We start from the raw sequence: 49,780 nt of genomic DNA, 5'->3' as shown, positions 1-49,780 counted from the left end.
TTGGCCAGAAGCTGTTTGGAGCTTCCTCGGATAGGCCTGATACATAGATGCAACCGGGTACCAATGTTTGAAAAGCGGGTTGAAAGTGGGGGCGAGTCCATACATAGGAGCGAGCTTGCTCGCGAAAGTCGTCAACGATAATGCAGCGTTTCTGATTTAACGCGGCGCCCTCCGGTTTTTCGCGAGCAAGCTCGCTCCTACAGGGATACAAACAAAAAACCCGGCCACCTGGGCCGGGTTTGAAAGAGTCTGGGCACTTCAGCCTTGCCGGGCAGGTTTGACCAGCCACTGTTCCAGCTCGCTGCAGGCTTGCTGAATCATCTCTTCGGTAATCTGCACTTCCTCGCCCTTTACATTGATATACGAGCAAGGCAACTGCTGCGGCTGGCGGATCACTTCAATTTTGGCGTCGCTGCTGTTTTGCAAGGTCATGGCCTGTCTCCTCATCAGGTTGTGTACCTACTTTAAACCCCCCGCATGAACGCGCTGTTACAACTCCTTGCACGGTCATCGGTTCGAACACCCAGTCCACCAGAAACCGGTACATATTTCCAGATGAGTCTTAGACCGATAGCCTCTAGCGGCCAGTATCGGCGGGCATAATTAACCTGACTCATTGTTATTTGCGCAAGTTCCCCCAATGTTGAAGTACAGACTCCTCATTGGTGGTGCCTTCCATGCTCTCAACCCGTCAACGCCGTGCGATCCGCCTGGCCAGCCGCTTTATTGCGCCCTACCGCTGGCAGGCCCTGGGCGCCTTGCTGGCGCTGATCGTCACCGCCGGCATCACCTTGTCCATGGGGCAGGGCATACGCCTTCTGGTCGACCAGGGGTTCATGACCCAGTCGCCGCACTTGCTCAACCAGTCCATTGCGTTGTTCATGGTGCTGGTGCTGGGGCTGGCCGTGGGTACGTTCACGCGGTTTTACCTGGTGTCGTGGATTGGCGAGCGCGTGGTGGCCGATATTCGTCGGCAAGTGTTCAGCCACCTGATCTACCTGCACCCAGGCTTCTACGAGAACAACCGCAGCTCGGAGATCCAGTCGCGGCTGACCACCGACACCACCTTGCTGCAATCGGTGATCGGCTCGTCGCTGTCGTTGTTCCTGCGTAACGCTCTGATGGTCATTGGCGGCATCGTGCTGCTGTTCATCACCAACCCCAAGCTCACCAGCATCGTGGTGGTGGCGCTGCCGCTGGTGCTGGCGCCGATCCTGATCTTCGGGCGCCGGGTGCGCAGCCTGTCGCGCTTGAGCCAGGATCGCATTGCCGACGTCGGCAGCTATGTCGCCGAGACCCTGGGCCAGATCAAAACGGTGCAGGCCTACAACCATCAGGCACAGGACGAACAGCGTTTCGCCGTCACCGTGGAAGACGCGTTCACCACTGCACGCAAACGCATCCTGCAACGCTCCTGGCTGATTACCCTGGTGATCATGCTGGTGCTCGGCGCCGTAGGCGTGATGCTATGGGTCGGCGGCATGGATGTGATCAGCGGGCGCATTTCCGGCGGTGAGCTGGCGGCGTTTGTGTTCTATAGCCTGATAGTCGGTAGTGCGGTCGGCACGCTGAGCGAAGTGCTCGGCGAGCTGCAGCGTGCCGCCGGGGCGGCCGAGCGTATCGGTGAACTGTTGCAGTCGAGCAACGACATCCAGGCGCCGGCCAGTGGTGGCGTGCGCTTGCCGCAGCGGGTCAGTGGGCATATGGAACTGCAAGACCTGCGGTTTTCCTACCCCTCGCGGCCGGACAGCTACGCCATCGACGGCTTGAACCTGACCATCCATCCCGGCGAAACCCTGGCACTGGTAGGGCCATCCGGCGCGGGCAAATCGACGCTGTTCGACCTGTTGCTGCGCTTCTACGACCCTCAGCAAGGCCGCATCCTGCTCGAAGGCCAACCGTTGACCGAGCTTGATCCCCAGGACCTGCGTCGCCATTTCGCGCTGGTATCCCAGAGCCCGGCGTTGTTCTTTGGCAGCGTCGAGGACAACATCCGCTACGGCAACCCGTGCGCGACCACCGCCCAGGTCGAAGCCGCTGCGCGCATCGCCCACGCCCACGATTTCATCCTGCAAATGCCCGACGGCTACCAGACCCACCTCGGGGAAAGTGGTCTGGGCCTCTCCGGCGGCCAGCGCCAACGCCTGGCCATCGCCCGCGCCTTGTTGGTGGACGCGCCGATTCTGCTGCTGGACGAAGCCACCAGCGCCCTCGACGCGCAGAGTGAGCACCTGATCCAGCAGGCGCTGCCGCAATTGATGCAAGGGCGAACCACGCTGGTGATCGCCCACCGCCTGGCGACCGTGAAGAATGCCGATCGAATAGCCGTGATGGATCAGGGCAAGCTGGTGGCAGTGGGCACGCACCAGCAGTTGATTGCGAGCAACCCGCTGTATGCGCGGTTGGCGGCGTTACAGTTCAGTGCAGACCCACATTAGAAGCAGGTTCAGAGCCTTATTGGTCGTCGAAGTAACGCTCATGCCAATCCACCAAAGGCTGCGGTGAATTGAGCTTCTGCCCGTAGATCACCGAATAAGACAGCACGTTCTGCACATACTGGCGGGTTTCGTCGAACGGAATGCTTTCAACCCATACGTCGAAACTCAGGTGGTCTGCGCCGCGCAGCCATTGGCGCACGCGGCCTGGGCCGGCGTTGTAGGCGGCGGAGGCGAGCACGCGGTTGCCATTGAACTGGCTGTGCACCTGGCTCAGGTAGGCGGCGCCGAGCTGGATGTTTTTATCCGGGTCCAGCACCTGGGCCGGGGAGGCCAGAGGGATGCTGAATTTGCGTGCGGTTTCCTTGGCGGTGCCGGGCATCAGTTGCATCAGGCCGCTGGCGCCCACGCCGGAACGTGCGTCGTCCATAAATGCGCTTTCTTGACGCGTGATGGCAAATACCCAGCTCGAATGCAGGCCGCGCACCTTGGCTTCGCGCACCAGGGTGTCGCGATGCGCCATCGGGAAACGGATGTCCAGGTCGTCCCAATACTGCGCCTGGCTGATGGTACGGATCGCCGGGAAGTACCACTTCATGTCGTAGGCCAACTTGGCCTGGGCGACCATCTCGTCACGGTTGAAGTGGCGGCTGACGTGGTACCACTCGCGGCGACCATCCACGATCTGGCCACGGGCGTAGAACTCCAGGGCACGGCGCACCCCCGGGGTATTGCGGACCTTGTTGACCAACGCCTGGCTCATCACCAGCGGCTTGTTGTTCAACTGGTAAGGGGATTTGGAACGGTCAGCGGCGAGGAAACCGTAGAAGTCCCGCTCCTTGGCCACGTTTTTGTACAGCATCAGGGCTTGCGGGTTTTTCGGTTCGGCCAGCTCCAGGCTGCGCGCCTGCCAGTAGCGCCAGCGGTTGGTGGTCGCCAGGTCTTGTGGGAGCTTGCGGGTCAATTGGTAGGCATCTTCCCAGCGTGCCAGGCGTAACAGCAGGCGCAGGCGCCATTCAGACACGGTGTTGTCGCGCAGTTCCGGGTCGTACTTGGTCATCACTTCCAGCGCGCGCGGGTCGAAGCGCTTGGCCAGGGTCAGGCCAATTTCGCGGGCGATCGACACTTTTTCGTCACGGGAGAAGTGCATGCTGCTGGCATAACCGTCGAGCAGGGCCATGGCCTTGTCCGGGTCCTGACGGGCCAGGCGACGCAGGCCCAGCCCGACGGCGTCAGACATCGCCTCGGTGGCTGGCTGGAAGCGTGACGGATCGCTGAGCATGTCCGGCTTTTGTGCCACATCCACCATCAAACGGCCTTGGGCGCCAAGGGTTGGCAGGGTTTTCACCAGGCTGTTGGCCAGCGCGTAATTGCGGGCTTCGGCTGCGAGCTTGGTGCGGTCCCAGATCTTCTTTTCAGTTAGTTGGCCGGCAGCGGCCCATTGGCCGAACGTGGCGTCACACGCGGCGGGCTGGGATTTGCCGGTCATCCACAACTTTTCGGCGGTCTTGTAGCCTTCAGCCTTTAGATTGTGGCTGAGCTGGTACTGGCCATGCAGGCAGTCCAGCTCGACGAAATTGAGTTTGGTGTCGTAGTACTTTTCAAAGGTCTGCCAATCGCCACGTTCGGCCAGCCAGCGCAGCCAACGCAGTTTCATCCAGTTGGCCTGGGGCAGGTCGCCGTGTTTGGCGAGGAACTGTTCGATTTCCTCGTTGCTCGCGGTTTTCAGGCGTGCGGTCAGCTCGTCATACGCCAGGTAGGGCGTGAGCGGGTAGTCGGCCAGAGCCTGGCTGTATTGCATGTAGGGGCCGCTGTCGCCCTTGGCCAGGGCGCGTTTGGCTTGATCGTAATACTGACGTTGGGTGGTGAGGTCCACCGCCTGGGCGGTTTGAACGGCAGTGGCGGAAAGAAGCAGACAAGATAAAAAGTTGAAAAGGCGACTGCGCATGAGACGTCCGTGCAGAGAAATCACGACTAGCACCGGCACTGCCGACACTGATTGCCCCTAGCTTAGCCTTTTGCCATCGGCCCGCGAAAGCTTTGCTGGCTGGTTCGTTCAAGTTCGCCGGAAATGTCCTACAGAACGTGTCAATAGAGAAAATGCCGACCGCATCCCACCCTCAAGTCAGGTAGAATGCGCGCCCAGTTTTTGGAGAAGCGTATGACCCTGCTCAAATTCAGCGATGTGTCCCTTGCTTTCGGCGCCATGCCGTTGTTGGACAAGGTGTCCTGGCAGATCGCCCGTGGTGAGCGGGTGTGCATCATCGGCCGCAACGGCACCGGCAAATCCAGCATGATGAAGCTGGTAAAAGGCGACCAGAAGCCCGATGACGGCTCTGTGTGGCGTGCTCCGGGCCTCAAGATCGGCGAATTGCCCCAGGAATTGCCGGTGGCCGACGGACGGACAGTGTTCGACGTGGTTGCTGAAGGCCTGGATGGCGTTGGCGAGTTGCTCGCGCAATACCATCACCTGGCGCAGAACTGCGTCACCGAGGAAGACCTGGACAAGCTGATGCACGTCCAGCAAGACCTCGAAGCCCGCGACGGCTGGCGCTTGCAGCAGCTGGTGGACAGCACTCTGAGCCGCCTGCAACTGCCGGCCGACAAGACCCTCGCCGAATTGTCCGGCGGCTGGCGTCGTCGTGTACTGCTGGCCCAGGCGCTGGTGTCCGAGCCGGACCTGCTGCTGCTCGACGAACCGACCAACCACCTGGACATCGGCGCCATCGCCTGGCTTGAAGAAGCCATCAAGGACTTCCAGGGCGCCGTGCTGTTTATCACGCACGACCGTGCATTCCTGCAAAGCCTGGCCACGCGCATCCTTGAGCTGGACCGTGGCGGCCTGATCGACTGGAACGGCGACTACGCCAGCTTCCTGGTACACAAGGAAGCCGCTCTGGCGGCCGAAGAAACCGCCAACGCACTGTTCGACAAGAAGCTGGCCCAGGAAGAAGTCTGGATCCGCCAGGGCATCAAGGCCCGCCGCACCCGTAACGAAGGCCGCGTGCGTGCTTTGAAAGCCTTGCGCGTCGAGCGCAGTGAGCGCCGCGAGCGTACCGGCAAGGCCAATATCCAGCTGGACACCGCCGACAAGTCGGGCAAGCAAGTGATGGTGCTGGAGAACGTGAGCTTCCATCACCCGGACGGCCCGTTCCTGATCAAGGACTTTTCCATGGTCCTGCAGCGCGGCGACCGTATCGGCCTGCTGGGCGCCAACGGCACCGGCAAGACCACCTTGCTCAAGCTGATGCTCAGCGGTCTGCAACCGACCAGCGGCAAGGTGGAAGAGGGTACGCGCATCGACGTGGCCTACTTTGACCAGTTGCGTCACCAGTTGGACCTGGAAAAGACCGTGATCGACAACGTCGCCGAAGGTCGCGACTTTATCGACATCGACGGCCAGAGCCGCCACGTACTCAGCTACCTGGGTGACTTCCTGTTCAGCCCGCAACGCGCACGTACGCCGGTCAAGGCGCTGTCGGGTGGTGAGCGTGCGCGCCTGCTGCTGGCCAAGCTGTTCAGCAAGCCGGCCAACCTGCTGGTGCTCGATGAACCGACCAACGACCTCGATGTGGAAACCCTTGAGTTGCTCGAAGAAGTGCTGCTGACGTTCAACGGCACCGTGCTGATGGTCAGCCACGACCGGGCATTCCTCGACAACGTGGTCACCAGCACCCTGGTCTTCGAAGGTGAAGGCAAGGTGCGTGAATACGTGGGTGGTTACCAGGACTGGCTGCGCCAGGGTGGTTCCCCGCGTCTGCTGGGCGTGACCGAGAGCAAGTCCGGCAAGGCCGACCTGACTTCGGCGGTGGTGACTCCCGTGCAAGAGGCTGCACCGGTTCAGGAGGCTGCACCAGCGGCCAAGAAGAAACTCAGCTACAAGCTCCAGCGTGAACTTGAAGCGTTGCCGGGTGATATCGACGCCAAGGAACAGCAGATCGCTGCGGTCGAAGCAGAAATGGCTGACGCCGGTTTCTACCTGCGCCCTGCGGCAGAAACCGCCAAGGTTATCGCCTCCCTGGAGACGTTGAACCAGGAGCTGGAAGCGTTGGTTGAGCGTTGGGCCGAGTTGGATGCCTGACTGATCGACCCGCAATAAAAAGCCCGGCGCTCTTCTATGAGCGCCGGGCTTTTTAATATGAAATGCGATTCAACTGTGGGAACTGGCTTGCCTGCGATAGCGGTGTATCAGCCACTTGACGCATCAACTGACAGGCTGCTATCGCAGGCAAGCCAGCTCCCACATTAGACCTTCATCGGTCTTACGAACTCTTTACCAGTTTGACGGCCAGTACATCGCACGGCGCGCCGTGCAATACATCATTGGCGGTCGAGCCCAGCAACAACGCCAAACCGTGACGACCATGGCTACCCACCACGATCAAGTCGCAAGCCTTTTCCTTGGCCAAGTGGTGGATTTCCTGACGCGGTTGGCCGTATGTCAGGTGGCAGTCTTCCTTTTTCAGGTGCGGGTATTTGAGAATCAAACGGTCAAGGCGCTCCTTGGCCTGGTCGAATTGTTGTTGCTGCAGTTGGGAAAGGTCCATCGGCACGTCACCACCAAAGGCCATGGCCATGGGCTCGACGATGTGCACCAGCGACAGTATGGCGCCATTGGCCAATGCAGATTCCTGTGCGCGCTTGATCACTGGATCGCACTCTTCGGTCAGGTCGACAGCGACCAGAATATGTTCGTAGGGCATGAGGCGTTCCTCCAGGGGGGGCTGCAATAAGTTCAGTATGGCTGCTTTCAAGCGGATGGGGTTGCCGCAGATCAAATCCGCTCATCTAGAAATTCGGGAGTACACATATGACGGTCTGGATAGTGGTGTCAATCCTTGCGGTGGTTTTAAGCCCCCTGGTATGGCTGCGCCCGTCGCGCCAGCAGAGTGGGCGCATGGCCCTGCGCATGGAGGCACGCCGCATTGGGTTGGCCATGCAACTGGCGCCCCAGGAATGGCCGCACTGGCTCAAACAGCCGCCGCCGAGCCCGTGCGCGCAGTATTGCCGACCACGACGCGGCACCACGCCGGCGCTCTGGTGCTACTGGCAGTTGGAGCCTGGGGTGTGGGTCAATCAGTGGCGCGAATTGTGTGTGGACGAGAAGTTGTTGCCGCATTTTGCAACGCTACCGGCCAACGTCTACAAGGTCGAAGCGGACAAGCAGATGATCGCCTTGTATTGGGGCGAGAAGGGCGACACGAGCGTGCTCAAAGACATCGATACGCTGCTCAAGGCCCTGGCCTGACCCAAACCTTGTAGGAGCGAGCTTGCTCGCGAAAATCGCCAACGATAACGCGGCTAATCAGGTGACACGCGGCGTTCTCCAGGTCTTCGCGAGCAAGCTCGCTCCTACAGAAAAGCCGGGCAATAAAAAGCCCGACTTCATCATCGGGCTGGAGGTGGCCAGGCAGGCCGGTAAAGTTTTCACATTGTCGCCAGCCTAGACGTGTATTCCCTTCTGTACAGCCTTTTTCCATATCTTTTCTATTATTGATCCTGTGAATATTTAAATATTGACGGGTTGCCCGCCTGTGGCCCGGGTTCTGAAATGACTGGAAAGTCGCGTTTTACCTAGCCTTTGGAGCGATTGACAATTGCCCGGAATTGGATGAAGGTGGCGTACCCAAATCAAACGGGCGTATGAATTGAGCGTTTGTCCTACAGGCAGCTCAGACATAACCCCGACTATCGCACTGGCGGGTGTGCCTGGCGGATGGGTTTGAGCATTGATGCGATTGTCAGTGTCAAACCAGAGGCCAGCGTCCGGTGTGTACTGTTCAGCTTCCATATCGTGGAGATCAGTTGATGATTTACGAAGGTAAAGCCATCACGGTTAAGGCTCTTGAAAGTGGCATCGTCGAATTGAAATTCGACCTCAAGGGTGAGTCCGTCAACAAGTTCAATCGTCTAACCCTGAACGAACTGCGTCAGGCCGTAGACACCATCAAAGCAGATGCTTCGGTCAAGGGCGTGATCGTCTCCAGCGGCAAGGACGTGTTTATCGTCGGCGCTGACATCACCGAATTCGTCGACAACTTCAAGCTGCCCGATGCCGAGCTGGTGGCTGGCAACCTCGAAGCCAACAAGATCTTCAGCGATTTCGAAGACCTCAACGTGCCGACCGTTGCCGCGATCAATGGCATTGCGTTGGGCGGTGGCCTGGAAATGTGCCTGGCTGCGGATTTCCGCGTCATGTCCGCGACCGCCAAGATCGGCCTGCCGGAAGTCAAACTGGGCATCTACCCAGGCTTTGGCGGTACCGTGCGCCTGCCGCGCCTGATCGGTGCCGACAACGCGATCGAATGGATCGCCGCCGGTAAGGAAAACAAGGCCGAAGACGCACTGAAAGTCGGTGCCGTCGACGCGGTAGTGGCTCCGGACAAACTGGCCGAAGCCGCGCTGAACCTGATCAAGGGCGCCATCAGCGGCGAATTTGATTACAAGGCCAAGCGTCAGCCGAAGCTGGAAAAACTCAAGCTCAACGCCATCGAACAGATGATGTCGTTCGAAACCGCCAAAGGTTTCGTGGCAGGCCAGGCCGGCCCGAACTACCCGGCGCCGGTTGAAGCGATCAAGACCATCCAGAAGGCCGCGAACTTCGGTCGCGACAAGGCCCTGGAAGTGGAAGCGGCTGGCTTCGTCAAACTGGCGAAAACCTCGGCGGCCCAGAGCCTGATCGGCCTGTTCCTGAACGATCAGGAACTGAAGAAAAAGGCCAAGGCCTACGACGAAATTGCCAAGGACGTGAAACAGGCCGCCGTACTCGGCGCCGGTATCATGGGCGGCGGTATCGCCTATCAGTCGGCGTCCAAAGGCACGCCGATCCTGATGAAAGACATCAACGAGCACGGTATCGAACAGGGCCTGGCCGAAGCCGCCAAGCTGCTGGTGGGCCGCGTTGATAAAGGTCGCATGACCGCTGCAAAAATGGCTGAAGTGCTCAACGGCATTCGTCCTACGCTGTCCTACGGCGATTTCGGCCACGTCGACCTGGTGGTCGAAGCGGTTGTCGAGAACCCGAAGGTCAAGCAGGCGGTACTGGCTGAAGTGGAAGCCCAGGTCAAAGACGACACCATCCTGGCCTCCAACACTTCGACCATTTCCATCTCGCTGTTGGCCAAGGCCCTCAAGCGTCCGGAAAACTTTGTCGGCATGCACTTCTTCAACCCGGTGCACATGATGCCGCTGGTGGAAGTGATCCGTGGCGAGAAGTCCAGCGAGCTGGCCGTTGCCACCACCGTTGCCTACGCCAAGAAAATGGGCAAGAACCCGATCGTAGTCAACGATTGCCCGGGCTTCTTGGTCAACCGCGTGCTGTTCCCGTACTTTGGCGGTTTCGCCAAGCTGGTCAGCGCCGGTGTGGATTTTGTGCGCATCGACAAGGTCATGGAGAAGTTCGGCTGGCCCATGGGCCCGGCGTACCTGATGGACGTGGTCGGTATCGACACCGGCCACCACGGTCGCGACGTTATGGCTGAAGGCTTCCCGGACCGCATGAAAGACGACCGCCGCTCGGCGATCGACGCGCTGTACGAGGCCAAGCGCCTGGGCCAGAAGAACGGCAAGGGCTTCTACGCCTACGAGGCCGACAAGAAGGGCAAGCAGAAGAAGGTCGCCGATCCGTCGGTGCACGAAGTGCTCGCTCCGGTCATCTACGAACAGCGTGAGGTGTCGGACGAGGACATCATCAACTGGATGATGATCGCCCTGTGCCTGGAAACCGTGCGTTGCCTGGAAGACGGCATCGTTGAAACCGCCGCCGAAGCCGATATGGGCCTGGTGTACGGTATTGGTTTCCCTCCATTCCGTGGTGGCGCGTTGCGTTACATCGATTCGATCGGTGTGGCCGAGTTCGTTGCCCTGGCTGACAAATACGCTGATTTGGGCCCGCTGTACCACCCGACCGCGAAGCTGCGTGAAATGGCCAAGAATGGCCAGAGCTTCTTCGGTTAAGCGCCCAATCGACTAGAGCGAGAATATTTATGAGCTTGAATCCAAGAGACGTCGTGATTGTCGACTTCGGTCGTACGCCGATGGGCCGCTCCAAGGGCGGCATGCACCGCAACACCCGCGCCGAAGACATGTCGGCGCACCTGATCAGCAAGCTGCTGGAACGCAACGTCAAGGTTGATCCCAACGAAGTCGAAGACGTGATCTGGGGCTGCGTCAACCAGACTCTGGAGCAGGGCTGGAACATCGCGCGCATGGCGTCGTTGATGACCCAGATCCCGCACACTGCGGCCGGCCAGACCGTCAGCCGCCTGTGCGGCTCGTCGATGAGCGCGCTGCACACCGCTGCACAAGCGATCATGACCGGCAACGGTGATGTGTTCGTGGTCGGCGGTGTGGAGCACATGGGCCACGTCAGCATGATGCACGGTGTCGATCCCAACCCGCACATGTCGCTGTACGCGGCGAAAGCTTCGGGCATGATGGGCCTGACCGCGGAAATGCTCGGCAAAATGCACGGCATCACCCGTGAAGCCCAGGACGCGTTCGGCCTGCGTTCCCACCAACTCGCCCACAAGGCGACCGTGGAAGGCAAGTTCAAGGATGAGATCATCCCGATGAACGGCTACGACGAGAACGGTTTCCTGAAACTGTTCGACTACGACGAAACCATCCGTCCGGACACCACCCTGGAAAGCCTGGCGGCCCTCAAGCCGGCCTTCAATCCAAAGGGCGGCACCGTGACAGCCGGTACGTCGTCGCAGATCACCGATGGTGCTTCGTGCATGATCGTGATGTCGGCGCAGCGTGCCCAGGACCTGGGTATCCAGCCGCTGGCCGTGATCCGTTCGATGGCGGTAGCGGGTGTGGACCCGGCGATCATGGGCTATGGTCCAGTACCGGCCACACAAAAAGCCTTGAAGCGCGCAGGCCTTTCCATCTCCGATATCGACTTCTTCGAGCTCAACGAAGCTTTCGCCGCACAGGCCCTGCCAGTGCTGAAAGATTTGAAAGTACTCGACAAGATGAACGAGAAGGTTAACCTGCACGGCGGTGCGATTGCCCTGGGCCACCCATTCGGTTGCTCCGGTGCACGTATCTCCGGTACTTTGCTTAACGTGATGAAGCAAAATGGCGGCAACCTTGGGGTTGCTACCATGTGCATTGGTCTCGGCCAAGGCATCTCCACCGTCTTCGAACGCGTCTAAACGTTCGGTTGACGGAAGCCGGGGCCCAGTGCCCCGGTTTTTGTTTTTTGGAACTTTTAAATATTTTTTTTCAACAAATTTTGTACGAGGGCCAGAGCATGAAAGTCGAACCCGGGCTCTACCAGCATTACAAGGGGCCGCAGTACCGTGTTTTCAGCGTGGCGCGCCACTCTGAAACCGAAGAAGAAGTGGTGTTTTACCAAGCGCTGTATGGCGAATACGGTTTTTGGGTGCGCCCCTTGAGCATGTTCCTGGAGACCGTCGAAGTTGACGGCGAGCAGGTCCCGCGCTTTGCTTTGGTCACGGCCGAACCCAGTCTTTTTACAGGGCAATAACGGCAGGTCACGCAGAATGCTGCGCTTGACCTCATCCGGTTGCCACTATATATAGCGTTGCCGCGTCAGGCGCCAACTGCCTTTCACTTCTCGAATTCAGGAATTTTCCGATCCATGGGCAAATCGCTGGTCATTGTGGAATCCCCGGCTAAGGCCAAGACCATCAACAAGTACTTGGGCAACGAGTACGTGGTGAAGTCGAGTATCGGCCATATCCGAGACCTGCCCACCAGCGGTTCGGCTAGCGCCAGCAAGGAGCCTGCCGCCAAGCGCGGCAAGGCGGCCGCAGGCGAAGGTCCGGTGCTCACCCCTAAAGAGAAAGCGCGCAAGCAGCTGGTCTCACGTATGGGTGTGGACCCGGACCATGGCTGGAAGGCCAAGTACGAAATCCTTCCGGGCAAGGAAAAGGTCATCGAAGAGCTGCGCCGGCTCGCCAAAGATGCCGACACCATCTATCTCGCGACGGACTTGGACCGCGAAGGGGAAGCCATTGCCTGGCACCTGCGCGAAGCCATCGGCGGTGATGACAGCCGCTACAAGCGCGTGGTGTTCAACGAAATCACCAAGAAAGCCATCCAGGAAGCGTTCTCCAAGCCAGGCGAGCTGGACATCGACCGTGTCAATGCTCAGCAGGCCCGTCGCTTCCTCGATCGCGTGGTGGGCTACATGGTCTCGCCACTGCTGTGGGCGAAGATTGCCCGTGGCCTGTCCGCCGGCCGTGTGCAATCGGTTGCGGTGAAGCTGGTGGTTGAGCGTGAGCGTGAGATTCGCGCATTCATCCCCGAAGAGTATTGGGAAGTCCACGCTGACCTGGGTACCGCCAAGGGCGCCAACGTGCGCTTTGAAGTGGCCCGCGAGAAAGGCGAGGCCTTCAAGCCGCTGAACGAAGCCCAGGCCATGGCCGCGCTGGAAAAGCTCAAGGCTTCCAGCTACAGCATCGTCAAGCGTGAAGACAAACCGACCAGCAGCAAGCCGTCGGCGCCGTTTATCACCTCCACCCTGCAACAGGCCGCGAGCAACCGCCTGGGCTTCGGGGTGAAGAAGACCATGATGATGGCCCAGCGTCTGTATGAAGCGGGCTACATCACGTATATGCGTACGGACTCCACCAACCTGTCGCAAGACGCGGTGGCCATGGCGCGCACCTATATTGAAAGCGAATTCGGGAAGACCTACCTGCCGGAGAAGCCGAACGTCTACAGCAGCAAGGAAGGCGCACAAGAGGCTCACGAAGCGATTCGCCCTTCCGACGCCAACACCACGCCTGCCAAGCTGAGCGGCATGGAGCGCGACGCTGAGCGCCTCTACGAGCTGATCTGGCGCCAGTTCCTGGCTTGCCAGATGTTGCCGGCGCAATATCTGTCCACTACCGTCAGCGTGGGCGCGGGCGACTTCGAGCTGCGTGCCAAGGGCCGTATCCTCAAGTTTGACGGCTACACCCGTGTGATGCCGCAGATCGCCAAGCCTGGCGATGATGACGTGCTGCCGGACATGGCCCAGGGCGACACGTTGAAGCTGATCAAGCTCGACCCGTCCCAACACTTCACCAAGCCGCCGGCGCGTTATTCCGAAGCCAGCCTGGTGAAAGAGATGGAGAAGCGCGGTATCGGTCGTCCGTCGACCTACGCGGCGATCATCTCCACCATCCAGGACCGTGGCTACGTTGCGTTGCACAACCGTCGTTTCTATTCGGAAAAGATGGGCGACATCGTGACCGAGCGTCTGTCCGAGAGCTTCTCCAACCTGATGGACTACGGCTTCACCGCCGGCATGGAAGAGAACCTCGATGACGTGGCCCAGGGCGAGCGCGACTGGAAAAACGTGCTGGATGAGTTCTACGGCGACTTCAAGAAAAAACTCGAAGTGGCCGAGAACCCTGAAAACGGTATGCGCGCCAACCAGCCGGTGATGACGGATATTCCGTGCACCACCTGCGGTCGACCGATGCAGATTCGTACCGCCTCCACTGGCGTGTTCCTCGGTTGCTCGGGCTACAGCCTGCCGCCCAAAGAGCGCTGCAAGGCGACCGTCAACCTGGTGCCGGGCGATGAAATCGCGGCTGACGACGAGGGTGAATCCGAGTCGCTGGTACTGCGTGGCAAGCACCGTTGCCCAATCTGCAGCACGGCGATGGACGCTTACCTGCTGGACGAGAAGCACAAGCTGCACATCTGCGGTAACAACCCCGATTGCAACGGCTACGAGATCGAAGAGGGCACTTACCGTATCAAAGGCTATGAAGGTCCTAGCCTGGAATGCGACAAGTGCGGCAGCGAGATGCAGCTCAAGACCGGCCGTTTCGGCAAGTTCTTCGGCTGCACCAACCCGACCTGCAAGAACACCCGCAAACTGCTCAAGAGCGGTGACGCGGCGCCGCCGAAGATGGACCCGGTGAAGATGCCGGAGCTCAAGTGCGAGAAGGTCAACGACACCTACATCCTGCGTGATGGTGCTTCGGGGTTGTTCCTGGCTGCCAGCCAGTTCCCGAAAAACCGCGAGACTCGTGCGCCGCTGGTGATGGAGATCGTGCCGCACAAGGACGAGATCGATCCGAAGTACCACTTCCTGTGTGAAGCGCCGAAGAAGGACCCGGATGGTCGCCCAGCCGTGATCCGCTACAGCCGCAAGACCAAGGAGCAGTACGTGCAGACCGAAGTGGACGGCAAGCCTACCGGCTGGAAAGCGTTCTACGACGGTGGCAAGTGGAAGGTCGAGGACAAGCGCCAGGGCGCTTGATCCACCGAATGTGCTGAAGATCCAAATGTGGGAGGGGGCTTGCCCCCGATGAGGGAGTGTCAGTTGATACATCTGTAACTGACCCACCGCCATCGGGAGCAAGCCCCCTCCCACATTTGCACTTGCAGTACATTCGGCTGATCCGTGACACTGTTCAGCCAGCATCACGCCTATTCGTTGTGGAGATTGCCGTCATGGCCAACGAACTCTATACCCGTACCAATCAGAAAATTTACTTCGCGGGTTTATCCCTGGAGGCCCTTGGCCGTGCCGAGGAAGGGAAAGAGATGAATGCCATCGCGCTGGTGCAGGCGGGGCGCGAAGCGGCCTTATTCCATCTCTATGGTGCGTTGCTGGGGCTGTGTCATGAAATCGCCGGGTTTTACCGCCTGCCTCAGGCCGGTGCGCCGCGCGCAGAAATGATCATGAATCGTGAAGTGCTCGATTCGATGGCGATCCCTGAGTTGGCCGAACTGGTGGAAATGGCCCAGAGCCCTGACAGTTGGGTGGCGCGGCTGCTCAAGGCTCATGCCGATATGTTCCACCCGCCCCGTATTCCCCATGTGCCCAAGGGCGATGTCACCCAGCCGCTGATCGTTGCCGTGGCCTTAGAGCAGGATGAGCCCAAGCCGTTGAGCCGCGAAGAGTTGGAAGGCTGGCGCCAGGAGTTGAAGAAGATGGCGCTGCGCTTTCGTGAAGGGCTCAACGAGTGCTGAAGTATAAATGAGGGCGGGCTGGCTGCGCAGCGACGCTGAACCTGTGGCGAGGGAGCTAGCTCCCGCGACGGCCGTACGGCCGACGCTTATCTATCTGACGCCCTAGGATCCAAATGTGGGAGCTGGCTTGCCTGCGATGGCGGCCTGCCAGCCGACGCTTATCTATCTGACGCCCTAGGATCCAAATGTGGGAGCTGGCTTGCCTGCGATGACGGCCTGCCAGCCGACGCTTATCTATCTGACGCCCTAGGATCCAAATGTGGGAGCTGGCTTGCCTGCGATGACGGCCTGCCAGCCGACACCTATCTACCTGATTCCCTGCGATCAAACTGTGGGAGCTGGCTTGCCTGCGATTACGGCCTGTCAGCCGACACCTATCCACCTGATTCCCTGCGATCAAACTGTGGGAGCTGGCTTGCCTGCTGCGATGGCGGCCTGACAGGCGACCCTGTTATACCGTGTACATATCCATTCCTGCGGTAACGGCCACTTATGGGCCGCCGCCCTGCCGGGTCACCCACGAATTCAAGCCTGCGTTCGGCCAGCGTGGTTTAACGGGGCGCCTGAGATCAAAAGCAGATCAAGAGCGGCTCGCTTCGCATCGTGGTTACCGTTGGCTGCTTCAGCCTGCAGTTGTACAGGTACTTATGCTGCGATAGCGCTGGGTCAGTTTGCTGGTTATTCGCTGATACTCCGCCATCGCAGGCAAGCCAGCTCCCACACAGAGAAGCGTATTCCCTAGGGCGCCATTCATCACACTGTAAACAAACCTGTCCATATCCCCTGCGAGGCTGGGTGGATGACTGATATAATCCCAGGCCTTTCGTGGAGAACAGACTTTTATGCCAACGTCCTTTCTGGAAATTGTTGAACTGCCTGACGGCCGAATCGAACTGCGCCGGGCTGAGGACGAAGGTTCTCTGGTTATTCTGGATTTTTCCGAAGACGCCAAGGTGTTCCTGCAGGGCCAGCACGTGGAAGTGGCTAAAGCCATGTTGAGCGTGGGCGTGCAGATGGCAGGTCGCCTGGCTGAGGGCGAACCGGAGAAGGACGACGGCCCGCGGGTGCTTCACTGAGTCTTGTGCAGAAGGGGCTTCCAGGCCCAATCACTGCAAGCCAAGCTGTAGTTTTATCCCAAACGAATATTCAAACTCTGAGCTTCGCCCGTACGTGCGGCACTGATCAGTTGCTGCTTGGCGCTCGCATTCAACGGATTCAACCAGCTCACCACTGTATGGCTGCGGCCTAGACGCAAGGCTTCACAGGTCAACTGCTGGGCACTCTGCGCTCCCCGTGGCTGCAACAGCAGGATGCGCTCGCGGTTGAGGCCGGCATCCCGCAGCCAGGCCTGGGTAAGGCTGGCGGGCGGGGCGATCAGCGTCAGCCAGCGGGCGTCCTGATCTTCGCTCAATTCGCGCAGGATAGGCGCCAGCAGGTTCAGGCAGCTCTCAGCCGCACCGCGCAACGACAATTCACTGAACGCCTCAGGTTCACCGCCCCAGGGGGCTTCGACCGTTTCCTTGAGGATGGGCGCAAGGGGTTGGGCCATAAAGGCCTCGAACAGCGACAGTTGTGTGTGTTGTGGGGTGTGCACGAGCTGCATGATGCCTCCTTTAGCGGCGAATGACGCCGACACTCAAGCCTTCGATCACCAGGTCCTGATCTTTCAGGTTGACTTCAATCGGTGCGAACTCGGGGTTCTCGGCCAGCAGCCAGACCTTGCTGCCTTCACGCTTGAAGCGTTTGACCGTAACCTCATCGCCGATTCGGGCGACGACGATCTGGCCATTGCGGGCTTCACGAGTGGTGTGCACCGCCAGCAGATCGCCGTCGAAGATGCCCACGTCCTTCATGCTCATGCCGTGCACACGCAACAGATAGTCGGCGCGAGGATGGAAGAACGTCGGGTTGATGTTGCAGGATTCCTCGACGTGCTGCTGCGCCAGGATCGGCGCACCGGCGGCGACGCGGCCGATGATCGGCAGTGTCGATTCGTCGGCCTTGGCTTCAAAGCCAGGGATGCGGATACCGCGTGAAGCCCCTGGCGTCATCTCGATCGCGCCTTTGCGAGCGAGAGCCTTGAGGTGTTCTTCGGCGGCATTCGGGGACTTGAACCCCAATTCCAGGGCAATCTCCGCGCGGGTAGGCGGGTAGCCGTTGTCATCAAGGCAGCGCTTGATGAAGGCCAGAATCTCGGCTTGGCGTGGCGTCAGTTTTAGCATGTTGATCGCTCTGTCTTTTTATACAGTGACTGGGATTATATACAGTGAACTGCGCTTGGCAATCACCCATTTGCGCGACTCCGCTGGACGGTCATGCGGCGCCCTTCCTACAACGTAGATAGGGCGTTGCCTACACGGCAGAAGGGATGTGATTAAATAGGGATGAAAAGAGTGACTGCCTGGCCGCAAAGCGAACCCGCAGGCTTGACAAGACACACTCTGAAACGTATGTTTCAAACAAGTGTTTGTCAGGCGGAGTAGCCATGGCCCAGTCGGAAACCGTTGAACGCATTCTCGATGCTGCCGAGCAATTGTTCGCGGAAAAAGGATTTGCTGAAACTTCATTGCGGCTGATCACCAGCAAGGCTGGGGTCAACCTCGCTGCTGTGAACTATCATTTCGGCTCGAAAAAAGCCCTGATTCAGGCGGTGTTTTCCCGCTTCCTGGGGCCATTCTGTGCCAGTCTCGACCGTGAATTGGAGCGCCGCCAGGCCAAGGCCGATCACAAGCCGAGCCTTGAAGAGCTGCTGGAAATTCTGGTTGAGCAGGCGCTGGTGGTGCAGCCACGCAGCGGCAATGACCTGTCTATCTTCATGCGCCTGCTGGGCCTGGCGTTCAGCCAGAGCCAGGGACACCTGCGCCGTTACCTGGAAGACATGTACGGCAAAGTGTTTCGTCGCTATATGTTACTGGTCAATGAAGCGGCCCCACGTATTCCGCCTATCGAATTGTTCTGGCGTGTGCATTTCATGCTCGGCGCGGCGGCGTTCAGCATGTCCGGGATCAAGGCGTTGCGGGCGATAGCCGAGACCGATTTTGGCGTGAACACCTCGATCGAACAGGTGATGCGCTTGATGGTGCCGTTCCTCGCCGCCGGTATGCGCGCCGAGACCGGCGTCACCGACTCGACCATGGCCGCCGCTCAACTGCGCCCCCGCAGCAAAACCGCACCGGTCGCCGCCAAGGTTTGACCGTCCCGGGTGTGCGTGGCCGCTTGCATCCGCTAAGCTAGCCGCCATGCCGATTTCAGCTATTTACTCACAACCCGTCGTGCTGACCGTGTCAGGTCAGCGCGACGGGTTGTGTGCGTTATTTAAGGAAGGTTTATGACTGCTGCCCTGCAAGGTTCTTTGATGGTCGACGTTGCCGGTACCTGGCTGACGGCCGAGGATCGTCACCTGTTGCGCCAACCGGAAGTGGGCGGCCTGATTATTTTTGCGCGCAATATCGAGCACCCACGCCAGGTTCGCGAGCTGAGTGCGGCGATCCGTGCGGTGCGCCCCGACCTGCTGCTGGCGGTCGACCAGGAAGGCGGCCGCGTACAGCGCCTGCGCCAGGGCTTCGTGCGCCTGCCGGCCATGCGCGCATTGGCCGATAACCCCAATGCCGAATACCTGGCTGAACAGTGCGGCTGGATCATGGCCACCGAAGTCCTGGCCGTGGGCCTTGACCTGAGTTTTGCCCCGGTGCTGGACCTGGATTACCAGCGCAGCGCCGTGGTCGGCACCCGTTCCTTCGAAGGCGACCCCGAACGCGCCGCCATACTGGCCGGTGCCTTTATCCGCGGCATGAACAGCGCCGGCATGGCCGCCACCGGCAAGCATTTCCCGGGTCACGGTTGGGCCGAGGCTGATTCCCATGTCGCGATTCCCAATGACGAGCGCAGCCTGGAACAGATTCGCGCCAATGATCTGGTGCCTTTCGCACGCTTGAGCAAGCAACTGGCCGCAGTAATGCCTGCGCATGTGATCTACCCGCAGGTCGACAGCCAGCCCGCCGGCTTCTCGCGCCGCTGGTTACAGGACATTCTGCGCGGTGAATTGCAGTTCGACGGGGTGATCTTCAGCGATGACCTGTCCATGGCCGGCGCCCATGTGGTCGGCGATGCGGCCAGTCGGATCGAGGCGGCGCTGACCGCGGGCTGTGACATGGGGCTGGTGTGCAATGACCGTGCGGCTGCCGAGCTGGCGCTCACCGCCGCGCAGCGAATGAAGGTCACACCGTCGGCGCGGATTGCGCGTATGCGTGGGCAGGCGGTTGCGTCGACTGATTACAAACAGGATCCGCGTTGGCTGACAGCGCTTACTGCGTTGCGAGACGCGCAACTGATTGAATAAACGTCGCCCGTGCTGTTAAACAGGCTTGATGTAGGAAACGTCTTAATGTGGCTGTAGCGGTCTCTTACCCAATTGTAGGACTTGCCCTGCTTTAAATCCCATTGCTGACCGCTGTAGAGTTCTGCTCCATGAATGACCTGATTGCACGTATCGTCGAGTTGGATTGGCAGGACTACTTTGACCCTCGTTCGCTGGAGCGTGGGTTTGAATATGTTGGCGAGAATCGCCTTGAGATAAAAGAGTTCGGGCATGACCGGCTGATTGCACAGTGCAAAGGGTCTGGCCGTAATGTCTATAGTCTGGTGATTACCCTGGAGGGTGCGTCATCTCGTCGGACGGGCTTCAGCTGTGTGTGTTCCTGCCCGGTGGCAATCAATTGCAAGCACGCAGCCGCAACCTTGTTTACGTTGACCGGCCTGTATGACGAGCTGGACGAACCAAGAAAGCAGGAGGTTGACCGTCTGAGTCCGCAGCTCGAAAACTGGCTTGAGAATATCCCCAAGCCCGCCCCTGTGGATCAGGTACAACACAAGAACACCGGTACCTGTTTGCTGTACCAACTCGCCCCCGATCCTTATTCAATGCGCTGGTCACTGGAGGTCTATAGGGCGCGCGTGACGAAAAAAGGTGACTACAGCGATATCAAGCCACTGTATTCGATTGATGAGACATTGCGACGTGCTCCAGCCTATATGCATGAGCTGGATACACGCCTTGCTCGATTGCTGCTGCTGAGCCGGTCTTATGGTTCCTATAGCAACAGTTATCAACTGGCCGGCGAGCCAGGGGCTGAAATTCTTCAACTAGCGTTGAAAACCCAACGTCTGTTTTTTGAGCAGGGCACTGTGCTGGCGCTTAAGCCCGGCCCGGCCCGTGCCGCGCGTTTCGATTGGGCCATGATGCCCGATGGCAACCACATTCCCAGTTGGATCAGCGACGGGCGCGAGTTGGAGGAAGTGTTGCCTCTCAAACCGCTTCATTATCTTGACATGGATAACCTGTCAATCGGGGTGGTCGAGCACGGGCTGGATGAAAATCTGGCCATGCATCTTTGCGCCTTGCCGATGATTCCTGCTGATCAAGTCGCGTTATTCAGTCACCGCATCAGTGCGGCCTCCAGCGTGATTCCACCGCCGCGCAAGCTGACCGAGCGTGTGGTCGATACGTTGGAGCCTCAAGGATGCCTTACCTTGGGAAGCGACGAATCCTACGTGTACAGCCAGGTCGACTATCGGCGGATGCCTATCCTGGAACACCGCGCAGCCTTGGCTTTCCGTTACGACGCCAGCCTGGTCAGCGGTAAAGGCACTGAGGACATCCTGTTTCTCAACGGCACCGAAACCCAACATATCCAACGCAAGCCGGCGGCAGAAAAAGCCCTGCGCAAGACCCTCAAAAAAATCGGCTTCAAAACGGCCAATCGCAAAACCCGCGCGCTGCCTGTCAGTGCAGGAGAGATGTTCGATCTACCCAATGATGAAGCCTGGCTGGCGTTTGTTGAAAGCGAGCTGCCGGTTTTGCGTGAAGCAGGGTGGGACGTCATCATCCATCCGGGTTTTTATTACGATGTGGAGGCTGTTGACGGCTGGTACGCGGACATCGAAGAGTCGCCCGGTCACGAGTGGTTCGACCTTGAGCTGGGCATTGAGGTCAATGGCGAGCGTTACAGCCTGCTGCCCATCGTACTTGAATTGATGCGTCGTCAACCCAAGCTGCTTGACGCTGCCTACATGGCCGAGCGTGACGATGATGAGCGCGTGTTGGTGAGTTTGGGAGCCCGCACTCTTACCAAAGTTGCGCTGCCCTACGGTCGTATCAAACCCCTGATGGCGACCCTTGGCGAGCTCTACCTGCGTGCACCTGAAGGCGATGCACTGCGCCTCAGAGCGCCGGATGCGGCACGCCTCAGTAACCTGAATGCGCTGCCCCTGGTCTGGCAGGGCGGCGAGCGACTGCGTGATTTCGCCAAGCGTCTTAAAGATGCCATTCACGTCCATGTGCCTGCTCCTCAGGGCCTGAACGCGGAATTGCGTGGCTATCAGCTCGAAGGGCTGAACTGGATGCAAACCCTGCGCGAGCTGGGAGTCGGCGGCATTCTGGGTGACGACATGGGGCTTGGCAAAACCCTGCAGGCGCTCGCCCATCTACTCTGCGAAAAGCAGTCTGGCCGTTTACAGGCACCTGCACTGGCGGTAATGCCCACCAGCTTGATCCCGAACTGGACCGACGAAGCTGCACGCTTCACACCGCAGCTCAAAGTCCTCGCGCTGCACGGTGCGCAGCGTCAGGCCGACTTCACGCGTTTGACCGATTACGACCTGGTGCTCACCACCTATGCACTGTTGCCGCGGGATCTTGAAGTTCTGCAGCCTCAGCGCTGGAGCGTACTGATCCTTGATGAAGCGCAAAATATCAAGAACCCCAACAGCAAGGCGGCCCAGGCTGCTCGTCAGTTGGAGGCTGATCAGCGTTTATGCTTGAGCGGTACGCCTTTGGAAAACCACCTTGGCGAGCTGTGGTCGCTGTTTCATTTCCTGTTGCCGGGCTGGCTGGGCGATAGCAAGACCTTTAATCGTGATTACCGAACCCCCATCGAGAAGCACGGTAATGCGCAGCGTATGCAGCACCTCGGCGCGCGTATAAAACCGTTCCTGTTACGCCGTAAAAAGGAGCACGTCGCGACGGAGTTACCGCCCAAATCCGAAATTGTGCACTGGGTCGAGCTAAGCGATGCACAGCGGGATGTGTACGAAACGGTGCGCGTAGCGATGGACAAAAAGGTGCGCGACGAAATCAGCCGGCATGGCGTGGCCCGTAGCCAAATCATCATTCTTGAAGCCCTGCTAAAACTGCGGCAGGTGTGCTGTGACTTGCGCTTGGTCAAGTCGGCACCGATGACCAAGGCTGCCAAGTCAGGCACCGGCAAGCTGGGCAGCTTGATGGAAATGCTGGAAGAGTTACTTAGCGAGGGGCGGCGGATTTTGCTCTTCTCGCAGTTCACCTCAATGCTGGCGTTGATTGAAGAAGAGCTCAAGCAGCGTGGGGTTGAGTATTCGATCCTGACGGGAGACACCCTGGACCGACGTACGCCAGTCAAAAATTTCCAGGACGGCAAGACACCGTTATTCCTGGTCAGCCTGAAAGCGGGCGGTACGGGCTTGAACCTGACGGCGGCCGATACGGTGATTCACTACGACCCCTGGTGGAACCCAGCGGTAGAAAACCAGGCCACCGACCGGGCTTATCGGATTGGCCAGGATAAACCGGTGTTTGTGTACAAGATGATTGCTCGCGGGACGGTCGAGGAGAAGATTCAGGCGTTGCAGTTGGAAAAGGCGGCCTTGGCTGATGGTGTGTTGGAAGGGGGCGCCAGTGCCGGTTGGAAGCTGGAGCAGCGGGATATTGAGGCGCTGTTTGCGCCTTTGCCTGGCTGAGGACCGCGTCGCGCCCATCGCAGGCAAGCCAGCTCCCACATTTTGATGTGTGAATACATTCAAGTGTGGGAGAAAACCAGGCCACCGACCGGGCTTATCGGATTGGCCAGGATAAACCGGTGTTTGTGTACAAGATGATTGCTCGCGGGACGGTCGAGGAGAAGATTCAAGCGTTGCAGTTGGAGAAGGCGGCATTGGCCGATGGGGTGCTGGAAGGTGGCGCCGGTGCGGGTTGGAAGTTGGAGGAACGGGATATCGAGGCGCTGTTTGCGCCTTTGCCTGGCTGAGGACCGCGTCGCGCCCATCGCAGGCAAGCCAGCTCCCACATTTTGATGTGTGAATACATTCAAGTGTGGGAGCTGGCTTGCCTGCGATAGCGATCTAACAGTCAGCGCTTCTCTTGCTTATTAGGCAGTGGTGCGAAGAGCGCCTCGATATCCTCATTACCCAACTGCCAATCCCCCGTGGTCCGCCCATCCAGCACACCCGCCGCCAAGTCGGATTTTTCCTTTTGCAGGTGCTGGATTTTTTCCTCCACCGTGCCGCGGGCAATCATCTTGTACACGAACACCGGCTTTTCCTGCCCGATGCGGTACGCACGGTCGGTGGCCTGGTTTTCCGTGGCCGGGTTCCACCAGGGGTCGTAGTGAATCACCGTGTCCGCTTCGGTCAGGTTCAAGCCTACGCCGCCTGCCTTCAAGCTGATCAGAAAGATCTGCAACTTGCCGCTCTGGAAATCCTTTACCGGTGTGCGCCGGTCGCGGGTCTGGCCGGTCAATAGTGCGTAGGCAATCCCGCGTTTTTTCAGTTCGGCTTCGATCAGGCTCAGCATCGAGGTGAACTGTGAGAACAGCAGAATCCTGCGGCCTTCGGCAAACAGCTCGTCGAGCATGTCCATCAGGCTGTCGAGCTTGCCCGAGCTGCTGCCACGGGCGGGCAGTGTGGCGTCGTTGACCAGGCGCAGGTCGCAGCACACCTGACGCAGTTTGAGCAGGGCTTCGAGGATGATGATCTGGCTGCGGGCCACGCCCTTGCGGGTGATCTCGTCGCGGACCTTTTTATCCATGGCCAGGCGCATGGTTTCGTACACGTCCCGCTGGGCCTCGTTGAGGTCGACCCAGTGGATAATTTCGGTCTTGGGTGGCAGTTCGGTTGCCACTTGTTCCTTGGTGCGGCGCAGCAGGAACGGTTTGATCCGACCGTTAAGGTGCTGCAAGCGCACGTCACTGGCGCGTTTTTCAATCGGCACGCGGTAATCACGGTTGAAGCTCTTCACGTCGCCCAGCCAGCCCGGCAACAGGAAATGGAACAGCGACCACAGCTCGCCCAAATGGTTTTCCAATGGCGTGCCGCTCAGGCACAGGCGCTGGCGGGCATTCAGCTCGCGCGCGGCCTGGGCGGCCTTGCTGGAAGGGTTCTTGATGTATTGCGCTTCATCCAGAATCAATACATGCAAGGGCAGGGCGGCGAGGGTGTCGATGTCTTTGGGCAGCAGGGCGTAGGTGGTCAACAGCAGGTCGTAGTCGTGCAGGTTGGCGAAGTGTTTCTTGCGCCCTGCGCCGTACAGCGCCTGCACCCGCAGTTGCGGAGTGAAGTGCGCGGCTTCATCGAGCCAGTTCGGGATCAGGCTGGTGGGCATCACTACCATGCAGGGTCGATCAAGGCGCCCGGCGATTTTTTCGGTAAGAATATGCGCCAGGGTTTGCAGGGTTTTACCCAGGCCCATGTCGTCCGCGAGAATCCCGCCCACTTCCAACTGGCGCAATGACTGCATCCAGCTCAAGCCTTCCAGTTGGTAGGGGCGTAAGGTCGCGTTCAGGCCTTCGGGCGCTACGCAGGTGAAGTCCTTGATATCCCGCAGGCGCTGGGCAAAGTTGCGAATCTTATCGCCGCCTTCCCATTGCAATGGCAGGTCTTCCAGCGGGTTGAGCCGAATCGCGTCGGCCTTGGCCAGGCGCAACGTCGTGGTGCCGGTTTCCTGCAGGTAAAACTCGCCGAGGGTCGCCAGCACCGGCTTCAAGCGCCCGTAGGGCAGCGCCACTTGCAGCGGGCCGTGGCCATTGGGCAACCCGGGAATATTCACCAGGATCAGTTCATCATCGCGGCGCCTTGCGAGTTTTTCCGGGTTGAGGATCTCGGTGTGCGAGCGCATCAGGTTCAACAGGATCGGCAGCAGGCTCAGGCGTTCGCCATTGACGATGATGCCCAGCTCCAGGTCGAACCAGTCACGCTCGGGCGCTTCATCGACGCTGGCGTACCAGTCGTCCACCGGGCTCAGGTCGAAACCGAAGTCTTCATCGATTTGCAGCTCCCAGCCCTCGGCCCGCAGCGTGGGCGATGAGTTGAGCGTGAAGTTCAGCCAGGCGCTGTCATTGACCATCTCAAACAGCTCGCCGGCGCTTTCAGGCAAGGCCTTGCTCTGGCGCGTAGCGATCTTGAACCCCAGCAGGCGCAATTGTTCGCGACAGGCTTGTTCCAGTTCGGGATGGCGCTTGATCCGCAGGCTCTGGGTTTCCTGGCGCACGATGATGTCGGCGTTCTTTTGCCCGCTGACGTAATTGCCCAGGTAGTTGAACGACAGCGCCGCACGGTGCTGGATATAGCGCTGCATCTTGCCGTTGCGCGGCTCGAACGCGCTGAACTCGACGCTGGCCAGCCACAGGCGCGGCACGGGCCGCACATCCTCCATGACCACTTGCGGCAGGACCACGCGGTTATCCAGCACGGCCTGGAGTTTTTCCAGCAGTTGCGCATCCTGAGCGGCGGCCGGGTAGGCCAGGGTTTCCTGGACCTTGAGCAGCACCGCCGCGATGTGTTTGCAGTTGGTGTGCACCGGGCAGGTACAGCGGCTGTCCACCAGGATCAACAGGCCCTTGGCCGACTCGCGCAACGAGATGGTTTGCCGATAGACATTGCCGCCCGAGCCTTCGCAACTGGCGGTGATGGTGCTGTCGCCGCACTCGACGATGCGCACGCGATTTTCCAGTGCGTAACGCCGCCCGCGCTCCAGGCTCTGCTCTTTGAAGCGATTGGCCCACGACGGGGCCAGGGGTTTGGTCAGAGGCGAAGTGAGGGGCATGGCGCTGGATCAGTCCTGCATGTCGGGCGGTGGTGCGCTGGGCGGCTTGGCGGTCAGCGAGGTGATCTTGATCAGCAGCGCCAAGTGGCCGCCGTCCAGGTAGTTAAGCTGGTTGTTCTTGGTGCGTACGTCTTTTTGGGCCAGGTGTTCACTGGCGATCACGCTGCCGTTGCCGTCGAACTGGTTGATCCAGAAGTCGGCATCAATGTCGGTGAAACGACCCAGTTGCAGGCTCAGCACGCCCTCGATAGGGAATTGGCCGAACTGCTCCTGGCCGTCGGTGATGGCGATCTTCACCGGTTGCTCGCCCAGGTTCTGTTCCCAGGCTTTATGCGCGAGCACGGTGTAGTTGGAGTCGGCGCGCAGCTTGTCGACGATGTTGCCCAGGCGCGGCGGGCTCAGTCGCTCGCCCAGGCGCTGGGCGCCGCCATCCCAGTTTTCCGGGGCGGCGCGGCTGTTGATCACCGGCTCCGCGTTCTGGCGCACCAGGATCATTTCCACCTGGTACGGGCTGTCGGCAAATGCCGACGGCGCAAGTACCACCAACAACAGGCTCAGAATGCGGAACAAGCGCATGGCGGCGTCCTTCAAGCGGATTTCGGGATGAGGCGCTCAAACAGCGCCTCCAGGGTATTGAAGCGTTCTTCGGCACGTTCCATCGGCACCATGAACTTGAACAGCGTAGCCCCTTCGAACTTGTAGCGGTTGGGCTGGCCCTGGATCAGCTTGATCAGTACCAACGGGTCGACCGGCGTCTGCGCTTCGAATTCGATACGCCCACCTTGCGGCCCGGCGTCGACCTTCTTGATCCCCAACTGCTCGGCCTGCAACTTGAGCAGAGTCAGGCGCACCAGATTCTTGGTCGGTTCGGGCAGCAGGCCGAAGCGGTCGATCATCTCCACTTGCAGGTCCTTGAGGCCCTCTTCGTCGGTGGCTGAAGCGATGCGCTTGTACAGAATCAGCCGCGCGTGCACATCCGGCAGGTAGTCCTCGGGGATCAACGCCGGCAAGCGCAGGTTGATCTCCGGGCCGCCGCCCAGGGGTTGATCGAGGTTGGGCTGCTCGCCCTTGCGGATGGCTTTTACCGCGCGTTCGAGCATCTCCATATACAGGGTGAAGCCGACTGCCTGGATCTGCCCGCTCTGGCCATCGCCCAGCAGTTCGCCGGCGCCACGGATTTCCAGGTCGTTGGTGGCCAGCACAAATCCGGCGCCGAGGTCCTGGGTGTTGGCGATCGCTTCCAGGCGTTTTTCTGCATCGGACGTGATCTGTTGGCGCGGCGGCGTGAGCAGGTACGCATAGGCCTGGTGGTGACTGCGCCCGACGCGGCCGCGCAGTTGGTGCAACTGCGCCAGGCCGAACTTGTCGGCGCGCTCGATGATGATGGTGTTGGCGCTCGGCACGTCGATGCCGGTCTCGATGATGGTCGAGGCGATCAGCACGTTGAAGCGCTTGTGGTAAAAGTCGCTCATCACCTGTTCGAGTTCGCGCTCGCGCATCTGGCCGTGGCCAATGGCGATACGGGCTTCCGGCACCAGTTCGGCGAGATCGGCGGCGCATTTCTCGATGGTTTTCACATCGTTGTGCAGGTAATACACCTGGCCGCCGCGCAGCAGCTCGCGCAGCAGCGCTTCCTTGACCGTGCTTTTGTTCTGCTCCATCACGAAAGTGCGCACCGACAGGCGGCGCGCCGGTGGCGTAGCGATGATCGACAGGTCGCGCATACCCGACACCGCCATGTTCAGCGTGCGCGGAATCGGCGTAGCGGTGAGGGTAAGGATGTCGACTTCGCTGCGCAGGGCCTTGAGCTGTTCTTTCTGGCGCACGCCAAAGCGGTGTTCTTCGTCGATGATCACCAGGCCCAGGTTCTTGATCTTCACATCGTCCGACAGCAGCTTGTGAGTACCGATGACGATGTCGATCTTGCCCTCGGCCAGATCGGCGACGGCGGCATTCACTTCCTTGGCGGATTTGAAGCGGCTCATCACCTCCACGGTCACCGGCCAGTCGGCAAAGCGGTCGCGGAAGCTGTTGTAGTGCTGCTGGGCGAGCAGGGTGGTCGGCACCAGGATCGCCACCTGGCGACCGCCGTGTACCGCAATAAAGGCTGCACGCATGGCCACTTCGGTCTTGCCGAAGCCCACGTCGCCGCACACCAGGCGGTCCATCGGCTTGGGCGCGAGCATGTCGGCGCGCACCGCTTCGATGGTGGTTTGCTGGTCCGGGGTTTCTTCGAAGGCGAAGCCGGCACTGAAGGTGGCGTAATCGGCTTTGGGGTCAGCGAAGGCATAACCTTCGCGGGCAGCACGGCGGGCATAGATGTCGAGCAGTTCGGCGGCCACGTCGCGCACCTGTTCGGCGGCCTTGCGCTTGGCTTTCTGCCAGGTCTCGGAGCCCAGGCGATGCAACGGCGCCAAGGCGTCGTCGCTGCCGGTATAGCGGGCGATCAGGTGCAGGTTGGCCACCGGCACGTAGAGCTTGGCGCCCTCGGCGTATTCCATGGTGAGGAATTCGGCGGCCTGGTTGTCGATCTCCAGGGTCTGCAAGCCCAGGTAGCGGCCTACACCGTGGTCGATATGCACCACCGGCGCGCCTTCGCGCAGCTCAGTGAGGTTCTTGATGACTGCGTCATTGTTGGCGTCTGCGCGTTTTTCCCGGCGACGGCGTTGCATCACGCGCTGGCCGAACAGCGGGCTCTCGGCGATCAACGCCAGCGCTGGGTCATCCAGCAGCAACCCTTCGTCCAGCGGCGCGATGGTGATCGCCAGGCGCTCTTTGCTGGCGACGAAATCCGGCCAGCTGTCGACGGTTTTCGGTCGCAGCTTCAGGCGTTCCAACAACTCCAGCAGCACTTCGCGACGACCGGCGGATTCGGCGGTAAACAGCACGCGGCCAGGGAAGTCGCCGAGGAAGTTCGACAGCGCCTCCAGCGGTTGCGTGGCTTTGGCCTGGATCGCCAGATCGGGCAACACGCTCGCCGGGAAACGCTCGCGGCCACTGCCGGCGTCCACGTCCTGCTGGCTGGCGACTACACGCGGCCAGTTTTTCAGGCGCGCGAAGCAATCTTCAACTGGAAGGAACAGTTCAGCGGGCGGCAATAAAGGCCGGGACGGATCGACGCGGCGTTCTTCATAGCGGTTGCGCACGTCGTTCCAGAAGTTTTCCGCCGCCTGTTCGATACCCGGCAGCGAGAACACCTGGGTGTCCTGAGGCAGGTAGTCGAAGAGGGTGGAGGTCTCGTCGAAGAACAACGGCAGGTAGTACTCGATACCGGCAGGTGTAATCCCGCTGCTCAAGTCCTGGAAGATCGGGCAACGACGGAAGTCGACATCGAAGCGCTCACGAAAGCGCGCCTTGAAGCGTGTCACCGCGTCTTTTTGCAACGGGAATTCCCGCGCCGGCAGCAGCTTGATCGAGTCGACCTTGTCGATTGAGCGCTGGTTCTCCGGATCGAAGGTACGCAGGGTTTCGATTTCGTCATCAAACAGGTCGATGCGGTACGGCAACTTGCTGCCCATCGGGAACAGGTCGATCAAGGCCCCGCGCACGGCGAACTCACCGTGCTCGTACACCGTGTCGACGCAACGGTAGCCGCTGGCTTCCAGGCGCGTGCGCATCTGCTCGACGTCAAGCTTCTGGCCCACGTCCAGCACCAGGCTGCTGCCGAGCAGGAACTTGGTCGGCGCCAGGCGGTGCAGCGCCGTGGTGATCGGCACCACCAGCACGCCGTGGGCCAGTTCCGGCAAGCGGTACAGGCTGGCGATGCGCTGGGAGATGATGTCCTGGTGCGGCGAGAACAGGTCGTAGGGCAGGGTTTCCCAGTCGGGAAAATGCAGTACCGGCAAATCCGGGGCGAAGAAGCTCAGCTCCTGCTCCAACCGTTCGGCACTTTGGCTGTCGGCGGTGAGCAGCAGGGTAAAGCGCTTGGCTGCGCTGGCAGCCTCGGCAATGGCCAGGCTCAGGGCGGCACCGGGCAGGTTGCCCCAATGCTGTTTACCTGCCGCGGCAGGGAGAAGCGGTAGACGCAGAACGGGCACGGAAGGTTGAGCTCCAAGCGTTGCGACAAAGTCGGTAATTGTAACGGCCCCAGGTGCCGCCTGTCAGTTGCTGACTGTGCCTATTACGGTTTGTAGGAAATGTAGTGGCTAAGACAAACAATGGCCGGTTTTGACTCAATATGTAGTGCCAAAAAGCGCGAATGTTTAGGAGGGTTACGGACAAGTCGGCACTGTCGCTCGACTAGTGGCCTTCTGGAACCCGCGTATTTACTGGGCTGTAGCGCGGCGGTATTTTTTTGCAAGGGCTTTTTGTTGCCCCTCGCGCATTGCTCAACGGCCAGTCGGGCGACATAATGTAGCCCCTTTTTTCTGCCCCTACATGTGGAAGGTTCCCGTGACTCAGAAGCCCGACCAGTGTCTTGGTGAATGGATCGACCGTGAAGCACTCGCAGAAGCGATGATTCCGCTTATCGGCCAGCTGTACCGCAATAACAATGTGGTGAGCTCGATCTATGGCCGCAGCCTGATCAACCAGTCTGTCATCGCGATTCTCAAAGCGCACCGCTTTGCGCGCCATCGCTCTGCCGACGACAGCGAACTCTCCGTCCACGAAACATTCCCACTGCTTAAAGCCATGAGCGAGCTCAAGCTCGGCGCGGCTTCGGTAGATCTGGGCAAGTTGGCCTACAAATTCCGTAAAGAAGGCGCCGGCCGCAGTGCCGAGCAGTTCGTACGTGAAGAAATGGCCGATGTGGTTGGCCAGCAAAACGCTGCCGCCCGCAAGGGTACCGACGTGGTGCTGTACGGCTTCGGTCGTATCGGCCGCCTGCTGGCGCGCATCCTGATCGAGAAAACCGGTGGCGGCGACGGCCTGCGCCTGCGTGCCATCGTGGTGCGCAAAGGCGCCGAGAACGACCTGACCAAGCGCGCCAGCCTGCTGCGTCGCGATTCGGTACACGGCTCGTTCAACGGCACCATCACCATTGACGAAGAAAACAACACCATCACCGCCAACGGTAACCTGATCCAGGTGATCTACGCGAAGAACCCGACCGAGGTGGATTACACCCAGTACGGCATTCAGAACGCCCTGCTGGTGGACAACACCGGCGTATGGCGCGATGCCGAGGGCCTGGGCCAGCACCTGGCTTGCCCGGGTGTTGACCGCGTTGTGCTGACCGCGCCTGGCAAAGGCAAGCTCAAGAACATCGTGCACGGCATCAACCACGCTGAAATCACCGCTGACGACAAGATCGTGTCCGCCGCTTCCTGCACCACCAACGCCATCGTGCCGGTGCTCAAGGCTGTGAATGACAAGTTCGGCATCGTTAACGGCCACGTTGAAACCGTTCACTCGTACACCAACGACCAGAACCTGATCGACAACTTCCACAAGGGCGATCGCCGTGGCCGTAGCGCCGCGTTGAACATGGTGATCACCGAGACCGGTGCTGCCACCGCTGCTGCCAAGGCCCTGCCTGAGCTGGCCGGCAAGCTGACCGGTAACGCGATCCGTGTACCGACGCCGAACGTGTCGATGGCCATTCTCAACCTCAACCTTGAGAAAGCCGCCACCCGCGAAGAGATGAACGAGTACCTGCGCTACATGGCGCTGCACTCCGATCTGCATAAGCAAATCGACTTCGTCAATTCTCAGGAAGTGGTCTCCACCGACTTCGTCGGCTCGCGCCACGCCGGTGTGGTGGACGCTGAAGCGACCATCACCCAGGACAACCGTGTTGTGCTGTATGTGTGGTACGACAACGAGTTCGGCTACAGCTGCCAGGTGGTTCGCGTGATGGAAGACATGGCTGGGGTCAACCCGCCTGCGTTTCCGCGCTAAGCCTTTGCGCTGAATAAAAGCCCCGACTGGTTCGGGGCTTTTTTATGCCTGTGGGTTTTGTGGTGTCTGGGAGGGCCTTATCGCAGGCAAGCCAGCTCCCACAGTTGAAATGCATTTACCTGTGGGGGCTTGCCCGCGATGAAGATGGAACCGTCAACGCGGCCATCACTTGAGTAGCGTGTTGCGCAAACTCTCCGACAGCCCATTGGCCGCCAGCCAGATACCCAGGTAGGCCTTCGCTAATTCAGCGTCCGGGCTGCTGAACACCACCTGCCCATTAATCTCCAGATTCAACCCGCGGCCTGGACGAAAATCCAGGGTATAGCGATCGCCGCTGCGAATATCCCGAAAGCGCGCGTGCAGCTTGGCTACCTCCGGGTTCAACCCGGCATTGGCCTGCTGGCGTTCCAGGGTGACGGTGGCCGCCTTGATCACATCATCGCGGTCGATGTCGCGAAAGTAGTACAGCGCCAGGCGCACCGCCTTCTGCCGGTCCCAGGCCTGCTTTGCCGGCAGGTCAGCGGGTGCATACAGCGCCGCCGCATACACATCCGCCCAGAGATAGTTGAATACCGCCTGGTTTTTCAAGGCCAGCCCCTCGACCTGTGCCGGGAAGCTCGCCTGCTTGAGCCGCTGCGCATCGTTGGCGTGCGCGCTGATCGACAGCATCAGCATTAAACAAAAAAATAGTTGTCGCATAATGGCTCATCCTGAATTCGGCGCTGATGTGCGTCCTGTAGTATGGCAACACTGGCCTACGACGCGACCAAGGGTTAATGTTCGCGGCGCTCGGCCTTCTATAGACTGTGCCCCGGTTCACACACTTGAGCCAAATTGTCCTTCATGACCGCTGGCCGCGGCATGATTTAGCCCGGCGTCCAACCGTACGCCTGGCCTGTTCTGAGGAGTACGCATGGCTGTCTACAACTATGACGTGGTGGTACTGGGTTCCGGCCCGGCTGGAGAAGGTGCGGCGATGAACGCTGCCAAAGCAGGGCGCAAGGTGGCGATGGTCGATAGCCGTCGCCAGGTCGGCGGTAACTGCACCCACCTGGGTACCATCCCGTCCAAGGCGTTGCGTCACTCCGTGCGCCAGATCATGCAGTTCAACACCAACCCGATGTTCCGGGCCATTGGCGAGCCGCGCTGGTTCTCGTTCCCGGACGTGTTGAAAAGCGCCGAAAAAGTCATCTCCAAGCAAGTCGCTTCGCGCACCGGCTACTACGCCCGTAACCGCGTCGACCTGTTTTTCGGCACCGGCAGCTTCGCTGACGAGCAAACCGTCGAAGTGGTCTGCGCCAATGGCGTGGTCGAGAAGCTGGTGGCCAAGCACATCATCATCGCCACCGGTTCGCGCCCGTATCGCCCGGCGGACATCGATTTTCACCACCCGCGTATCTACGATAGCGACACCATCCTGAGCCTGGGCCACACCCCACGCAAACTGATTATCTACGGTGCCGGCGTGATCGGCTGCGAATACGCCTCGATCTTCAGTGGCCTGGGTGTACTGGTGGAGCTGGTGGACAACCGTGACCAGTTGCTCAGCTTCCTCGACTCGGAAATCTCCCAGGCGTTGAGCTACCACTTCAGCAACAACAACATCACCGTACGCCACAACGAAGAGTACGAGCGGGTCGAAGGCCTGGACAACGGGGTGATCCTGCACCTCAAATCCGGCAAGAAGATCAAGGCCGACGCCTTGCTGTGGTGTAACGGCCGTACCGGCAACACCGACAAGCTGGGCATGGAAAATATCGGGGTCAAGGTCAACAGCCGTGGCCAGATCGAGGTGGACGAGAACTACCGCACCTGCGTGCCGAACATCTACGGCGCCGGTGACGTGATCGGCTGGCCAAGCCTGGCGAGCGCCGCCCATGACCAGGGCCGTTCGGCCGCCGGCAGCATTGTCGACAACGGCAGCTGGCGCTATGTGAATGACGTGCCGACCGGGATCTACACGATTCCCGAGATCAGCTCGATCGGCAAGAACGAACACGAACTGACCAAGGCCAAGGTGCCTTACGAAGTGGGCAAGGCGTTCTTCAAGAGCATGGCGCGTGCGCAGATTGCCGGTGAGCCGCAAGGCATGCTGAAAATCCTGTTCCACCGCGAGACCCTGGAAGTGCTCGGCGTGCATTGCTTCGGCTACCAGGCCTCGGAGATCGTGCACATCGGTCAGGCGATCATGAACCAGCCGGGTGAGCAAAATACCCTCAAGTATTTCGTCAACACCACCTTCAACTACCCGACCATGGCCGAAGCCTATCGGGTAGCGGCCTACGACGGCCTCAACCGGCTTTTTTGAGCGGCTCCGGCCGGTGGCCTGAGCCGGCCGGGGAGACCGATTTCAGTAATTCCCGAGGGTGGCAGTGGCCAAACCGGGAAAGTCTGTAATCAGGCTATCTACGCCGAAGTCGGCGAGCCTGCGCATCAGCGCAGGTTCGTTGACCGTCCACACGGATACATGCAAACCCTGGCGCTGGGCTTTTTGCAGGCGCTCGGGGGTGCATAACGTCCAGTTCAATGCCAGGTATTCACAGCCGTAGTTCTGCGCGACCTTCAACGGGTCGAGCCAGGCGTATTCGGCCACCAGCCCGCGTGACAGGTCCGGGGTGAGTTCTACCGCGGCTTTCAACACCTCCCGAGAGCTTGAGGTCACGGTGACCTTATCCATCAGGCCAAAGCGCACGGCCATTTCACGAATGGCCAGCACGGTGGTTGCGGCGCGGGTGCGCGAAGCGCTTTTGACTTCCAGTTGCCAGTGATCGAAGTCGCACTTTTCGAACAGCTCCTCCAAGCGTGGGATCGGGCACGGGCTGACCCAACCCGGGCCGCCTTTGCGCGCGTCCATCTTGACCAAATCAGCCGCCGAGTACTCGACGACCTTGCCGCGCCGGTCGGCGGTGCGCTTGAGGGTCGGGTCATGGATGACCATCAGCTCGCCGTCCATGGACAGGTGCAGGTCCAGCTCGCAACGACGGACGCCGTGCTTGAGACATTCCTGAAAACTGGTCAGGGTATTTTCCGGTGCTTCGCCTTTGGCACCGCGATGGCCGTAGATCAGGGTCACAGTTGCTCCTTTGCGCCAGGATCGCTGGCGGAATGAATAGGTATTCAGAGGTCGTCGCTTTGTTCTCGCGCCAGGCGGCGTTCCTGCGCCTGCTTTTGCAGGATGTAGCGCGCCAGCAGTTGGCGTTGGGCATCGGTCATGGATTCGAATTCCGTACCGACATCAAAGCCGTCGCCCTTGGGATCACAATGGGTCACCCGCGCGCGTAATAACAGGCCAAGCGCCTGGGGCATCAGCACCAGCTTGACCGCCAACTGTGTGTCGGGAGCCAGCGGGGCAGGGTGCTGGAAGTCGATGCCGCCTTCGGAGAGGATCACCGGCTGTGGCGCGCCCACTTCAGCCAGCAGGCCGCGGGCCATGACCTGGCTGAGCAAATCCAGGCGCTTGTTTTGCACTTTGAGGAAGGCCGCCAGGCTGCGGTCTTTCTCGCTGATCTGGCGCAGCAGGTGCTGGGCTTCGAATTCGCTCAGGTGCAATTCGCTGAGCAGATTGAACAGCGGCGAATCATCCAGCAACACTTCCTTGCTCGCCGCGTCGGGGCCAGACAATGTGCTGATTTGAAGTGCGATCATGTCGTCGATACGGTAGTATTCGCGGCGCTCTTCTTCATCTAATGTCGACATGGCGAACCCCAGGTTACGGTAATGGTCTGAGTGTAAAGCTGCTTACCAGACCCCGCCACCGGGACGTCTTCTTTTCCTCCGAACAAGCCCCGACATGTTCAGACCTCTCTTCGTATTTATCGGCACGCGTTATACCCGTGCAAAGCGTCGCAATCATTTTGTGTCGTTCATTTCCTTGACCTCGATGATCGGTCTCGCCCTGGGCGTGGTTGTGATGATCGTGGTGCTGTCGGTGATGAACGGCTTCGATCATGAGATGCGTACCCGCGTGCTGGGCATGGTGCCCCACGCGACCATCGAGGGCGATGCGCCCATCAACGACTGGCAAAGCCTGGCCGCCAAGGTCAAGCAGAACCCCAAGGTGGTGGCCGTCGCGCCGTTTACCCAGATGCAGGGGTTGCTGACCAACGACGGCAAGGTGCAGAAGATCCTGCTCAATGCCATCGACCCGGCCCAGGAGCGCAACGTCTCGATCATCGACAAGTTCATGCTGCAAGGTAAGCTCGACGACCTGGCGCCCGGCAGTTTCGGCATCGTTATCGGTGACAAGGCCGCCGCCAAGCTCGGCGTGGGCGTCGGCGACAAGCTGACCTTCGTCGCCCCGGAAGTCACCGTGACCCCGGCCGGCATGTTCCCGCGCATGAAGCGCTTTACCGTAGTGGGTACCTTCCACGTCGGCGCCGGCGAGATCGACGGTTACATCGGCCTGACCAACCTCACCGACCTGGCCCGCCTGCATCGCTGGCAGCCAGACCAGGTGCAGGGCCTGCGCCTGAAGTTCAACGACCTGTTCGACGCCCCGCGCGGCGCCTGGGAAATTGCCCAGCACCTGGGGGAGACCGAGTACTACGCCCGCGACTGGACTCGCACCCACGGCAACCTGTACCAGGCCATCCGTATGGAAAAAGCCATGATCGGCCTGCTGTTGCTGCTGATCGTCGCCGTGGCGGCCTTCAACATCATCTCCACGCTGGTGATGGTGGTGAACGACAAGAAGGGCGATATCGCCATCCTGCGTACCCTGGGCGCCACGCCGGGGCAGATCATGGCGATCTTCATGGTGCAGGGCACCGTGATCGGCGTGGTCGGCACCCTGATCGGTACTGCGGTGGGCATTCTGGCCGCGTTGAACGTCAGCGCCGCCATTGCCCTGCTTGAAAAAGTGATCGGCCACAAGTTTCTCAACGCCGACGTCTATTTCATCGATTACTTGCCGTCCCAGGTGCAAACCCAGGACGTGCTGATGGTGGGCGGCGCCGCGTTGGTCCTGAGCTTCCTTGCCACCCTGTATCCAGCCTGGCGCGCGGCACGTACCCAGCCAGCACAGGCATTACGTTATGAGTGAATCGGGCATGAGTGAAAAAGCAATCCTGAGCTGCCGCAACCTGGGCAAATCCTACGAGGAAGGCCCGGAGTCGGTGGTGGTGCTGTCCAACCTGCAGCTTGAACTGCATCCGGGCGAACGCGTGGCGATCGTCGGCAGTTCCGGTTCCGGCAAAAGTACCTTGCTGAACCTGTTGGGCGGCCTTGATACGCCGTCCCAGGGCAGCGTCTGGCTGGCCGGCGAAGAACTGTCGGCGTTGAATGAAAAGGCCCGTGGCCAACTGCGTAACCGTTCGTTGGGCTTTGTGTACCAGTTCCACCACCTGCTGCCGGAATTCACCGCCCTGGAAAACGTGTGCATGCCGCTGTTGATCGGCAAGACCGCGATTCCCGAAGCGCGCCAACGGGCCACGGCCTTGCTGGAGCGTGTGGGCCTCGGCCATCGCCTGGAGCACAAGCCGGCCGAACTGTCCGGTGGTGAGCGCCAGCGTGTGGCGATCGCCCGTGCTCTGGTGAACAACCCTGGCCTGGTGATGCTCGACGAGCCGACCGGCAACCTCGACTCCCACACCGCCCAGGGCATCAAGGACTTGATGCTGGAGCTGAGCACCCAGATGCGCACCGCGTTCCTGGTGGTGACCCATGACATGAGCATGGCCCGGCAGATGGACCGCGTACTGCATTTGCAGGAAGGTCATCTGGTCGCTATCTGACCTGTTGCAAGCCCGGTTTTTTGAGGCCGGGCTTTTTCATTTTTCCAACGGTGCCCGCGAATGTTCAGACCGTTATCGATTTTCATCGGCACGCGCTATACCCGCGCCAAGCGCCGTAACCGTTTTGTCTCGTTTATCTCGATGACCTCGATGATCGGCCTCGCCCTGGGCGTATTGGCCATGATCGTGGTGCTATCGGTGATGAACGGCTTTCAGCGTGAAATGAGCTCGCGCATTCTCGGCATGGTGCCCCACGCCACCATCGTTGGCGTAAAGCCCATTGATGACTGGCAACCGGTGGCGGCCGCTGCGATGAAGAATCCGCAAGTCACCGCTGCGGTACCGTTCACACAGATGGACGGCATGTTCTCCTACAAGGGCGCCATGCAGCCGATCGAGATCAGCGGCGTCGACCCGGCCCAGGAAGGCAAGGTGTCGATCGTGACCCAGCATATCGTGCGCGGCAAACTCGATGACCTTAAACCCGGCGAGTTCGGTGTGGTGATCGGCGATATCACAGCGCGGCGCTTTCGCCTGAATGTGGGCGACAAGCTGACCCTGATCGTCCCGGAACTGAGCAGCGCGCCGGGCGGCATCACTCCGCGTATGCAGCGGTTGAACGTGGTGGGTATTTTCAAGGTTGGCGCCGAGCTGGATGGTTCCATGGCCCTGATTCACATGGCTGACGCGGCAGAAATCCAGCATTGGCAGCCCAACCAGGTGCAAAGCGTACGCCTGGCGGTGAAGGACCTGTATGCGGCGCCCAAAGTCTCGGCGGACATCGCCGCCAGCCTGGGCGCAGCCTACAAGCCGGATGACTGGACCCACACCCAGGGCAGCCTGTTCAGCGCAATGAAAATGGAAAAGACCATGATCGGCCTGCTGTTGCTGATGATCGTCGCCGTGGCGGCGTTCAATATCATCGCCACCTTGATCATGGTGGTGAACGACAAGGGCGCGGACATCGCGATCCTGCGTACCATCGGTGCCACGCCTCGGCAGATCATGGCGATCTTCATGGTGCAGGGCACGGTGATCGGCGTGGTCGGCACCTTGATCGGCGGCGTGCTGGGGGTGATTGCGGCGCTGAACGTAAGCGAGCTGGTGGGCTGGCTGGAGCGGGTGAGCGGGCAGCATATCTTCAGTTCGGATGTGTACTTTGTCAGCAACCTGCCGTCGGAGCTGCAAGGTGGGGATGTGTTGCTGATTTGCTCGGCGGGGTTTGTGTTGAGCTTCTTGGCGACGATTTACCCAGCGTATCGGGCGGCGAAGATTGAGCCGGCGCATGCGCTCAGGTATTCGTAACCTTTAGGACCGCTATCGCAGGCAAGCCAGCTCCCACATTGTGACTGTATTCACAGCTCAAATTGTGGGAGCTGGCTTGCCTGCGATAGGGCTGGCCCAGCTTGCATCAATCTCCCTTGGGCAACTCAATCACAAACCTTGTCCAGCCCGCCTGCGACTCACAATAAATCTTCCCGCCGTGCGCCCGCACAATCGACTGGGTAATCGCCAACCCCAGCCCCGCATGTTCACTGCTGCCTGCCCGCCTTGACGGGTCGGCTCGGTAAAACCGATCAAACAGTCGCGGCAATAACTGCGCAGGAATACCTTCCCCGGTGTTCTCAACCGTCAGTGTCACGCCAGGCTCTATCCGCACCCGCACTTCGCCGCCCGGGGGGGTAAACCGCAGCGCGTTGTCCAGCAGGTTCGACAAAGCCCGGCGCAACATGCCGCGATCGCCCATCGTAGGGGCGCTGCCTTCGCGTACCAGCGTGACCTGCGCGTCCTCCGCCAGCAGGGTAAAAAACTCCAACAGTGCGTCGACCTCATCGCCCAGATCCAGCGCTTCACGGCTGGGCATCAGCAGGCCGTGGTCGGCTTTGGCCAGGTACAGCATGTCGTTGACCAGCTGCGCCATCCATTGCAACTCTTCCAGGTTACTGTGCAGCGCCTCGCGGTAGTCCTCCAGCGGGCGCGGCTGGGTGAGGATGACCTGGGTCTGGGTCAGCAGGTTGGAGAGCGGCGTGCGCAGTTCGTGGGCGATATCGGCAGAGAACGCCGACAGGCGCTGGAACGCGTCGTCCAGGCGCCCCAGCATGGCATTGAAGGCTTGGGCCAGTTCCGCCAGCTCCACCGGCATTTGCGCCTGGGGCAGGCGTTGCGTCAGGGAGTGTGCGGATACGCTGGCAGCCACTTCGCCCATGCGCCGCAACGGCCGCAGCCCACTGCGCGCCGCCCAGGCGCCCAGCAGGGCGGTCGCCAGGGCCGAGAGGCCGACGGTCAGCCAGATCAAGTGCTGCATACGTTGCAGGAAGTGCTGGTGATGGGTGATGTCGAGGATCAGGCTCAGTTGCGGCGAACCGGGTTGCCCGGGCGTCAACGGCGCGTTGTACACACGGTAGTCGGTGCCTGCATTTTGCAGGCTGTGCAGGCCCGGTGCTGCGGGCACGCTGAGGTGTGGCGCGCCGTCTATCCAGCGCTGGTCGGCGGCGGTGATGCGCAAGGTAAAGTCAGGCTGGTGGTCGAGTTCGGCGCGCAGTTGCGGGCTTCGCAGGGCAAAGGCTTCCCGTGAGTCGACACCCTGCAAGGCGCTGCGCAGGGCCACCAGCTTGCTGTCGAGCAGTTGCTGGTCCAGTTCGATGAAGTGCGCTTCGCTGGCGCGGTTGAACAATACGCCGGCGATCAACGAGACCACGGCGGTGCAGGCGGCAAACAGCAGTGCCAGGCGGCTGGTCAGGGACAGGCGCTTGATCACGTGAACCGCTCCTCCAGCACATAACCCATGCCGCGCACGGTGTGGATCAGCTTGTTGGAGAAGTTGTCGTCGACTTTCAGGCGCAGGCGACGGATCGCCACTTCGATGATGTTGGTGTCGCTGTCGAAATTCATATCCCACACCTGGGACGCGATCAGGGTCTTGGGCAGCACTTCGCCCTGGCGGCGCAGCAGCAGTTCCAGCAGGGCGAACTCCTTGGCGGTGAGGTCGATGCGCTGGCCGTCGCGCTCGACGCGGCGCCGGATCAGGTCCAGGCGCAGGTCGGCCAATTGCAGGGTGGTTTCCTGCGGGGTGCTGCTGCCACGGCGCAACAAGGTGCGCACCCGGGCCAGCAGTTCGGAAAAGGCGAAGGGCTTGACCAGGTAATCGTCGGCGCCCAGTTCCAGGCCATGTACGCGGTCTTCCACCGCATCGCGAGCGGTGAGGAACAGCACCGGCATGTCCAGGCCGGCACTGCGCACCGCCTGCAGGATCTGCCAGCCGTCGCGGCCCGGAAGCATCACATCGAGGATCAACAAGTCATAATCCCCGCTCAGCGCCAGGTGCTGGCCGGTCGTGCCGTCGGCCACCAGTTCGGTGGTAAAGCCAGCCTCGGCCAAGCCTTGACGCAGATAGTGGCCGGTTTTGGGTTGGTCTTCGACGATCAGCAGTTTCATGTTGAGCTCTTAATTGGTGGGGTGTAGGAGCGAGCTTGCTCGCGAAAAACGCAAACGATAACGCGGGCTGTCTGGCTTAACGTGTTGTGCTTGAGCCCTTCGCGAGCAAGCTCGCTCCTACAAAAAGCATTGGGCGTTATACCGTGCTCGCCAGGGTATGGGTGCAAGCTGACAAAGTTGTAATCTAGCAGTCAGCTGGCTGGCAGCGAGGCTATCTTAAAGTGCGGCCCAAGCGGGTCACCTATTTTTGGAGCGTGAGAAATGGCGTTGCGTACATCCCTGTTAACGGCGGGCAGCTTATTGGCGCTGAGCTTCAATGCGCTGGCGGATGCGGCTCATGGTTACGCGTTCGGCCAGCCGGCTCCGGCAGCCAAGGCCACGCGTACCGTGGAAGTCACCCTGCAAGACATTGCCTTCGAGCCCAAGAGCCTGGACGTAAAGGCCGGTGAAACCGTGCGCTTTGTGCTGGTCAACAAAGGCCGCTTGCTCCACGAGTTCAACCTGGGCGACGCGGCAATGCATGCCGCTCACCAGAAAGAGATGCTGCAGATGCAAGCCAGCGGCATGCTCACCGCCACCGGCATGGGCAAGATGGACCACAGCGCCATGGGCCACGGCGATATGGGCGGCATGAAGCATGACGATCCCAACAGTGTGTTGGTGGAACCGGGCAAGACGGCCGAACTGACCTGGACCTTCACCAAGGCCACGGGCCTGGAGTTTGCCTGCAACCTTCCCGGCCATTACCAGGCGGGCATGGTCGGTAAACTGACCGTTGAGTGAGGCGTATGTTAAGGGGGCGGGCAAAGGCTGGTAGACTGGCGCGGTTTATTTAGCCAGGTTTCCGCCATGCATCCCGCAGCCGAACATTCGCCGCTGGGCAAGTCCAGTGAATACATCTCTACCTATACGCCTTCGTTGCTGTTCCCGATCCCGCGTGCCGCCAAGTGGGCCGAACTGGGCCTGAGCGCCGACACCCTGCCGTACAAGGGCGTGGATTTCTGGAACTGCTTCGAATTGTCCTGGTTGTTGCCCTCGGGCAAGCCGGTGGTAGCCATCGGTGAGTTCAGCATTCCGGCCGACTCGCCGAACATCATCGAGTCCAAGTCGTTCAAGCTGTACCTCAACTCGCTGAACCAGACGGCGTTTGTCGATACACAAAGTTTGGAAGCTACCTTGCAAACCGACCTCAGTGCTGCTGCCGGCAAGCCGGTGGCCGTACGTATTCGCAGCCTGGCTGACATCGAGGCCGAAGGCGTGATGGCGCTGCCGGGCGTGTGCATTGATGAGCTGGATATCAATGTCAGCAGCTACGAACACCCACGCCCTGAACTGCTGCGTTGCGATGACTCGCGCGTGGTGGAGGAGAGCGTGCACAGCCACCTGCTCAAATCCAACTGCCCGGTGACCAGCCAGCCTGACTGGGGCAGCGTGGTGGTGGAATACCGTGGTGCGGCGTTGGATCACGCCAGCCTGCTGGAATATATCGTCAGCTTTCGCCAGCACTCGGACTTTCATGAGCAGTGTGTGGAGCGGATCTTCCTGGACTTGCAGCGTTTGCTCAAGCCGGAGAAGTTGACCGTGTATGCGCGCTATGTGCGTCGGGGTGGGTTGGATATCAACCCTTACCGCAGCACCGAGAATACCCAGTTCCTGAACGTGCGCCTGGCGCGTCAGTAAGCCGTCATACAAAAAACTGTGGGAGCTGGCTTGCCTGCGATTGCGATCTTTCAGTCATTCATCAAGTGACTGATACACCGCTATCGCAGGCAAGCCAGCTCCCACATTTGGTTGTGTGTTTGGTTTGGGATTGGGTTAGATGCCGATATTGCCCAGGGTGATCATGATATTGCGCAATGTCCCTGAAATGACCGGGTGCTCAGCGTCGAACTCTATGGCCGCTTGATTCACATCGTCGGAGATGCTCGGCGTCTGAGTGGCCGGCTCCAATTCAAGTTGCACTTCGAACTTGGCAATCAATTCCTCCAACGCTTCACGTTTTTCAGGTGACAGCGGTGGCTCCTGTTCCAACTGCCCACGCAGGATCTCGACCTGTTCTTCCAGCTTTTTGCGATCAGGCATGACGTTCTTTCCTTTTATCGATAGTCACTGGCATAGACCGCGGCACGCCGTGAAAGGTCTACGGGCTGACCTGTAGATTAATCCACTGCGGCCAACTGTGCATGATCTCGATCAGGGCTTCTCGCCCTTGAGCTGGCGCAGGCGGATGTCTGCCAGGCAGGTGCCGAGTTCGCCAAGGTGATCGATCACCGAGTGCACGCCCAGGCCATAGAGCGCCACCGTGGCCTTGCCGCGCTTGTGTTCGCGTTGCTGCTCGGTCAGCGCCTGCCATTGCTCGGGTGCCAGACCGCACAGCGAGCCGCAGGAGGCCAGGCCGATGGTCCACAAACCGGCATTCAAGCCCGATTGCAGCAGGCGCGGCTCGCCGCTGACCAGCACGCAGCCTTCCAGGCGTTGGATATTCAACTCCATCAAGGCTTGCCAGCAAGCGTGAGGGGCTGGCCAGCGGATGGAGGAGGGCGAGGTAGCCTTGAGCCAGCCGGGCAAGCCCGCGGACAGCGGGGTGGTCACCGCTGGGGGCAACTCGTCCAGCCAGGCGCAGGGCACACCTTGCTCCTTCAGGCTGCGCAGAACTTTCAGGGCCCCGGGCGTGGCCTGGGCGTCGGGGGAGGGCGAGTCGCCGCGGGCCTGGGAACCGAAATCCACCAGGCAGCCACTCAGGCCAAATAACACGGCAGTCAGCGAGGGGGCGGTGGCGACGGCAATCTCGGCGTGTGGCATCTGAACGTCCCTGAAATAGCAACCACGCTATCGGCGCGCCATGACAAGGGCATGACACTGTCGCTATTTGTAGGAAATTTGTTCATTTTAAGTAAGTCGTTTCGTTGTGGCTGCCTAAACCAACACTTCCGTCATATACTGACGGCCTTATTCAGGGCATAGCGCCCATGACAGACCATTCAAGGAGCAAAAGCTATGCGCTGGAGCCAATACTTCGCTCAGCTGTCGGTGTGTGCCACCATCCTGTTGGCACCGTTCGCCGCTCAGGCCGCGTCGGAAGATGATCCATGGGAAAGCGTCAACCGCCCGATCTTTACCTTCAACGACACCGTTGATACCTACGCCCTCAAGCCACTTGTCCAGGGCTATCAGTTCGTCACCCCACAATTTGTGCAGGACGGCGTTCACAACTTCTTCCGCAACATCGGCGATGTCGGCAACCTGGCCAACAACGTGCTGCAACTCAAGCCTCATAATGCCGGTGTCGACACCGCTCGCCTGTTGGTCAACACCACCTTCGGCGTGCTGGGCTTTATCGATGTAGGCACCAAAATGGGGCTGCAACGCAGCGACGAAGACTTCGGCCAGACCCTCGGCTACTGGGGCGTCGGCAGCGGTCCCTACGTGATGATCCCATTGCTGGGCCCAAGCACCTTGCGTGATGCGCCGTCCAAGTACGTCGACAGCTACACCCTGCCGTACCGCTACATGAACGACATCGGCTGGCGTAACAGCACCTTCGGCCTCAACGTCGTTGACGTGCGCGCCAGCCTGCTCGACAGCGAGAAGCTGATCAGCGGCGACAAGTACACCTTTATTCGTAACGCCTACCTGCAGAACCGTGAGTTCAAGGTCAAGGATGGCAAGGTTGTCGACGACTTTTAAGCCGTAACTTCCTGAAATAAACCAAGGCGACCTTCTGAAGGTCGCCTTTTTTATGCGTGCTCCAACCTTACTTTGTGTTGTGGTCCAAGCCGTTCTTATAACTCCCGGTGATTTGCAGGGTAAAGACGCCCGGCGACCATCGCCATGAGCTTGAAACCCCTCACGGATGGGAGTACCGTCTGCGCCTTAGAAGGGCACCTCTGCTTTACCGTTGTGCATGGGCCAAATCCCAATGCTTTGTAGGACAGAGAGGCTAGAAAGCGAATCCAGTACGTGAGCCCGGCCATTGCCGAGCCGCCTACGCCAACCTAATTCTGGCGCCGTTTGCCCACATGCAAAAAACCAGTGCCACGCTGCTGATAATCGATGACGACGAAGTAGTGCGCGCGAGCCTCGCGGCCTACTTGGAAGACAGTGGCTTCAGCGTCCTGCAGGCCAGTAATGGCCAACAGGGTCTCCAGGTATTCGAGCGCGACAAGCCCGACCTTGTGATCTGCGACCTGCGCATGCCCCAGATGGGCGGACTGGAGCTGATTCGCCAGGTGACCGACCTTGCCCCGCAAACGCCGGTGATTGTCGTGTCCGGTGCCGGGGTCATGAACGACGCCGTCGAAGCCCTGCGCCTGGGCGCTGCCGATTACCTGATCAAGCCCCTGGAAGACCTGGCTGTGCTGGAGCACTCGGTGCGCCGCGCCTTGGACCGTGCACGCCTGCTCCTGGAAAACCAGCGCTACCGCGAAAAGCTCGAAACCGCCAACCGCGAACTCGAAGCCAGCCTGAACCTGCTCCAGGAAGACCAGAACGCCGGTCGCCAGGTGCAGATGAACATGCTGCCGGTCAGCCCTTGGACGATTGACGAGTTCAACTTTGCCCACCAGATCATCCCGTCGTTGTACCTGTCGGGTGATTTTGTCGACTATTTCCGTGTGGACGAGCGCCGTGTGGCGTTCTACCTGGCCGACGTGTCCGGCCATGGCGCGTCTTCAGCTTTTGTGACCGTGTTGTTGAAGTTCATGACCACACGGCTGTTGTTTGAGTCCAAGCGCAATGGCACCTTGCCGGAGTTCACCCCCTCCGAGGTGCTGGGCCACATCAACCGAGGCCTGATCAGCTGCAAGCTGGGCAAGCACGTGACGATGGTCGGCGGCGTGATCGACGAAGAAACCGGTCTTTTGACCTACAGCATTGGCGGTCACCTGCCGATGCCTGTTTTGTACACTCCTGAAAGTGTGCGTTACCTGGAAGGGCGTGGCCTGCCCGTAGGCTTGTTTAACGAAGCCACCTACGAAGACCACATCCTGGAACTGCCGCCGACTTTCAGCCTGACGCTGATGTCCGACGGCATCCTGGACCTTTTGCCAGAGCCTACACTCAAAGAGAAAGAAGCCGCCTTGCCCCAAAAGGTCAAGTCGGCGGGCGGCAGCCTGGATGGCCTGCGGCAGGTTTTTGGATTGGCCACGCTAGGGGAGATGCCGGATGATATCGCCCTATTGGTGTTGAGCAGGAATCTTTGATGAGTACCGGAAGAATCCAATTCGCCGAGCAAGACGGGACCTTCGTCCTGAAATTTGTCGGTGAAGTGCGCCTGACCTTGTGTTCGGCCCTGGATGCGACGATTGAGCGGATCTTCACCGCGCTGAACTTCTCGGCGATCGTGATCGACCTGACCGAAACGCGCAGCATCGATAGCACCACCCTGGGCCTGTTGGCCAAGTTGTCCATTCTGTCGCGGCAGAAGGTCGGCCTGTTGCCGACCGTGGTCACCACCCACGAAGACATCACCCGTCTGTTGCAGTCCATGGGTTTTGACCAGGTGTTCAACATCGTTGACCGCCCCATCCCGTGCCCGGAATGCCTCACCGACCTGCCGTCCCAGGACCAGTCCGAAGAGATCGTACGGGTCAAGGTGCTGGAAGCGCACAAGATCCTCATGGGCCTCAACGAGTCCAACCGCGAAGCCTTCCACGACCTGGTCAACGCCCTCGAGCGGCACTGACGGCCTCCCTGCTCAAACACACACAGTCCAATGTGGGAGCTGGCTTGCCTGCGATTGCGCACTGTCAGTCGATGAAGTGTTGGCTGGCCCACCGCTATCGCAGGCAAGCCAGCTCCCACACTGGACGGCGGTGACACCGACGCACAAAAAAGGGCGACACCCTCACAGGTGCCGCCCTTTTTGCCGCTATCTGCCTTTACAGCTTGGCCGACAACAACGCCTCCAGCTTCTCCTGGTCCCGAGCAAACTGACGAATCCCCTCCGCCAGCTTCTCAGTCGCCATCGCGTCCTCGTTGGATTCCCAGCGGAACTGCGCTTCAGTCATATGCACCCGCGCCTCACCGGCATGGCCTGGCGCCAACTTGCGCTCCAGCTTGCCTTCATCCGCCGCCAGCTTCTCCAGCAGGTCCGGGCTGATAGTCAGGCGATCACACCCGGCCAGCTCTTCGATCTGGCTGAGGTTACGGAAGCTCGCACCCATCACCACCGTCTTGTAGCCGTTAGCCTTGTAGTAGTTGTAGATGCGCGTCACCGACTGCACGCCCGGGTCATCGGAACCGGTGTAGTCGGTGCCGTTGGCCTTCTTGTACCAATCGTAGATACGGCCCACGAACGGCGAAATCAGAAACACACCCGCTTCCGCACAGGCAACGGCCTGGGCGAAGGAGAACAGCAGCGTCAGGTTGGTCTGGATGCCTTCTTTTTCCAGCTTCTCGGCGGCACGGATGCCTTCCCAGGTGGAGGCGATCTTGATCAGCACGCGATCGCGGCTAACCCCGGCGTTGTCGTACAGGTCGATCAGACGGTGCGCACGCTTGAGAATAGCGGCCTCGTCGAACGACAGGCGCGCATCCACCTCAGTGGAAATACGGCCCGGCACTACCTTGAGGATCTCCTGGCCTACTGCCACCGCAAAACGGTCACTGGCCAGGCCCACATCGCCGTTGCAATCCTGCACACACTCATCCAGCAGCTTGGCATAGCCAGGAATCGACGCAGCCTTGAGCAGCAGGGAAGGGTTGGTGGTGGCGTCTTGTGGCTTAAGCTTGGCGAGGGTGGAAAAATCGCCGGTATCGGCTACGACGGTGGTGAATTGCTTGAGTTGTTCCAGCTTGGAAGTCATGGGCGTGCTCTGTCCTGTGGGTCTGATGACATTACCCGAGCGCTGGCAGGCGCTCAAGGGCGCAAATGCGATAGGTCGTTTGCGCGGGCAACAACCTGAAAACGGCCGTTTGAATTACCGGCAGTGGTGCTCAATTGGAGGGCAAAATCGCGGCTAGGTTCAACCGGATTCCACCCGTCCTGCGCCACCGGTTTCAAGCCAATTGATAGAGGCAATATCAATGTTTTGAAGTTGTGAAAAGTTTATTTTCCAGCTCTTTAGTTGTTGCTGTTTTTACTTGTGCTATACCTGACTGGCAAGCGCTAACTTGGTCCGATAAAAACTCTGATGACATAACTGTCCGCGGCGAAGTGTGTGCGTCTGTGCATTGAAATCTGCTGGTTCGTTAGTTTGAAAGCAAAGGAGAGATGTAATGAAACGGAATATATCAACACTATTCGCCGCCCTCGGTTTTATTTGTTCAACAACGGTATTTGCCGATGTGACGGTACAGCAGGCCCTCAGCGCCGGTTGTTACGATACCCAGGAAATGCGTGGCATCATTGACACTGCCAAGGCAGGTAAACCCATGGGGAGCCGCACCCTGGAAAAGGAAAACGAACTGACCTCATCCTACGGCGGCAAGATCACCGATACCCGAGTGACTGCGCCTGCCACCTGGGTGTACCGCGCGTATGAGAGCGCGGACACCAACAATTGGCACGTCCAGAAACTCAAGGCCGGGGTGATCTACTCCAAGGCGCAGAACGACCTGGATAAATACCTAAGGGACGGTGGCACACCCGAAAAGTACTGGGCCATCGATGGGCCTGACCTACACGCGCTGGGTTTTAACGGTGCCACCTACACGACAATGCGACTGCTCGCCTTACAGTCCAGCGACACCCCGAAAAGTCAGTTCGTGAGTTTTGCACTGGACTACGCCACCACCGGAACCTTTGGAGATGCCGTGTATGCACTGCAAGTAAACCCGAACTCACCCATTCTGGGGTTGGTTAACTGCAAAACCCCAGGCGGTGAAGTTCAATTTCAAATACTCGGCGGCACCACATTCAACACGCTTTACCGAAAAGTCAGGACCGATAAAGATTGGAAAAGGTATAACCGCGACACCGACCAATGGGTAACTGTGCCCAAAGGAACAGTGCCGGAAAACTAAGCAACAGTGCAGCAAGGGCCGGCAGCACCTGCCGCGCCCTTGCAATCACCGCTGAATATGTGGGAGCTGGCTTGCCTGCCATAACGCCGGTACACCCAATGAGTACTTACCTGACACTCACCAGGCAAAAATGTGGGAGCTGGCTTGCCTGCGATAACGCCGGTACACCCAATGAGTACTTACCTGACACTCACCAGGCAAAAATGTGGGAGCTGGCTTGCCTGCGATAACGCCGGTACACCCAATGAGTACTTACCTGACACTCACCAGGCAAAAATGTGGGAGCTGGCTTGCCTGCGATAACGCCGGTACACCCAATGAGTACTTACCTGACACTCACCAGGCAAAAATGTGGGAGCTGGCTTGCCTGCGATAACGCCGGTACACCCAATGAGTACTTACCTGACACTCACCAGGCAAAAATGTGGGAGCTGGCTTGCCTGCGATAACGCCGGTACACCCAATGAGCACTTACCTGACACTCACCAGGCAAAAATGTGGGAGCTGGCTTGCCTGCGATAACGCCGGTACACCCAATGAGTACTTACCTGACACTCACCAGGCAAAAATGT

General features: G+C 59.8%; 41 protein-coding genes. 25 read left to right on the top strand and 16 right to left on the bottom strand.

What is annotated here, in order from left to right; translation table 11 throughout:
- Positions 1–258: 258 nt before the first annotated feature.
- Positions 259–432 (bottom strand): PA1571 family protein, encoded by a 174-nt coding sequence (locus tag TX23_RS28230; protein WP_057704699.1) that lies wholly within the window; start codon positions 430–432, stop codon positions 259–261.
- A 236-nt stretch (positions 433–668) separates the two neighbouring features.
- Between TX23_RS28230 and TX23_RS26395 the strand changes: the two genes are divergently transcribed.
- Complete coding sequence (locus TX23_RS26395) at positions 669–2,438, top strand: ABC transporter transmembrane domain-containing protein (protein WP_167346955.1); 1,770 nt, start codon at positions 669–671, stop codon at positions 2,436–2,438.
- A gap of 16 nt (positions 2,439–2,454) precedes the next feature.
- On the opposite strand, the gene TX23_RS26390 is transcribed toward TX23_RS26395, so the two are convergent.
- Positions 2,455–4,383, bottom strand: a complete 1,929-nt coding sequence (locus TX23_RS26390; protein WP_057704697.1) for a transglycosylase SLT domain-containing protein — start codon at positions 4,381–4,383, stop codon at positions 2,455–2,457.
- 213 nt (positions 4,384–4,596) lie between these two features.
- Here TX23_RS26390 and TX23_RS26385 point away from each other — a divergent pair, with 213 nt between their 5' ends.
- Complete coding sequence (locus TX23_RS26385) at positions 4,597–6,516, top strand: ATP-binding cassette domain-containing protein (RefSeq protein WP_057704696.1); 1,920 nt, start codon at positions 4,597–4,599, stop codon at positions 6,514–6,516.
- Between the two features lie 181 nt (positions 6,517–6,697).
- On the opposite strand, the gene TX23_RS26380 is transcribed toward TX23_RS26385, so the two are convergent.
- Positions 6,698–7,138, bottom strand: a complete 441-nt coding sequence (locus tag TX23_RS26380; RefSeq protein ID WP_057704695.1) for a universal stress protein — start codon at positions 7,136–7,138, stop codon at positions 6,698–6,700.
- 107 nt (positions 7,139–7,245) lie between these two features.
- Here TX23_RS26380 and TX23_RS26375 point away from each other — a divergent pair, with 107 nt between their 5' ends.
- From TX23_RS26375 to TX23_RS26345, 8 genes are all read left to right on the top strand, one after another.
- Positions 7,246–7,683 carry a hypothetical protein gene (locus tag TX23_RS26375; protein ID WP_057704694.1) on the top strand — a complete coding sequence of 146 codons (438 nt, stop codon included), beginning with the start codon at positions 7,246–7,248 and terminating at the stop codon, positions 7,681–7,683.
- 22 nt (positions 7,684–7,705) lie between these two features.
- A complete protein-coding gene (locus TX23_RS28915; RefSeq protein WP_157243958.1) occupies positions 7,706–7,882 on the top strand; it encodes a hypothetical protein in 177 nt (58 codons plus the stop codon).
- A gap of 361 nt (positions 7,883–8,243) precedes the next feature.
- Positions 8,244–10,391, top strand: coding sequence for a fatty acid oxidation complex subunit alpha FadB (gene fadB / locus TX23_RS26370; RefSeq protein WP_005786151.1), 2,148 nt, complete (start codon positions 8,244–8,246; stop codon positions 10,389–10,391).
- Positions 10,392–10,420: 29 nt separating this feature from the next.
- Positions 10,421–11,596 (top strand): acetyl-CoA C-acyltransferase FadA, encoded by a 1,176-nt coding sequence (fadA, locus tag TX23_RS26365; RefSeq protein ID WP_005786153.1) that lies wholly within the window; start codon positions 10,421–10,423, stop codon positions 11,594–11,596.
- Positions 11,597–11,694: 98 nt separating this feature from the next.
- On the top strand, positions 11,695–11,931 hold the full coding sequence (locus tag TX23_RS26360; protein ID WP_003189651.1) for a DUF1653 domain-containing protein: 237 nt from the start codon (positions 11,695–11,697) through the stop codon (positions 11,929–11,931).
- Positions 11,932–12,045: 114 nt separating this feature from the next.
- The gene (topA, locus tag TX23_RS26355; RefSeq protein ID WP_003189652.1) at positions 12,046–14,667 is read left to right on the top strand and encodes a type I DNA topoisomerase; all 2,622 of its coding nucleotides are present in this window, start codon (positions 12,046–12,048) and stop codon (positions 14,665–14,667) included.
- Positions 14,668–14,861: 194 nt separating this feature from the next.
- Complete coding sequence (locus TX23_RS26350; protein ID WP_057704693.1) at positions 14,862–15,383, top strand: DUF6586 family protein; 522 nt, start codon at positions 14,862–14,864, stop codon at positions 15,381–15,383.
- 842 nt (positions 15,384–16,225) lie between these two features.
- Positions 16,226–16,459: a hypothetical protein gene (locus TX23_RS26345; RefSeq protein WP_005786160.1), complete on the top strand. Its 234-nt coding sequence runs from the start codon at positions 16,226–16,228 to the stop codon at positions 16,457–16,459.
- 53 nt (positions 16,460–16,512) lie between these two features.
- On the opposite strand, the gene sulA is transcribed toward TX23_RS26345, so the two are convergent.
- Positions 16,513–16,986 (bottom strand): SOS-induced cell division inhibitor SulA, encoded by a 474-nt coding sequence (gene sulA, locus TX23_RS26340; protein WP_057704692.1) that lies wholly within the window; start codon positions 16,984–16,986, stop codon positions 16,513–16,515.
- A gap of 10 nt (positions 16,987–16,996) precedes the next feature.
- Entirely contained in the window at positions 16,997–17,605 is a 609-nt protein-coding gene (lexA, locus tag TX23_RS26335; RefSeq protein WP_003172575.1) for a transcriptional repressor LexA, read from the bottom strand.
- A gap of 263 nt (positions 17,606–17,868) precedes the next feature.
- Here lexA and TX23_RS26330 point away from each other — a divergent pair, with 263 nt between their 5' ends.
- The 4 genes from TX23_RS26330 (at position 17,869) to TX23_RS28090 (ending at position 23,443) form a co-directional block, all read left to right on the top strand.
- Positions 17,869–18,576 carry a TetR/AcrR family transcriptional regulator gene (locus TX23_RS26330; RefSeq protein ID WP_005786171.1) on the top strand — a complete coding sequence of 236 codons (708 nt, stop codon included), beginning with the start codon at positions 17,869–17,871 and terminating at the stop codon, positions 18,574–18,576.
- A 135-nt stretch (positions 18,577–18,711) separates the two neighbouring features.
- Positions 18,712–19,722, top strand: coding sequence for a beta-N-acetylhexosaminidase (gene nagZ, locus TX23_RS26325; protein ID WP_057704691.1), 1,011 nt, complete (start codon positions 18,712–18,714; stop codon positions 19,720–19,722).
- A gap of 128 nt (positions 19,723–19,850) precedes the next feature.
- Positions 19,851–23,156, top strand: coding sequence for a DEAD/DEAH box helicase (locus tag TX23_RS26320; RefSeq protein ID WP_082629724.1), 3,306 nt, complete (start codon positions 19,851–19,853; stop codon positions 23,154–23,156).
- Positions 23,157–23,275: 119 nt separating this feature from the next.
- Entirely contained in the window at positions 23,276–23,443 is a 168-nt protein-coding gene (locus tag TX23_RS28090; protein WP_407071396.1) for a hypothetical protein, read from the top strand.
- 101 nt (positions 23,444–23,544) lie between these two features.
- On the opposite strand, the gene TX23_RS26315 is transcribed toward TX23_RS28090, so the two are convergent.
- Genes TX23_RS26315 through mfd form a run of 3 tightly spaced genes read right to left on the bottom strand, consistent with a single transcriptional unit; the run spans position 23,545 to position 30,272 of the window.
- On the bottom strand, positions 23,545–26,235 hold the full coding sequence (locus TX23_RS26315) for a DEAD/DEAH box helicase (protein WP_057704690.1): 2,691 nt from the start codon (positions 26,233–26,235) through the stop codon (positions 23,545–23,547).
- Between the two features lie 9 nt (positions 26,236–26,244).
- Positions 26,245–26,811 (bottom strand): CsiV family protein, encoded by a 567-nt coding sequence (locus TX23_RS26310; protein ID WP_057704689.1) that lies wholly within the window; start codon positions 26,809–26,811, stop codon positions 26,245–26,247.
- Positions 26,812–26,822: 11 nt separating this feature from the next.
- A complete protein-coding gene (gene mfd / locus TX23_RS26305) occupies positions 26,823–30,272 on the bottom strand; it encodes a transcription-repair coupling factor (protein ID WP_057704688.1) in 3,450 nt (1,149 codons plus the stop codon).
- A 340-nt stretch (positions 30,273–30,612) separates the two neighbouring features.
- On the opposite strand from mfd, the gene TX23_RS26300 reads away from it, so the two are divergent.
- A complete protein-coding gene (locus TX23_RS26300; protein ID WP_057704687.1) occupies positions 30,613–32,076 on the top strand; it encodes a glyceraldehyde-3-phosphate dehydrogenase in 1,464 nt (487 codons plus the stop codon).
- A gap of 165 nt (positions 32,077–32,241) precedes the next feature.
- On the opposite strand, the gene TX23_RS26295 is transcribed toward TX23_RS26300, so the two are convergent.
- A complete protein-coding gene (locus TX23_RS26295; protein ID WP_057704686.1) occupies positions 32,242–32,775 on the bottom strand; it encodes a chalcone isomerase family protein in 534 nt (177 codons plus the stop codon).
- Between the two features lie 214 nt (positions 32,776–32,989).
- Here TX23_RS26295 and sthA point away from each other — a divergent pair, with 214 nt between their 5' ends.
- Complete coding sequence (sthA, locus tag TX23_RS26290; protein WP_003189670.1) at positions 32,990–34,384, top strand: Si-specific NAD(P)(+) transhydrogenase; 1,395 nt, start codon at positions 32,990–32,992, stop codon at positions 34,382–34,384.
- A gap of 42 nt (positions 34,385–34,426) precedes the next feature.
- Here the strand turns inward: sthA and TX23_RS26285 are convergent, their stop codons facing one another.
- Both TX23_RS26285 and TX23_RS26280 read right to left on the bottom strand, forming a co-directional pair.
- A complete protein-coding gene (locus TX23_RS26285; RefSeq protein ID WP_057704685.1) occupies positions 34,427–35,149 on the bottom strand; it encodes a glycerophosphodiester phosphodiesterase in 723 nt (240 codons plus the stop codon).
- A 44-nt stretch (positions 35,150–35,193) separates the two neighbouring features.
- Positions 35,194–35,772, bottom strand: coding sequence for a PilZ domain-containing protein (locus TX23_RS26280; RefSeq protein WP_057704684.1), 579 nt, complete (start codon positions 35,770–35,772; stop codon positions 35,194–35,196).
- 94 nt (positions 35,773–35,866) lie between these two features.
- Here TX23_RS26280 and TX23_RS26275 point away from each other — a divergent pair, with 94 nt between their 5' ends.
- From TX23_RS26275 to TX23_RS26265, 3 genes are read left to right on the top strand one after another with little or no spacing between them, the layout of a single operon-like run.
- Positions 35,867–37,117: a lipoprotein-releasing ABC transporter permease subunit gene (locus TX23_RS26275; RefSeq protein WP_057704683.1), complete on the top strand. Its 1,251-nt coding sequence runs from the start codon at positions 35,867–35,869 to the stop codon at positions 37,115–37,117.
- Between the two features lie 7 nt (positions 37,118–37,124).
- Positions 37,125–37,808 carry a lipoprotein-releasing ABC transporter ATP-binding protein LolD gene (gene lolD / locus TX23_RS26270; RefSeq protein WP_019818240.1) on the top strand — a complete coding sequence of 228 codons (684 nt, stop codon included), beginning with the start codon at positions 37,125–37,127 and terminating at the stop codon, positions 37,806–37,808.
- 60 nt (positions 37,809–37,868) lie between these two features.
- Positions 37,869–39,113: a lipoprotein-releasing ABC transporter permease subunit gene (locus tag TX23_RS26265; protein ID WP_057704682.1), complete on the top strand. Its 1,245-nt coding sequence runs from the start codon at positions 37,869–37,871 to the stop codon at positions 39,111–39,113.
- A gap of 106 nt (positions 39,114–39,219) precedes the next feature.
- Here the strand turns inward: TX23_RS26265 and TX23_RS26260 are convergent, their stop codons facing one another.
- Together TX23_RS26260 and TX23_RS26255 are read right to left on the bottom strand one after the other, a co-directional pair.
- Entirely contained in the window at positions 39,220–40,566 is a 1,347-nt protein-coding gene (locus TX23_RS26260; RefSeq protein ID WP_057704681.1) for a heavy metal sensor histidine kinase, read from the bottom strand.
- Complete coding sequence (locus TX23_RS26255; protein ID WP_057704680.1) at positions 40,563–41,243, bottom strand: heavy metal response regulator transcription factor; 681 nt, start codon at positions 41,241–41,243, stop codon at positions 40,563–40,565. Before TX23_RS26255 ends, TX23_RS26260 begins: the two co-directional genes overlap by 4 nt.
- Before the next feature lie 261 nt (positions 41,244–41,504).
- On the opposite strand from TX23_RS26255, the gene copI reads away from it, so the two are divergent.
- Positions 41,505–42,026 (top strand): copper-resistant cuproprotein CopI, encoded by a 522-nt coding sequence (gene copI / locus TX23_RS26250; RefSeq protein WP_057704679.1) that lies wholly within the window; start codon positions 41,505–41,507, stop codon positions 42,024–42,026.
- Between the two features lie 66 nt (positions 42,027–42,092).
- Positions 42,093–42,923 carry an NADPH-dependent 7-cyano-7-deazaguanine reductase QueF gene (queF, locus tag TX23_RS26245; RefSeq protein ID WP_057704678.1) on the top strand — a complete coding sequence of 277 codons (831 nt, stop codon included), beginning with the start codon at positions 42,093–42,095 and terminating at the stop codon, positions 42,921–42,923.
- 135 nt (positions 42,924–43,058) lie between these two features.
- Here the strand turns inward: queF and TX23_RS26240 are convergent, their stop codons facing one another.
- Together TX23_RS26240 and TX23_RS26235 are read right to left on the bottom strand one after the other, a co-directional pair.
- On the bottom strand, positions 43,059–43,325 hold the full coding sequence (locus tag TX23_RS26240; RefSeq protein ID WP_043047481.1) for a DUF4404 family protein: 267 nt from the start codon (positions 43,323–43,325) through the stop codon (positions 43,059–43,061).
- A 111-nt stretch (positions 43,326–43,436) separates the two neighbouring features.
- The gene (locus tag TX23_RS26235) at positions 43,437–44,045 is read right to left on the bottom strand and encodes a hypothetical protein (RefSeq protein WP_057704677.1); all 609 of its coding nucleotides are present in this window, start codon (positions 44,043–44,045) and stop codon (positions 43,437–43,439) included.
- Positions 44,046–44,240: 195 nt separating this feature from the next.
- On the opposite strand from TX23_RS26235, the gene TX23_RS26230 reads away from it, so the two are divergent.
- From TX23_RS26230 to rssC, 3 genes are all read left to right on the top strand, one after another.
- Complete coding sequence (locus tag TX23_RS26230; protein ID WP_057704676.1) at positions 44,241–44,930, top strand: MlaA family lipoprotein; 690 nt, start codon at positions 44,241–44,243, stop codon at positions 44,928–44,930.
- 332 nt (positions 44,931–45,262) lie between these two features.
- Positions 45,263–46,444, top strand: a complete 1,182-nt coding sequence (rssB, locus tag TX23_RS26225; protein ID WP_057704675.1) for a two-component system response regulator RssB — start codon at positions 45,263–45,265, stop codon at positions 46,442–46,444.
- Positions 46,444–46,926: an anti-sigma factor antagonist RssC gene (rssC, locus tag TX23_RS26220; protein ID WP_010212025.1), complete on the top strand. Its 483-nt coding sequence runs from the start codon at positions 46,444–46,446 to the stop codon at positions 46,924–46,926. Before rssB ends, rssC begins: the two co-directional genes overlap by 1 nt.
- A gap of 196 nt (positions 46,927–47,122) precedes the next feature.
- On the opposite strand, the gene tal is transcribed toward rssC, so the two are convergent.
- Complete coding sequence (gene tal, locus TX23_RS26215) at positions 47,123–48,049, bottom strand: transaldolase (protein ID WP_057704674.1); 927 nt, start codon at positions 48,047–48,049, stop codon at positions 47,123–47,125.
- A gap of 412 nt (positions 48,050–48,461) precedes the next feature.
- Between tal and TX23_RS26210 the strand changes: the two genes are divergently transcribed.
- Complete coding sequence (locus tag TX23_RS26210) at positions 48,462–49,208, top strand: hypothetical protein (protein WP_034126660.1); 747 nt, start codon at positions 48,462–48,464, stop codon at positions 49,206–49,208.
- Positions 49,209–49,780: the final 572 nt, after the last annotated feature.

Source organism: Pseudomonas paralactis (assembly GCF_001439735.1).
GTDB lineage: Bacteria > Pseudomonadota > Gammaproteobacteria > Pseudomonadales > Pseudomonadaceae > Aquipseudomonas > Aquipseudomonas paralactis.
The sequence above is the reverse complement of the archived record's forward strand: the minus strand, read 5'-3'. Positions and strand labels throughout refer to the sequence as shown.

Coding starts and splice junctions, on each gene's coding strand:
- TX23_RS28230 (WP_057704699.1), bottom strand. CDS start 432: ATGACCTTGCAAAACAGCAGCGACGCCAAAATTGAAGTGATCCGCCAG.
- TX23_RS26390 (WP_057704697.1), bottom strand. CDS start 4,383: ATGCGCAGTCGCCTTTTCAACTTTTTATCTTGTCTGCTTCTTTCCGCC.
- TX23_RS26385 (WP_057704696.1), top strand. CDS start 4,597: ATGACCCTGCTCAAATTCAGCGATGTGTCCCTTGCTTTCGGCGCCATG.
- TX23_RS26380 (WP_057704695.1), bottom strand. CDS start 7,138: ATGCCCTACGAACATATTCTGGTCGCTGTCGACCTGACCGAAGAGTGC.
- TX23_RS26375 (WP_057704694.1), top strand. CDS start 7,246: ATGACGGTCTGGATAGTGGTGTCAATCCTTGCGGTGGTTTTAAGCCCC.
- fadB (WP_005786151.1), top strand. CDS start 8,244: ATGATTTACGAAGGTAAAGCCATCACGGTTAAGGCTCTTGAAAGTGGC.
- fadA (WP_005786153.1), top strand. CDS start 10,421: ATGAGCTTGAATCCAAGAGACGTCGTGATTGTCGACTTCGGTCGTACG.
- TX23_RS26360 (WP_003189651.1), top strand. CDS start 11,695: ATGAAAGTCGAACCCGGGCTCTACCAGCATTACAAGGGGCCGCAGTAC.
- topA (WP_003189652.1), top strand. CDS start 12,046: ATGGGCAAATCGCTGGTCATTGTGGAATCCCCGGCTAAGGCCAAGACC.
- TX23_RS26350 (WP_057704693.1), top strand. CDS start 14,862: ATGGCCAACGAACTCTATACCCGTACCAATCAGAAAATTTACTTCGCG.
- TX23_RS26345 (WP_005786160.1), top strand. CDS start 16,226: ATGCCAACGTCCTTTCTGGAAATTGTTGAACTGCCTGACGGCCGAATC.
- sulA (WP_057704692.1), bottom strand. CDS start 16,986: ATGCAGCTCGTGCACACCCCACAACACACACAACTGTCGCTGTTCGAG.
- lexA (WP_003172575.1), bottom strand. CDS start 17,605: ATGCTAAAACTGACGCCACGCCAAGCCGAGATTCTGGCCTTCATCAAG.
- TX23_RS26330 (WP_005786171.1), top strand. CDS start 17,869: ATGGCCCAGTCGGAAACCGTTGAACGCATTCTCGATGCTGCCGAGCAA.
- nagZ (WP_057704691.1), top strand. CDS start 18,712: ATGACTGCTGCCCTGCAAGGTTCTTTGATGGTCGACGTTGCCGGTACC.
- TX23_RS26320 (WP_082629724.1), top strand. CDS start 19,851: ATGAATGACCTGATTGCACGTATCGTCGAGTTGGATTGGCAGGACTAC.
- TX23_RS26315 (WP_057704690.1), bottom strand. CDS start 26,235: ATGCCCCTCACTTCGCCTCTGACCAAACCCCTGGCCCCGTCGTGGGCC.
- TX23_RS26310 (WP_057704689.1), bottom strand. CDS start 26,811: ATGCGCTTGTTCCGCATTCTGAGCCTGTTGTTGGTGGTACTTGCGCCG.
- TX23_RS26300 (WP_057704687.1), top strand. CDS start 30,613: ATGTGGAAGGTTCCCGTGACTCAGAAGCCCGACCAGTGTCTTGGTGAA.
- TX23_RS26295 (WP_057704686.1), bottom strand. CDS start 32,775: ATGCGACAACTATTTTTTTGTTTAATGCTGATGCTGTCGATCAGCGCG.
- sthA (WP_003189670.1), top strand. CDS start 32,990: ATGGCTGTCTACAACTATGACGTGGTGGTACTGGGTTCCGGCCCGGCT.
- TX23_RS26280 (WP_057704684.1), bottom strand. CDS start 35,772: ATGTCGACATTAGATGAAGAAGAGCGCCGCGAATACTACCGTATCGAC.
- TX23_RS26275 (WP_057704683.1), top strand. CDS start 35,867: ATGTTCAGACCTCTCTTCGTATTTATCGGCACGCGTTATACCCGTGCA.
- lolD (WP_019818240.1), top strand. CDS start 37,125: ATGAGTGAAAAAGCAATCCTGAGCTGCCGCAACCTGGGCAAATCCTAC.
- TX23_RS26265 (WP_057704682.1), top strand. CDS start 37,869: ATGTTCAGACCGTTATCGATTTTCATCGGCACGCGCTATACCCGCGCC.
- TX23_RS26255 (WP_057704680.1), bottom strand. CDS start 41,243: ATGAAACTGCTGATCGTCGAAGACCAACCCAAAACCGGCCACTATCTG.
- copI (WP_057704679.1), top strand. CDS start 41,505: ATGGCGTTGCGTACATCCCTGTTAACGGCGGGCAGCTTATTGGCGCTG.
- queF (WP_057704678.1), top strand. CDS start 42,093: ATGCATCCCGCAGCCGAACATTCGCCGCTGGGCAAGTCCAGTGAATAC.
- TX23_RS26240 (WP_043047481.1), bottom strand. CDS start 43,325: ATGCCTGATCGCAAAAAGCTGGAAGAACAGGTCGAGATCCTGCGTGGG.
- TX23_RS26235 (WP_057704677.1), bottom strand. CDS start 44,045: ATGCCACACGCCGAGATTGCCGTCGCCACCGCCCCCTCGCTGACTGCC.
- TX23_RS26230 (WP_057704676.1), top strand. CDS start 44,241: ATGCGCTGGAGCCAATACTTCGCTCAGCTGTCGGTGTGTGCCACCATC.
- rssB (WP_057704675.1), top strand. CDS start 45,263: ATGCAAAAAACCAGTGCCACGCTGCTGATAATCGATGACGACGAAGTA.
- rssC (WP_010212025.1), top strand. CDS start 46,444: ATGAGTACCGGAAGAATCCAATTCGCCGAGCAAGACGGGACCTTCGTC.
- tal (WP_057704674.1), bottom strand. CDS start 48,049: ATGACTTCCAAGCTGGAACAACTCAAGCAATTCACCACCGTCGTAGCC.
- TX23_RS26210 (WP_034126660.1), top strand. CDS start 48,462: ATGAAACGGAATATATCAACACTATTCGCCGCCCTCGGTTTTATTTGT.